The following is a 57523-nucleotide window of genomic DNA, read 5'->3' as shown; positions in this document are numbered from 1 at the left end:
CGCCGGCACCCTCAACGGCACCGGCGCCCTGCGCATCAGGGTCGAGCGGGACACCTCGGACTCGGTCATCGCCCGGATCGTAGCCATGGTTGAGGAAGCTTCCGAGACCAAAGCGCCCACCCAGTTGTTCATCGAGAAGGTGGAGCAGCGCTACAGCCTCGCCATGGTTGCCGCGACCCTGGCCGTTTTCCTGATCCCTCTGGCGCTCGGCGCGGACCTCACCGGCTCCCTGCTGCGGGCGATGACCTTCATGATCGTGGCCTCGCCGTGCGCGGTGGTCCTGGCCACGATGCCGCCGCTGCTCTCGGCCATCGCCAACGCCGGACGCCACGGCGTCCTGATTAAATCCGCTGTCGTCATGGAGCGGCTCGGACAGGTCGACGCGGTCGCCCTCGACAAGACCGGCACGCTCACCGAGGGCACCCCCCGCGTCACCGACATCCGGCCCGTGCCCGTGGAGGGACGCGGGTTGGACGAAGACGCCTTGCTGGCTACGGCCGCCGCCGCTGAGCGCCCGAGCGAACACCCTCTGGCCCGCGCCGTCGTCGATGCTGCCCGCACCCGTGGCCTGGCCGTCGCCGGCACGCGGGACTTCACTTCCACTCCCGGAGTCGGTGTCACCGCCACCGTCGACGGCCACACCGTCTCGGTCGGCGCCCCGGCCCGACTCCTCGATGGCAACGGCATCAACTCCGCCCGCGTCGCCACGGTCGCGGCCGACCTGGAGGACGGCGGCCGCACAGCCGTCGTGGTCCTGCGGGACGGCGCCCCGGTCGGCGTGCTGGGCATCGCCGACCGTCTGCGTCCCGACGCCGCCGCGACCGTCGCCGCCCTGACCCGTCAGACCGGTCGAACCCCGATGTTGGTCACCGGCGACAACCCGCGCGCGGCCGCCCGCCTGGCCGCCGAAACCGGCATCAGCGGCGACGACGTCCACGCAGGCCTCCTGCCTCACGACAAGGTGCGAGCCGTACAACGGCTGGAGACCGAAGGACGCAAGGTGCTGGTCATCGGCGACGGCGTCAACGACGCTCCCGCCCTGGCCGCCGCCCACACCGGCATCGCCATGGGCCGCGCCGGGTCCGATCTCGCCCTGGAGACCGCCGACGCCGTCATCGTCCGCGACGAACTCGCCACCATCCCCAAGGTCATCGCCCTCTCACGGACAGCCCGACGGCTAGTGGTCCAGAACCTGGTCATCGCCGCAGTCTTCATCTCAGGCCTCGTCATCTGGGACCTCGCGGGCCACCTGCCGCTGCCACTCGGCGTCCTCGGACACGAGGGATCAACCGTCATCGTCGGCCTCAACGGACTGAGCCTGCTTCGCGACGCCGCCTGGACCCGTGCCGCAAGGGATGCGCAGTGAGCCGCCGGAGTAAGAAGGCCGCCCCCGCGCCCGGGGCTGCCCGGCCCACCGTCACCGTCTGCCGCGGTTGCTGCTGCGGCACCCGGGCCAAGGTGCCGCGCCTGGACCACGAGGCACAGCTCACCGACCTGCGAACCCAGCTGGCCAGCATCGCCACGGTGCGACGTACCGACTGCCTGGATGCGTGTGAGCGGGCCAACGTTATCGTCATCCAGCCGTCCGCCGAAGGCCGTAAGGCCGGCGGACGCCCCGTGTGGCTCGGGCAGGTCAACGACCCCGACGCCGCCGCCGACATCGCCGCCTGGGTCAAGGGCGGCGGCCCCGGTCTCGCCGATGCGCCCGACGTCCTCGATCTCTACACGTTCAGCCCGTCCAGACGCGTCCGCCACGAATTCGAAGGTTGAGCACCGCAGTTCCTCCAAGCCGGTCGGCGCACTACGTGAATCCTGCTGTGCCGCGATGCAGGGCTACCGCGTCCGCTATACCCTCGCCACCAAGCTCGCGAACGAGCTGGTGGAGGCCGCCGACGAGAAGCAGTTGAACAAGACCATCGCTCGATACGGCCGCGTCGACCTGCTCTGCATCGATGAACTCGGCTACATGGAACTCGACCGCCACGGTGCCGAACTCCTCTTCCAGGTCCTGACCGAACGCGAGGAGAAGAACAGCGTCGCCATCGCCTCGAACGAGTCCTTCGGCGGCTGGACCAAGACCTTCACCGACCCCCGCCTCTGCGCGGCCATCGTCGACCGCCTCACCTTCAACGGCACCATCATCGAGACCGGCACCGACTCCTACCGCCTTGCCAGCACCCGGGTGCGGGCCGAAGCACCCGCCAAGGCCGGCTGACCGCTGCGTGCTTCAGCTTGATGGTCCTCCACTCCAAAGCGGAGGACCATCAAGCACTGTTCCGAGGATGTTCGCCGTGAGCATTTCATCGATGCAGCTGCGCAGCCCGACGCCGGTGGGGTCGACCCAGGTGAGCCATGGCACCGGCTGGAGTAGGTCGTCGTATTGACGAGTGCCGGGGTCGGTGAGGAGGGTGCGGAGCTCGTCGGGGGCGGGGTCGGTGACCAGGCACAGCCAGGCCAGGCCGGCGCCGATGCGGACCTCGGGCGGTCGCCCGGGATCCGACCAGAGGTCCCGGGCCCACCTGGGAGCGTGGTCATCCTGGTGTTCGCGGGCGAGTTGGGCGACTGCCAGGATCAGGCTCACCCGGACCACCGCATCGTCTTCCTTCGCCAGCCTGAACTGCAGAGCCGAGGAGACGTGTGAAAGCTCGCCGGTCGCCGCCGCAAGGACGTAGGCGGTCACGGAGCGGACCTCGGGGTCGGGGCCGGAGAGAAGCGGGAACAGAAGGTGCAGGTCGTCCGTGATGGCCAGACGGGCGGCCTGGATCGTCCAGTCCACTGGGCACCCCGTGCTGCCCTCGGTCATCAACGGCTCCTCGGCGACCTGGAGCATGCCTTCCCGCGATCCGTCCCCCATGTGCTGACACCGGCCGATCTCGGCGACCAGGCGAAGTGTTCGGGCACGGAGCCCGGGGTGCCCGGTCGTTGCGATCCGGAGCAGGAACGGCACCGCCAGTGCTCCCACCGCGATCGTGCCGCCTTGGTGGTGAAGATTCGTCCAGAGCTGCCGCAAGGCCCTGTCGGCGGCTTCGACGTCTCCGGAGCCGAGCGTCGTGAGGAGTCCGGGGATCTCCTCGCCCGGGCCGTAGAAGTGCGGGAACCGCTGCCAAGGGACCTCGTCGTACCTGAACCCGTCCTTGACCTCCCGCGGGATCGCGCCCACGGCCGTCCGCACGTCGCAGTCCGTGCCGACCCACCGTTCCGGCCAGCCTGCCCAACGGTCATCGTCCATGGCTTGGCCTTCCAGTCCACCGACAGCATCCGAACCCCGGGAAGTCTAATAACTGATGATCAAGAGCGTGGTCCCCTTGTGTCGTAGTCCGTTGGCACCACACGACCGTGACGTCACTTCTCGTGAGCATCCGCAGCACTCAAGATCGCCGACTGCTGTCCGAACCGCTGATCAAACGCTGCTACTTCACGGGCTCCGGTCCACTTCGTGTGGTCGCGTGACCCTCGGTTACGCCAACAGGACTCGTTTGCGCAGGAGCTCAAATCCTGCGCGGGCGAACATCTGGCGCTTGAGCATCTTGATCCGGTGGACATGACCCTCCACGACGCCGGAGTTCCAGGGCAGTGTGAGGCCCGCGGTGACGGCGTCGAGGTCGCGTTCGAGGTGTTGGGCGAAGCTCCGGGGGCTGAGCATTCGGTGGGGGAGGTAGCCGCTTCGATCCAGGTCGGCAACTGGTCGCCCTGGAGGTGAGCGACCATGTGACCGAAGGAGCGCAAGCCCGTGCCGTCCACCGCGGGGGAGCAGGCTTCGGGCGACAGCGAGCCGGTTCCGGTGCCGGGTGATGCGAACGGCAAGCCCTACCCGGGTAACACCGGCCGCTGAGCCACCGACCACGGGTGTGGCGGGGCCGGACCGGATGCCTTCGCCGCCGTCTGCCGCCGGTACGGCGAACGGCTGGACGACCTCCAGGACGCGCACGCCTATCTCCACACCGCGGTGGTCAACGCCGCCCGCTCGGTGCTGCGTCGGCGGCGCACCGCGCGCGCGTACACCCCGCCGTACCAGGGGCCGGGAGCTCCGGTCGACGAACTGCTGCTGCTCGCCGAGGAGCACCGGCAGGTCTTCGACGCGCTGGCGCAACTCACCGCGCGCCAGCGCGAGGTACTGGTCCTGCGTTACTGGTCCGACCTGAGTGAGGCGCAGATCGCCGAGACCCTCGGCGTGTCCCGTGGCACGGTCAAGTCCACCGCGAGCCGCGCGCTCGTCACACTGGAAAAGCTCTTGGAGGTGGACCGATGAGTACCCGGGCGCCGCTCGAGGAACGGCTGCGCGCTGCGCTTGAAGCACGCGGGCAGCTCATCAGCGCCCACGACCTGTCACCGGCCCGCCCGCCTGCCGGAAGGACCTGGGGGACACGCCGGATGCGGCGGGTGCTGTCCGTTGCCGTAGCCGCCACTGCGGCGGCTGCAGCCGCCGTCGTCCTCCTGCTGTCCTCCACCGCCCCGGACCGCCCCCGCCCGGCACCGCCCGCACAACATTCCAGCCCCACCGTCGCCCCTGCCTCCACCGTCCCGCACCCGGTACCCTCCGCCGTCCCGTCCGTGCCCTGATGCTGTGACCGGCAAGGTTCCGGCAGCGGCCGCGATGCGCGGGCGGCTGTGTCACCGTGGAGAAGTCGGGCCGCCGCTTTCCCCCGTAGCGGCGGGCCGGCCTGTTCCCGAACCAGAACTCCGGATGGAGGGCTGCCGCCGCACCCCGCGCGTGACACCCGTTCGGGCTATGGCGGCTGTTACGCACGTTCGCGGGCTGGACCGCCGGCTCTCGATAGCACTGCCTGGCGGGTATCCCGGCACGGGCCCAGCCGCGTCCCACGCTCGAGGGCAGCTGAATGGTGAGCTCACCGGTCCGCGCCGGGTGGGCGAGCGTGGCCCGGACGCCTGGTTCAGGGCCTGGCGCGTCTGAGCCTTGCTCACCTGCAGTGTGTCGCCCTGCTGTTCCAGGCGAACCCGTGCCGTGCCCACTCGGCGGCGGTGCGCAGCCGCGCGATCGTCAGAGCCACTCGCGCCTCACGGGCATACCGGGCCGGCACCTCACGCTCCGAGGGGCCCGGCAGCAGGTCCCCGGGCGGGTGGGCGGCTGGACACAAGCGGTGTCTTCGCAACCGCTTCACGCTCCCGGAGGGGCACCGACGACATGCGGCATTCGAAGTGACGGAATGCGAAGCGTGGGCGGGCGGGCCGTGTGGGTCGCCCGCCCAGCTGGGAACACGGGATCTTTCCAAAGGTCCCGGGCCGGGTATGCGGAGTGCGGGCACGCGCCGGCTCTCGACCCCAGCTGGCTGACGCCGCGATGGACCTGTGAATGCGGCCCCCGCCGGATCGCTCGGCGGGGGCCGCTGTTGGTGCGTCTATCGGCTGGTCACAGCACTGTCACCGGGCGGGTTTCGGGGTTGTCGCCATTGCCCTGGTAGACCGTGTCGCCGCTGTAGACGGCGGTGATGGTGTGGGAGCCTCTGGTGCGGAAGGCGGTGATCAGGCCTGCGGTCGCGCAGTGTCCGAGGGTGGGCAGCAGGCGGCGTGTGCCCAGGGTGGTGTGGGTGGTGGTGTCGGTGAACGTCACGGTGCCGGTGGGCCTGGTCGTGGAGCCGGCGCCGGGGCAGACCAGGTCGCTGAGCACGACCGGCAGGCCGATCAGAGTGCGTTGCGGGATCGCGGTCAGCAGGGTGGTGACCGGCTTGCCCGGGGTGTAGGTGATGGTCACCTGCGCCGGGCCCGACGCGGGTCCGGAGGTACCGCCCGCCGGGACGAGGTTCGACCCGCCACCGCCGCCACCGGGGCCTCTGGTGCCGTCCGTGCCGGAAAAGTTGCAGCCGCCTCCGCCGCCGCCGCCGAACCAGCCGCCTCCGCCGCCTCCGCCGCCGATGGTGCCGCCGGCCCGGCCGCCGGTACCAGCCTGGCCCGTGGCACCGGCGGTACCGGTGCTGTCGGGGCAGAGGGCTCCCCCGGCGCCGCCGGCTGTCTGGGTCCCGCCACCACCGCCCTGGCCGCCGTCCGGTCGCTCGCCGCCAGGCTGTCCGGTGTCTCCGGCGCCTCCGCCGGTGGCAGCGGCTGCGGCACCTCCTCCGCCGCCGCCCCCGCCGACGATGAGGCGGGGGTCGGTGCCGGGGACGCCGGTCAGGACACAGCCGGCGTTGGCCGAACTGCACGTGCGGATGTCACTCGAACCGCCGCCGGCACCGCCTGGAATGAACGGGATCGGACCGTTGCTGATGCCGCCGCCGGTGTCGACGTTGACGTAGAGGGTGCTGTTGGGCGTTACGTCGAGGGTGCCGCTGACGGTGGCGCCGCTTCCGCCCGTGCCGCCGTTGGTTCCGTTGTGGCCTGCGGCGCCGGTGGCCGTGACGGACAGTTGGGTGATACCGGCGGGGACGGTGAAGGGCTGGTCGGCGCCGGCGTTGAAGGTGGTGGTGACGGGCGCCGCCGCGGCGGGCGTCGCCGTGGGCAGCACCAGCGCCGCGGCCGGAAGCACGGCAGTGGCGAGCAGGACAGCGCCGCGGCGGGTCACGCGCCCCGGCCGCCCGCCGACGGTTGTGCCACCGCGCCGTCCGGACACCGCAGGCCTCGGGATCAATTTCATGAAAGGGACTCCTCGACAGGGGCGTGGCACCACAGCGCGCCACGGACTTCGGTCGATGTGCCGGCTCCGCATTCAGGAGACCGCCTGGTGATCTAGCCACATCCATTCGCTGCGGCACCCCGAACACACCGTCGTACGGCGTTGTGATCAACCGACCAGCGCACATCGCAACCCGAACCGGTGCCCGCGCCCGCTACTCCCCGCCGTCCTCCGGCCAGTTCACCCGGGAACCTGCACTTCTCAGCACGGGAAGTCCTCACGGCGCACCCTACGTTCTTGCAGGTCAACGTATTCCGTCGGTAGCCCTGAGCGGAGGGTTGCCGACCCGGCTTGACTCAGGTCGCGGACCGCCCGGTGACCGCGGCGACTGGACGAGAACGGGCGATGGTGCGGCCGCCACTGGGACACGACGGTCGGGCCCACGTGGGCTTGCGGCCGGCTCGTCGGCGCCGCCAGGATCGGCTGCATGATCAAGGGTGTGATGTTCGACTTCTCCGGGACCCTCTTCCGGATCGAATCGGCCGCGCGGTGGCTGCGCGCGGTGGCAACGAGGGCCGGTCTGGACGTGCCCGAGGGTGAACTCGACGCGTGCGTCAGCCGGCTGGAAGAGTTCGGGGCTCAGCCCGGAGGGGTTCCTCCGCGCACAGTGCCGCCCCATCTGGAGGCACTGTGGCGGGAGCGCGATCTGACCGCCGAACGACACCGGGCTGCCTTCACAGCCCTTGCCCGGGAAGCGAGGCTGCCTGCGGCCGACCTGGCCGAGGCCCTGTATGAACGTTCCCAAGTGCCCGGGGCATGGCTGCCTTATCCCGACACCGAGGAAACCCTCCGCGCCCTCCGCGCGCGAGGCATCCCGGTCGCTGTCGTCAGCAACATCGGCTGGGACATGCGGCCTGTCTTCCGCGACCACGGTGTCGACGACCTCGTGGACGCCTACTTCCTCTCCTTCGAGCGCGGGGTGAAGAAGCCCGATCCCCGGATCTTCCAGACGGCGTGCGACACGCTCGGAGTGGCACCCGGCGACGCACTCATGGTGGGAGACGAGCCCGTCGCGGACGTCGGCGCCGCCACGCTGGGGTGCCGGGTCCACCTGGTCGATCCGTTGCCCGTTGACCAGCGTCCCGGCGCGCTGGCCGAGGTGCTCCAGCTCCTCTGACGCGGCCCGACCGGGGCGACTTTCGGCGCGATGTCGAGGGCCCGGCGACCGAACGCCGTCCAGTCCTCGGGCTCGATACCGCGCAAACGTACCCGCTTACCAGTCCGGAACGAAGCCATCCCCTACCCGATCACGCCGCAAGATGCGATGCACAGGCCCTCCTGACCCGGGCCTGAACTGTCTCGCCCTACCGGCGGAGCCAGATCAACTTGGTACGTCGGTGGAGCCCCGAAACGCTGGTGCGCCGGTGCCCAAAGAAGCGCTTACAAACAGGCAGCGCTTAGCGATCGCCGGCCTGGGTTCGTCGATGAGAAGTAGCAACGCTGCGAGCGCCGATGGAAGTGCTGCGCGTGTGGATGCGTCAGCCGAGCAGCGTCAGGACAGGTCGTCCTGTTCGCGTGCTCTCCGATTCTTGGGCCGAGGGTGTAGGCGGTCGTGGAGGTTCAGGCCGGCTGTTGCTGCGGCGAGGATGAGCATGAGGACGGAGAAGATCCGCAGGGCGCCGTGACCGGTGATGGCCTGGTTGGCGAACCAGATGGCAGAGGCGCCGACAAGGATGCCGGTGAGAACCTTGCGAAGGAGATCCATGAGCAGAGTCAGCTTCCAACGTGAGCGAGGCGCTGGAGGCTGCCAGCTCGTAAGAGCTTAGGCGGGTGGCTTGGATCACCTTGGACGATGGTCCGCATCGCGGTCGGGCAGCGTAGGGAAGTGGTGGCATCGGGTGTGGCAACCGCGTCCCGCGGGGCGGCGGCTTCTTCCGAGGTTCCGGCCAGACCGAGTCCAGCGCGGCCTTGACCGGGTCAGCGATCAGGTACTTCGGGATCAGCTTGCTGCCTTTACGGAACTCTCTCCACTGATTGCGGCCGTAGGGGAACCGCTCCTGCAACCCGCGGACAGTCATGCCTTGTGTGAGCTCGCGTAGCCACTTGGCGAGCGCACCGGCTTCGGGTGTCTCCCCCTTCAGAGGCCCGGGTAGTCGACCCCCACCTCGTCCCGGCATCCAGTCCCCCTGTCCGTGGTGTCCTCGACTTTCCCGCGCTGTGACCTGCGGAAGCAACATCGGCCGCCAGACGGACAATCAGGACATCTTGCGGCCTGGCCTTCCAGCGGATCGTCACACTCGGAAGGCACCCAATATGCGTTCACACAACCGCCTCGACTCGGCGGTCTTCATTGCGATCCTTACCGTGGGAGTCGTTCTGCTTCTCCTGGGAGTGCCGACGAACTCCCTTGCCACTGTCTGCGTTGCCTTGTCGGGCCTGTACGGAGCCTGGACAGGCAACCGACCCATGTCCCGACCTCCTGACGACGTTGAGCCTCCCCCTGCACCCCCCCACGCACCACGATCTGCCCTGAGGGCCCCATGGAGTGGGTGGAAGCCCTCAAACCGCTGCGGAGTCCCGAGGGGGCTGGACGGATCTACCCGTTCCTGCCTGACAGTTCCGACCGCGGACCGGCAGGCTGACTTACTGGCTCTAACAAAAGCTGTTGATCATGTGACTATGGGGTCGAGCTCGTTGCGCGCCTGATCCGCGCCAGGCGGCTCTGGAATCGTCCGCTGGTGGCCGGCCGATGCGAAGCCGGCGGGCGCTGCAGCGACCGGGGCGGCCGAGACAGGAACACGAACGGCGGACAGGCCCAACAGGGCGGTGGCGGCGCGAAGCCACCCACGAGGAGTGATCACGCCCCCATGTATTGCGGCACCGTGCTCACGCGCTCCTGGATCTCACCAGGTCGAGGGCGTGTCACCTGCGGCGGTTGCCGTATGGATCGTCAGCGCCCTATCAGTGGATCTGCTCGCCGCAGTGCGTGCGCCCACTTAAACGCCTTCGATGATGCGGAAGTCGCGCTCGACGCCGTCGGACAGGGCGAGCAGCGCCTGCTGGTAGGCCTCACTCTCGTGAGCTGCGACGGCCTCTTCGAAGCTGTCGAACTCGATCAGGACGACGCGCTCGGCGACGCCGTCGTCGTGGGCGACGACCCGCCCGCCGCGGGCGAGCAGCCGTCCGCCTCCGGCCTCGACGGCCGGACCGGCCAGCTTGTTGTAGGCAGCCAGCTTCTCGGGGTCGGAAATGGTGCGGTAGGCGCTGACCCAGTAGCCCTTGGCCACGAGAACCTCCAGTGTTCGGAAAGTGCGCGTCCGAGAATGCACGTCGGAAAGTGCACGTCTGACGCGGGATTCACTGCTGCGAGCGAGCGTACCCGGCGGGAGATCACCGGGGTGGTTCAGGGAACGTACTGGTCAGCGACGCGCCGGAGCCTCGCCGTCGAGCAGGGGTTGCAGGAGTGGGAGGTACAGATCGGCGACTTCGTCGGGGGCCAGGCTCGTCAGCTGGTCGGCCTGGACGGTCGCGTACAGGGCCCCTAGGCCGAGCAACACGCCGATGGCCAGTTCCGCTCGCGACGTCGTTCGCGGGCGGCTGCTGCGGGGGGAGGCGGAGCTCGGGCCGGGCATCGTGTTCAGGCTCCTGGACTCGCGGGCAGCCCCTACCTTGCCCAGGCGACCACGCAGCTCCGCGACTCAGCCGTACGACACCGCCGGACCCCGCTGACCGACCCCGCCTGGCCCGAGGCACTGCCCGGCGCCGACGACCCGGAGCACGCGAAAGAGACTGAGACGGAACCCGCTGGACATCCGATGAGACAGCGACACGAATAACAAGTCACCGCGGCCCGGGATGACAATGACGGCGCGAACCTACACGTCATCTGCCCCTTCTCAAGCCATAGCGCTGCAGACTGCTGCCGCCTCGTGGGCCGGCACGCGCGCACCGAGCGCTGTGACGACGACTCCCGTGACGGGACACGCGCTGCCAGCTCAGCCTCCACCCCGCGGCACCTGTCCGCCTCCGTCAGCGTCCGGCACCGCTTCCCCCACGGCGCCACGGCGCGCTCGGCCCTACTCGGCCTGGTCGTACGACTCGGTGTCGGACTGCGCCGCCGCGGGCGGGCCGCACGCGCTCTCACGCTCACATTTGCCGGCGAACCTGCGGGGGAGAAGACCCGCCGCCTGGCCGAGCCGTCCGGACACGAGGACGACCTGCGCCGGCTCACCTACCAGCTCATGGACGCCGCAGGTCTCCAGCGCGGCCGACTGACCGGGCTCGCACTGCGCGGCGAGGGCCTGGTCGAAAGCGGTCAGGTCGCCGAGCGACTCAGCCTCGACGCCGCCCGGCAGGCGCGACTCACTGCTGAGGGAGTGGCCGACCGGATCCGGGAGAAGTTCGGGCCCGGCGTGATCGGTCCGGCCGCCACCGTCCGGCCGGCCTCCTGACCTCACGCGAACTCATCGTGGAATGGGCCCAGATGGGACACCTCGTCAGCGATATCCGCCACAGGCTGGAACGCAGCATGGCGACGCGCGCGACCCTGCGCCCGGAGCCCGGCTGACCGGTGCTCAGCCCCTCGCGCCGTCGTCACGGGCGCGCGAGCCGGGCCGCGAGATAGGGCGCGGTGGCGCTGCGGCGGGCCCTCGCGACCTTGGCCGGCGGGCCCGCCGCGACCACCCGGCCGCCCGCGTCGCCGCCGCCCGGCCCGAGGTCGATGACCCAGTCGGCGGTGGCGATGGTGTCCAGGTCGTGCTCGACGAGGACGACCGTGTTGCCGGCGTCGACGAGCCGGTGCAGCTGTCGTAGCAGCAGCGCGATGTCCGAGGGGTGCAGCCCCGCCGTCGGCTCGTCGAGCAGGTAGAGCGCGTGCCCGCGGCGGGCTCGCTGGAGTTCGGTGGCCAGTTTGATGCGTTGTGCCTCACCACCGCTGAGTTCCGTCGCGGGCTGGCCCAGCCGCAGGTACCCCAGTCCCACCTCGCGCAGCGTCTCCAGACTGCGGGAGGCGGCCGGGACGGCGGACAGGAACTCGGCGGCGGCGTCGACGGACAGCGCCAGCACTTCCGCGATGTTCTTGCCGCGGTAGGTGATTTCCAGCGTTTCGGCGTTGTACCGGGCGCCCTTGCAGGTCGGGCACGGCGCGTAGGTGCCGGGCAGGAACAGCAGTTCCACCGCGACGAATCCTTCGCCCTGGCAGGTCTCGCACCGCCCTTCGGGCACGTTGAAGGAGAACCGTCCGGCCGAGTAGCCGCGCGCCCTGGCCTCGTCCGTCGCTGCGTACAGCTTGCGCACCGCGTCGAACATACCCGTGTACGTGGCCAGGTTGGACCGGGGAGTTCGGCCGATGGGCCGTTGGTCGACCAGGACCAGCCGGTCGAACGACTCGACCCCCGACGCGTCCTGGACGTCGACCTCCAGCTGCGCCTCGTCGGGCTCCTCGGGTACGAGTCCGAGGTGGCCGCGGACGACCTCGGCGAGCACCTGCGTCACCAGCGTCGACTTTCCGGAACCGGACACGCCCGTCACCGCCGTCAGTACGCAGAGCGGTACGGCGACGGACACGTCGTGCAGATTGTGCCGGGAGACGCCGCTCAGGTGCAGCCAGCCGTGCGGTGTGCGCGGGCGGTGCTCGAGCGGCTGGGCGCGCCCGAACAGGTACTGGCTCGTGGCCGACTCCCCGACCCGCTCAAGACCGGCGACCGGGCCGCTGTACAGCACGCGTCCGCCGCCCTCACCCGCGCCGGGGCCGATGTCGACCACCCAGTCCGCCCGCCGTACGACGTCCATGTCGTGCTCCACGACGAACAGCGAGTTGCCCGCCGTCTTGAGGCGGTCCAGCACGTCCAGCAGCGGTTCCGCGTCGGCCGGGTGCAGGCCCGCGGAGGGTTCGTCGAGGACGTAGACGACGCCGAACAGCCCCGAGCGCAGCTGGGTGGCGATCCGCAGGCGCTGCGCCTCGCCGGGCGACAGGGTCGTCGAGCGGCGCCCGAGGCTGAGATATCCGAGGCCCAGGTCGAGCAGTACGTCGACCCGTGCGACCAGATCGCCGCAGATCCGGACCGCGACCTCGGTCGTCTCCCCGGACCGGGCGGTCGGCGTGGTGGCGTCGGCCTCGGACCGCCCCGCGACGGGCCGCAGCAGCGTCACGACCTCGGTGAGCGGCATCGCGTTGATCTCGGCGATGGAACGCCCGGCGAAGGTCACGGCGAGCGCCTCGGGCCGTAGCCCGCTGCCGTGGCACTCGGGGCAGGGCACACTCCTGACGAACCGGAGCGCCCGTTCGCGCATCTTCTCGCTCTTGGAGTCGGCGAGGACGTGCATGACGTGCTTGCGGGCGCTCCAGAACTTGCCCTGGTAGCCGTAGTCGACGCGGTCCTCCTCCGGCTCGATGTACACGGAGGGCTGGTCGTCCGTGTACAGCAGCCAGTCCCGGTCCTTCTTCCTGAGCCTGCGCCACGGCCGGTCGATGTCGATCCCCAGGCCGCTCACGACACTGCGCAGGTTGGCGCCCTGCCAGGCGCCCGGCCAGGCGGCGATCGCCCCCTCGCGGATGCTCAGCGAGGGGTCCGGGACGAGCAGGTCCTCGGCGACGTCGTGCACGACGCCCAGTCCGTGGCACTGCGGGCAGGCGCCGGCCGCGGTGTTGGGTGAGAACGACTCGGCATCCAGCCGTGCGGCCCGGGGCGGATAGGTGCCGGCGCGGGAGTACAGCATGCGCAGCAGATTGGACAGCGTGGTGATGGTGCCGACCGTCGAGCGCGAGCTGGGCGCCCCACGTCGCTGCTGCAGGGCCACGGCCGGTGGCAGCCCGGTGATTTCCTGCACGTGCGGTGCGCCGACCTGTTGCAACAGCCTTCGGGCGTACGGTGCTACGGACTCGAAGTAGCGCCGCTGGGCCTCCGCGTAGAGCGTGCCGAACGCGAGCGAGGACTTGCCCGAACCGGAGACGCCGGTGAAGGCGACCATCGCGTCCCGCGGAACGTCGACATCGATGTTCCGCAGGTTGTTCTCACTGGCGCCCCGGACATGCACGAAGGGATCGGTCGCATCCTTGTTCACCGTTCCTGATTACCTGATCGCGCCGGGAACCGCGCGACAGGCGCCCGTCACCGGGCCCCGCTCACACGAGCATCCGGAGAATCCCGGTATGGGCCGCTTCCAGGGAACATTCGAGGGTGCTTCACCGTTGACGCGTATGTGGGCGTGAAGGGAACTGTGTCCCCGGGCCTCACCCTTTGCCCATGAGGACGATCGTTCGGCTGAAGCCTTATGGAGCCCCCGCCGCGAGGCGACCGCCCTTCGCGCCCACTCTCGATCGGCCCCGGCTGGGGATCCCCCGAACCAGTCGGGGCCTTCGCCTGCCCGCTGCCGGCGCCCTTCGGCGAACGCGGTGGTTCGCCTCCCGGTGGCGCACTCGCCCCGGCGCTCAGCCCCAGGTCGCGAGCGTGCGCCCCATGGTGGCCGTGGCCGAGGGCTCGACCCGGTAGGAGACCCACGTGCCGCGCCGCTCGGAGGTGAGCAGTCCGGCCTCCTCGAGTTTCTTCAGACAGTGAGACGGCCGGCTGCGAGACCCCCACATCGGAGATGTCGCACACGCACGCCTCGCTGCCCTGCTGCGAGGCCACCGCCGAGGACAGGCGCAGCCGGACCGGATCGCCGAGCGCCTTGAACATCGCCGCGGTCCGCTCGGCCTCCCCGGCGGTCAGAGGGCGTTCGGTCAGGGCGGCCAGCACGGCACCACGGCACCGGAGACCTCGGGCTCCAGCAGCGGCAGCGCCTTGATGTTCGACACCTGTCTATGCGGACACATGTCGAACCAGCGCGGCCCGCCCGTGCTGGGGACCACCATTCCCGGGGGCTTCGTCGCCGGCGACGTCAGGAGCGCCCGGTCAAACGGGGGGCCTCGGCGGTCGGGGAGGGTGCCATGGCGATCCGCCTCGTGCACGAGCACCGGGAAAGCGCGGTGATCGGCATCAGGGTGAACACCGCGTCGCGGAGCGGCCCCACGTAGAGGTGACCGGCCAGGCGTCGCGGCTGACGAGGCCGAACGCCGCGGGGTCGAACACGCCGACGAGCGCTCGGAGGAGGCCCGTGGACTGCAGTCTGGGCCGGTTGACGCGGGCCATCCCGCCTAAGCTAACCACTTCGTTCCGATCATCGGATCGCTGGTCCGGGCGCGCCGTTGCCCGATGTGCCGTGGGCGCGCATCGAGCCGTTACTCCCGGGCCGGACACCGAAGCGGGGTGGCTGGTGGAGCGGCGTGCGGTGCCGACCGGGGTGGCGTGGAGCGGGTGTTCGCGGTGGCGCACACAACCGTGGCCCGGTGGTGGAGCAGGCCCTGCAGGGGGAGGACGACGAGATCTGACCGTACCGCCAGCACCTGCTGGCAGGGGCCAGCGTGTCACGCGGCGTCGGCGGTAACTCGGGGGCATCCTGTGGGCACGGGCGATCGCGGGGGCAGCCGACGAGAAGGAGTCATGCGGGTGTCGTCCCAGGACGTTACGGTCGTGGCTCTCCTGGCGGATCCCGACGCGCCCACGGAGATCGCACAGCGCATGGCCCGGATACTTCCCACTCGGCTCGCCGACAAGTCAGGCCAGGGCCGACGGTTCGACGTCGTGGTGGTCAGTGAGCCCTTCACCGCAGGGACCGAGGACCCGCCCACCCTGATGCGCCGGATCATGGACCGCGGAAGAGCGGAGAGGTGGGACATCGTCGTGGCCCTCACCGACCTTCCGCTGCACTCACACGGGCGCAAGCTCGTTGTGGATCTGAGTCACGAACACGGCTTGGCGCTGCTGTCTCTTCCTCCGCTGGGGGGCTTGCGTTTGCAGACGAGAGCCCGGCGGGCCGTGGAAGAAGCGGTGCTCAGCTTGGTGGGCCGGCGAGCCACCGGGGCTGAGGGGCCTCCGCAGAGTCAGCCGCTTCTGGGGCCCTTCGTCAGTCGTCTCGCGCCTATTCACCCGGGCCCGGTCGGTGAGGAGGAGACCGCTGATCTTCGGTACGTCGTCAGCGGGCCGCGCGGTTACCTGAGGGTGCTCGTCGGTATGGTCCGTGCCAACCGGCCGTGGCGGTTGGTGCCGGGCTTGTCGAAAGCCCTGGCGGCCGCACTCGCCACGGGAGCGGTCGCCACCGTGAACTCCACCATCTGGAACCTGGCCGAGTCCCTGAGCACGCCGCGCCTCGTGATCGCCACGGTCGGGTCCGTCGCGCTCATGATCGGCTGGCTGATCGTGGACGCGCAGCTGTGGCATCGATCAGCAGAAGTCTCGCGGGAGGCGAGGCAGAGGGCGAGGCTCTACAACGCCTCGACGGTCATGACGGTGGGTATCGGGGTGCTCGTCTGCTATGTGGGTCTGATCGTCATCAACTTGGTGTGGGCCCTGTTCATCCTCAATGGCCAAGTCTTCGCCTCCACGACACGAACCCCGCTTCACGCCGCGGAATATTGGACGTTGTCCTGGTTCGTCGCTTCAGTCGCCACGGTGGGCGGCGCGCTGGGAACGGGCTTGGAGAGCGACGAGGCGATCCGGGCAGCCGCCTACTCCAAACGGGAACAGGAACGCCGCCACATGCTCCAGGACGACGACGGCGACCAGTTGGCGACCTGAGTCGGAGATTCGTTGGTGGTTGGTGGTTGGTGGCCGTCAGCGTATGAAGATTTCGCTGATCGATCGGTGCGTGGCTGTTTCGCGTCGGGGGCCGCCGGGGACTCGGACGGCACGCCGCCGGAGCGCCGAAGCTCTGCCGGGCAGGCCCACGGCGGCGCCACCGTTCCACCTGAACCGGGTGAACGGCCCACAGAGGCGACGATCCCGCGTTCCCGCCGCTGACCTAGGGATTCACGAAACTGCGGACAGAGCCGGCAGCCAGGCCAGGCCAGGCCAGGCCAGGGCAGGCCAGGGCAGGCCAGGGCAGGCCAGGGCAGGCCAGGGCAGGCCAGGGCAGGCCAGGGGGTGCGCGTGCGCTGGGCCCGCTTCGCTAGCCTCACCGGCATGCCGAAGATACTGCGAGCCCTGGTGACGGGCTTTTGGGCACTTGATCGCTACATGGGAGGCAATTGACCGCCAACCCGTTTCCAGCGCTTTGTTGGGCGCCACCCCCTGGCCCCGGCTGTCGCAATCGGTTTGTTCTTCCTTGCACTGCTTGCTACGCCCCCTGGCACACAGACCGTGGACGTTGAGGTTGGGGTCGCTGTCGGGGTTCTCCTCGGCCTGACGTACTACTTGACGGCGATTTACGAGCGGGCTCGTCAGCGACGCCTGATTCGTCAAGGCATCTGGGAGCCCACTCCGCCGTCTGCGACCCCTCCCGAGCTGTAGCCGGACAAGCTGCCAAGGCTATGCACGTCAGTGCCTTAAACGCTCACTGGTCGTGAGGCACGTGCTGACGGCGAGTCATCCGTGTCATGTAGTTCCGTGCTGCATGCGCCGAGTCCCCCCGTCGACGGGCGCACGCTTTGAGTGTCCTTCGACACGATCACGCTTTGCGATGCGGTCGATCGTAGGCTGAAGCCTCGCATCGCCGGGATCGATGCCAGCCCCCATGCGATCACGTCGAGGCCGGCTGCTACCTGACGGGCGACCCCTGGCGTGCCCGACCACACCATGGCGACGGTTGCGGCACCCCGGCAGTGGGCGATGGCGTCGGCACTGGGGTGGCGTCGGCAGATTCGTTGGTGGCCGTGGCCGTGGCCGTTGCCGGGAGGGCGAGCTGCCTTGACGCTGGTGTCGGACGACGGTCAGGTCGCGGTCGACAGAGGCGCTCCTGGCTCCGGTTGAGTGGCGGCGGTGGGAGTCGTGCGCACCGTCAGGGTTGGGCAGCATCCGCCAGGGGGAGCCTGTGTCCTGCGGACCGCTGACTGACGCGGAACCCCTGTGGTGTAGCGGCCGTTGTTCGAGAGCCGGAGAGACTTCAGGGATGGAGTTGATGCACGGTGGAACGACGCATGCCGGTGGCGACGCACTGGGGCAGTTTCGTAGCCGTGGTCGATTCCGGTCAGCTGGTGCGCATTGAGCCCCGGGGTGATGACCCCGCGCCGTCGCCGATCGGCCCGGGCATGGTGACGGCTGCTGAGGACCGTGCGCGTGTGCTGCGTCCCGCGGTGCGCAAAGGGTGGCTCGATGGCTTGCCGCGCACCGATGAAACGGCCAGAGGCGCGGACGCCTTCGTGGAGGTCAGCTGGGACGACGCGCTTACGCTGGTGAGCGAGGAACTGCGCCGAGTGCGCGCACAGCACGGGGACAGCGCGGTGTTCGGCGGCTCGTACGGCTGGGCCAGTGCGGGCGGGTTCCACAATACGCAGGGTCAGCTCCAGCGGTTCCTGGCGTTGGGCGGGGGCTACACCGACTCGCGCAACACGTACAGCACCGCCGCTCTTGAGGTCATCCTTCCGCATGTGATCGGCGGGGCTCCGTGGAGCTACCAGTCCCGGATGCCGATGTGGGACGAGATCGCCGAGAGCTGTGAGCTCGTGGTGGCGTTCGGGGGGCTGGCTCTGAAGAACAGCCAGATCAACCCTGGCGGGCTGGCCCGGCACCAGACGCGGGACCTGCAGCGGAAGTGCCGTGAGGCCGGGGTGCGGTTCGTGAACGTCAGCCCGATCCGCAGTGACACCGCCGACTTCCTCGACGCCGAGTGGCTGCCGGTCATCCCCAACACCGACACCGCCTTGATGCTCGGCATCGCGCACACGATGCTGGTCAACGACTGGTACGACGAGGACTTCCTCACCCGCTGCTGCGAGGGGTTCGACCGCTTCGCCTCCTACCTGACCGGCGACGTGGACGGCGTCGTCAAGGACGCCGACTGGGCCGCGAGGATCACGGGCATCAGCCGCGACACGATCCCGGATCTCGCCCGCCGCCTGTTCACACAGCGTTCCCTCATCATGGTCAACTACGCCATTCAGCGGGCGGACCACGGTGAGCAGCCGATCTGGATGTCGGTCGTGCTGGCGGCCATGGCGGGTTCGCTGGGCCGGCCCGGCTGCGGCTGGGGCGCGGGCTACGCAACGATGGACGCGACCGGCGTTGCCCCGGGCCGCCCGTCCGTGGCGTCGATGCCGCGGGTGGCGAACCCTGTTGCGGACTTCATTCCGGTCGCCCGGATCGCCGACACCCTGCTGGAACCGGGCGCGACCATCGACTACGACGGTCAGCGCCTGACCCTGCCGGACCTGCGCCTGATCTACTGGTGCGGAGGAAACCCCTTCCACCACCACCAGGACCTCCACCGCCTCACCCGAGCCTGGCAGCGCCCGGACACAGTGGTGGTCCATGAGGCCTGGTGGAATACCACGGCGAAGTTCGCCGACATCGTGCTTCCCGTCGCGACCAGCCTGGAGCGTGACGACTTCGCCGCGGGGTTCTCCGACCCTCACCTCGTCGCGATGCCGAAGGTCCGCGAGCCGGCCGGCGAGGCACGCACCGACCACCAGATCTTCGCCGCCTTGGCTGCCCGGCTCGGCTATGAGCGCGAGTTCACCCAGGCGCGTTCCGAGATCGAATGGGTCCGGCACCTCTACGCCCAGACACGGGCGAACCTCGGCGACGACGCGGCCCTGCCAGACTTCGACGACTTCTGGCAACGCGCCTCCGGTGTCGAACTGCCGGCACTCAGCGGGCCGTTTCCCGGCAGCTTCGAAGCACTGCGCTCCGATCCGCAGCGCTTCCCCCTGACGACGCCGTCGGGGCGGATCGAGATCTTCTCCGAGGAGATCGACTCGTTCGGCTACGACGACTGCACCGGACATCCGACGTGGTTCGAACCCGTGGAGTGGCTTCGCGCCGACCTGGCGGACCGATTCCCGCTGCACCTGATCTCGAATCAGCCAGCCTCACGCCTGCACAGCCAGTACGACAACGGTGGCCACAGCCTCAAGTCAAAGATCCACGGCCGTGAGCCCGTAACGATCAACCCGCAAGATGCGGCATCACGCGGTATCGAGAACGGCGTGATCGTGCGCGTCTTCAACGACCGAGGCAGCTGCCTGGCGGGCGCGATCCTGTCGGACGCCGTTATGCCCGGCGTCATCCAGCTGTCCACCGGAGCGTGGTGGGACCCGGCCCAGCCGGGCCGGAGCGGAACCTTGGACCGCCACGGCAACCCGAACACCCTCACCGGGGACCGCGGGTGCTCGCGTCTGTCCCAGGGACCCAGTGCGCACAGTGCTCTCGTCGACGTCGAGATCTACGACGGGCCGGTCGAGGAGGTACTCGCCTTCACACCACCACACCTCGAACACTGAAACGAAGCCAACTCGACGACGGGCGAGTTTGCCGTGTTCACCCTCGTCGGGCGCCCGGTCGGCAGGTCCGAGCGGCGCCCTGCCTCCACTCGGACGTTTGCGTCGCCGTAACCGCGTGAATACGGTGCGCAGTCATGACTGCACTTCAAGATCTCAAGTACGGCCAGTGGTTCAGGGGCGCCGATGTCGACGGCGACGGGTTCATTACCCAGCACGACGTCCGCAAGATGAGCGAGCGCTACATCAGCGCCCGCGAGACCACCCCTGATGCCGAGACCGTCCGCCGGCTCACCGAGGGGATGGACCAGTTCTGGTCGAACGTCATCGCCCCGATGGATCAGGACGGTGACGGGAAGGTCGATGTGCGGGAGATGACCCAAGGCTTCAAGAGGGTCCTGACCGACCGCGCGCTCTACCCGCAGCAGATTGCGCCGGTCACCAACTGCTTCTTCGACCTCGTCGACCTCAACGGAGACGGCAAGATCGACCAGGCCGAGTTCCAGCAGATGTTCGACTCGGTAGCCGCCGTCCCCGGCGAGGACTGCGCCGCCGTTTTCGCCGCTCTGGACCTCGATGGTTCCGGCGGACTGGACCGTGACGAGTTCCACCAGGCACTCGAAGAGTTCTTCTACGGCAACGACCCCGACGCTCCCGCCAACCACATCTTCGGCAAGGTCACCGCCTGACAGTCCCCGGATACGCCCCCGGACCCCGCGCTTATGCCAGGGCCTGCCCCCTGGCTAGGGCCTGTCTGACGGGTCGGTGACGGACAGGGGCGAGCACTCGTTCCAGGGCATGTGGGGCGGGGCGATCTCAGTGACGCGGAGTGGGCCAGGTTGAAGCTGCACTTGCCGAGGAACGTGGGGCGGGGCGGGCGTTGGAAGTGTCACCGCAGAGTGATCAACGGGATTCTGTTCCGGCTGCGGACCGGTATCCCGTGGCGCGATCTGCCCGCCCGGTTTGGTAAGTGGCAGACGGTATACGACCGGCATCGCCGCTGGTCGGCGGATGGCACGTGGGAGAAGATCCTGCGGGCCGTCCAGGCCGATGCGGATGCGCAAGGGCGAATCGACTGGTCGATGGCGAGCGTAGATTCGACGGTCTGTCGCGCCCACCAGCACGCTGCGGGCGCCCGCCGCCGGCCCCCGAAGGTGGCGGGCAAGCGAGCCCGGCCTGCCCGCCACCGGGACGACGAGGGGCTCGGCCGTTCCCGCGGCGGACTCACCACGAAGATCCACCTGGTTGGGGAGGGGGGCCTGCGGCCCTTGGCCCTGTTGGTCACCCCAGGGCAGTGGGGCGACGCACCCCAGATGATTCCGGTCCTGGACAGCGTCCGCGTCCCCCGCCCAGGCGGCGGGCACCCGCGCACCCGCCCGGACCACCTCAGCGGTGACCGCGCCTACAGCTCTCGGGGCAATCGCCGCTACCTGCGGCGCCGTCAGATCAAGCACACCATCCCCGAGCCGAGGAACCAGCAGGCCAACCGACTGCGGCGTGGCAGCCGAGGCGGCCGGCCCACCAGCTTCGACGAGGCCCGCTATGCCCGCAGGAACGAAGTGGAACGCCTGATCGGGAAGTTGAAGATCAACCGGGCGGTTGCCACACGGTTCGACAAGCGGGCTTATGTCTTTCACGGCACCGTGACCGTTGCCGCCATTCGCGTACGGCTTCGTGCATGACCGTCAGGCAGAGGCAGTGCCCGAGAGGCCGGCGAGAGTTTGGTCGAGGAGCTTGCCGAGTTCGCTGAGTAGAGTGTCGAGGCTTGCTGAAGGGGGGCTGGGGGCGGCGGCTTGGGCTGGGGCGGCGAGGCCGAAGGTAAGCACGGCCAGCACGGCCGTGGTGGTGAGGGGACGGAGGATGCGCTTCAAGGCAGGTCCTTTCTCTCCATTCACGGCCAGCGACGGCATGCGCAGCGACCGCAAGGTCTCTTGACCAGAGGGCGCCCAGGGAGCATCTCAGGTCTGCCTGTAGGCTTTCCTGCCCACCATGCAGGTAACGCTATGTCACCCAGACGTGTCACCCGGGCACCTCCACACGCACGAGCAGAAGTGCACCGTCTTCTACTTCCCGAACCGCCTCGGCAGACCACGCCGCGGAAGACCGGTCCGCTGCCGGAAGAGGATGCAGTTGCTCACCCTGCGATGGATCTTCCAACGACCGCCTCGTCCCACGTTCTTCGGCAAGTGCTCGGCTCAAGCCGAGCCCACTCCCGAACCAACAGATCACCCCGCCCCACACCAGCCGGAACGATGCGACTGCCGACCTGGTCATACGACCCATCGGACAGTGCCTAGCGCGATGTCGACTGGCCGAGGTCGGTGGCGTTCATGAAGTCGAGCATCTTCCGGTTGGTCAGCTGCGCGTGGTCGATCTGCGGGCCGTGGCCGGTTCGGGAGATGATCTCGGCCCGTGCGCCGGGGATCAGCCGGGGTACGCGTTCGACCTGCCGGTCGGGGTGCACCAGGAGGCTGCGCCTGCCGAGCACCAGGTACAACGGCGTGCGGACGGCCCCCAGTTCGGCGTCGGTGAGGGGTTGCGGCACGGGCCGGCGGATGCGGTAGGCGCGGACGCCGGTGCGGATCATGGTGCGCAGTTCCGGGACGACGAGGACGGGTTGTTCCAGCCAGGACGCGAGCCGTGGCCGCAGCGCTTTGGGGGCGAAGGTGGCGAACAGACTGGCGAAGATCCACACGAAGAAGCGCAGGCCCACCTTCTCCAGGCCCCCGGGGTCGAGCAGCGTGACCGAGGCGAGGCGTTCCGGCGCGCGGTGCGCCTGGTTCAGGACGAGCCAGCCGCCGTACGACGAGCCGAGGAGGTGCACACGGTCGAGCCCGAGGCCGGCGAGTGTTTCGTCCAGCCACTGCACGGCGCGCTCGGGCTCGTGGATCGGCGCGTGGTGCACGCTGCGGCCCGGGTCGCCCGGGGTGTCGATGGCGTAGACGGGCCGTTCGGCGCTGAGGGCGGGAGTGTTCGGGTACCACATGGCGGAGCAGGAGCCGGCTCCGTGGACGAGGACGAGGGGGGTGCGCTCGCGGGCGGCCGGGTCCTCGGGGTCGTAGCGGTAGACGTGCGTGGTCCCGAAGGAGGTCTCCACGTCCTCCTCCCAGGACGCGGGCGCGCCCAGCGCGTAGACCGCGTCGCAGGCCGCGAAGTAGCGCGCACGCCAGGCGTCGCTGACGAAGCGGCCGACATCGGGCTGGGAACGGGCTGTTGTGGGCTCGGGCACGGCCACCTCCTGGGCAGTCGATCTTTGTGATACGAACGTACCATAAACGTGGTACGGCTGTATCATCAAAAATCGGAGACACGATCCGAGGAGCGGAGAGTCGAACCATGCCCAAGCGCGTGGATCACGCAGAGCGGCGCACCGAGATCGCGCAGGGCCTCGTCCGGGCCGCCGGACGACAAGGGCTGCACGCTGTGGGTATGCGGGACGTGGCGGCCGAAGCGGGCGTCTCACTGCGGCTGGTGCAGTACTACTTCGAGTCCAAGGAGAAGCTGCTCCTCTTCGGACTGCGGCATCTGGCCGACAGGTTCGGGGAACGGGTGACCGCCCAGGTCCACGCCGCCGGTGACAACCCCGGGCCACGGGCAGTGATCGAGGCACTGCTGGCGGCGGCCCTACCGGTCGACGAGGAGAGTCGCCTGTTCCATCACCTCTACACCTCGTACGCCGTGCTGTCGGTCACCGACGAGGCCCTCGCGGCCCAGCCCTTCATCAAGGATCCCGACACCGCCGAGATCACCCTCGCCGGGCTGCTGCAGCAGGCGGCGGACGCCGGACTGCTCCGGGCCGGCACGGACACCCGTGCCGAAGCAGTCGGCTTGCTGGCCATGTCCGCGGGGCTCGGCACCAGCGTCCTGGTGGGCCAGCGCGACGCCGAGTCCGCCACGGCCGTCCTCCACTACCACCTGGACCGGATCTTCCGGCCCTGAAGCACGGACGCCGCCGCCCCGGGCCAGGACGCCCGCGAGGATTTCTCGCCTTGCCGGCCGTGCCACCCTGAGCCTCTGCTACGCCACGAGACGTTGGCGGACGATGCCTGTGAAGTGGCCTCCGCATCATGTGAGTTGTGAGGCGTTCGGGGGGCCGTGCTTTGCAGACCGTGGTCTCACGGAAGCGCGGGCACTGCCCTTCAACTTGGCAGTCACGCGACCCGTCGGACAGGCCCTAGCGGCCGCGTGGCGGCGTGGGTCGCGTGGCACCTCAGAGCGTCGGGTGTGGTGGGGTTGGCAGCGTGCGCACTGTGGCGGCGCTGACCCCGGTTCGAGAGCGGCGTCCTGGTCGAGCGGTCCGAGGGGCCCGCGTGAAGGACATGCTTGCTGCACTCGATGCTCTGACCGACCGCGATCCGGACCGGCGGGACGTCGGCGCCGACTCGCACGGGGATCTCCTACGCGGCACCGCACTCGACGCCGATACGTCCCGCCTCGTCGTCGGGCGTCTGGTCAGTCCGACCGTCAACGAACTCGTCACCCGGGTCCGGGGGTCCGCTCTGAACGCGGTCAGTGAGGCGTTCAACCACCACCGCCGAGATCACCGCGCCAAACCCAGAAGACACCATCCACAGCTCTTGACGATCACTCGTGCCCGCGCACGCGAAACTCCACTGGCCAGACAGGCATCGCTATTCGATCGGGAAGCGGTGGACCATCGACTCCCGGGCTTGGAAGCCAAGGCGTTCATAGAGTCGGTTCGCTGCGGTGCGATCCGGTCGGGAGGTGAGATCCAGTGTCCGGGCGCCCGCCTCCCGAGCGATGCGGAAGGCTTCCCGGGTCAAGAGTGCTGCGGCTCCCTGACCTCTCGCCGCCGTGTCGACAACCACGTCTTCGACACGGCTCCTCAGCCCGGACGGCAAGGGCGACAGCACCAGAGTGAGGGTTGCGACGATTGTCTCGGACGCCCGGGCGACAAGCACAGTGTTGGCATCACACGACACCATTCGGTCGAGGGCCTCGTAGTCGATGGGCTTGGCCGTCGAAGACAGCTGCGGCAGCAGCCGGCCGAAGGCATCGACGAGTTCCTCAGTAGCTTCCCGGATGATCTCTACAAGGACGTCCAGGTCGGGAGCCTGTCCACCTGCGAGCGGGCGAACTCACGGTCTCTCGAGTGGGATTGTTCAGCGCGCCGGCGGGCAGGAGGATCACGAGCGTCGAACCTCGGGCTACGGCGACCTGCACGTGTTCACCCTCGCCACGGAGTGAGTCCGTCCGGTTCCGTCACCTCGGCACGATGCGGCGGCACCATCATCTGTGTCCGCACTCATATCGACACCGACAAGGGGGAATCGCCCGATGGCTGATGAGGCTTACCTTTTCCTGCTCCCTGACCGTCACCCGAGCCTCGGCGCCGCGATGGCGGCCGTCGCGCCGCTGGAATGCGACCAGACTCCGGCCGTGCGGGGCTGGATCTCCGCCCACGATGTGGCCGCCTCCTCCGAGCAGTTGAGGATCCTTCCCGCCGGATCGGAGATCCTTATTCCCGAGGAGGCCGAGCGGCTGCCGATCCCGCTGACCGCGGAGGAGGAGGTCCGGGTCCAGCAGGAGTGCGCACCCCAGGCGGTCACCGACATGGAGCGCGAACTGCTGGAATACCGGGACACCACCGAGGGCTGGGAGGCCCTGGTGCACCGGGCGCTGACCGCGGGCATCCCGGCCCCGCGCATCGCCCGGCTGACCGGACTCGACCCTCGGGAGATCGGCCGCATGGCCGGCGTGTGACGCCGGGCCGCCCTCAGCGGGAGACGGAGTCCGGTTCAGGGCTCGGGTCGGTGAGTTCCGGCTCCAGCCCCTCACCGACCGACGCGGGCCGGCGGCCCGCGTCGACCCGCCACGCCTCGAAGGCACGGCCGGTCAGCACGACGACAGCGAGCCCGAGCAACCATCCACCGAGCACGTCACTGAACCAGTGCACGCCGAGCGCGACCCGGGTGAAGCCGACCCCGAGCACCGACAGGACCGCCACCACCCAGCACGCGAGACGAGCCCGGCGCGGCACCACGGGCAACAGGACCAGCAAAAAGACCGCGAACGAGGTGGTGGCGGTCATCGCGTGCCCGGACGGGAACGAATACCCCGGCGCGTGCGCCACGGGATCCTCCAGCGCCGGCCGCGCCCGCTCGACCAGCGTCTTGACGCCGAGCCCGATCAGACCGCCGGCCACCGCGGTCACCGCAGCCCAGGCGGCCAGCCGCCGGGCACCGCGCCACAGCAGCCAGCCGGTCAGCAGCGCCACGCCCACGCGCAGGGTGAGGGGGTCCCAGACGTCGTCGGAAAGCACGCGCAGCGTGCGCGTCCAGGCCGGGTGGTCCAGCGCGATCCGGTGCAGACCGTTCGCCGCGTCGCGGTCGAGGTCGCGCAGCGGCCGCCACCGGCCCTCCACGAGGACCAGCACCAGGGCGAACGGCACCGCGGCGGCCGCGGCGACGGCGACCGCCGCCAGCAGCCGGACACCGAACCGACGGTCGGCGCCGCTTCGGCGGCCGGGAGAACTTGGCGTCTCGGGTTGCGCCGGCATCAGACCCCCGGGTCGGGTTGGATCGGTTCGGGCCTGCGCCCCCGCACCGCCTCCAGTTGCGCGGCGAAGGAGAGCCCGAGGAACAGGGCGATCGAGGTCAGGTAGGCCCACAGCAGCAGGGACATGAAGGCGCTGAGGGGGCCGTAGACCGTGTCGAAGGAGCCGCTCAGATCGAGGTAGAGGGTGAGCAGCCAGGTCAGGGTCATCCAGAGCACCAGGTAAAGTGCCGCGCCGAACGCCAGCCAGGTGTAGCCCGGTTGCCTGCGGCGCGGTGAGCGCCGGAAGATGGCGCTGGCGGAGATCAGGGCGAGCAGCAGCCCGAACGGCCAGCGCACCACGTTCCACGTCGTCTGCGCGGTCGAGCCGAATCCGTAGACCGAGCCGGCGGCCGCGGCCAGGTCGTCGCCGGCGACCATGATGACGAAGCCCAGGCCGAGCGGGAACCCGGCGCACAGCGCCATGACCAGCCCGCGCGCGTATTTGAGGCGGAAGGGCCGGTCGCGTTCGTTGCCGTAGATGCGGTTGGCGCCGCGCTCGATCTGGCACATCGCCGTGGTGACGTTGACGATCGAGAAGATCGCGCCGAACCAGAGGGCGAGCTGGCCGTCGTCGCCCGCCCTGCGCCTGCTGCGGTCGAGCGCGTCATCGACCACCTCCGCACTGGGCCCCTCGGCGATCCGGTGGATCGTCATCTCGGCCATCCTGCCGATGTCCTCGGTGTGCAGGCTGGTGGAGAGGCCGACGAAGGCCAATGCCAGCGGGATCACCGCCAGCACCGTCTGGAGGGCGAGCGCCCGCGAGTGGCTGAACCCGTCGGCGTAGCGGAAGCGGAGGAACGCGTCGCGCAGCAGCGGCCAGCCGCCGTAGCGGCGCAGCGTCACCCACGCCTCGTCGGCGGAGAGCTCGTCCCCGTTCATGTCCCGGGTTTCCGGGACCTTGGTGGAGCTGCCCATGTCAGCCCTCCAGGTCCGGGACCAGCACGGTCAGCGCGCCCGGAACGACCTCGACGGACAGCCGGCGGCCGGAGCCGACCGCATCCCCGTCGATCTCGCGGGGCTGCGGGGTCTCGAAGGTGAACTCGGCCCGTCGGAAGGTATGGAACTCCGGCTGCCCGCTACCCTTCCTGCCGGCGTCCTTCCGTCCGTCCCGCCTGCGGTGCGGCAGCAGCGCGCCCACGGTGCGCAGCCAGCCGCCGGGGCCGCGCGGGTCGAGCATCAGCAGGTCCAGCAACCCGTCGTCCGGGCGCGCGTCGGGTATCAGGCGCAGGCCGCCCTGGAGGGCGCCGGTGTTGCCGACGAGCACCATGCGGGCCGTGCCGCGCAGGGGCTCGGCTCCGTCCAGCCGGACGCTCAGCCGCATCCGGGGGCCGCGCATCGCCTTCGGGGCGGCCAGGACGTACGTGGGCCAGCCCAGCACGGCCTTGGCTCGTTCGTGCTCCTGCGCGTACTGCATCATCGCGGCGTCCAGACCGACGCCGGACATGACCGCGAAGTGGGTGGCGGGGATGCCGTCGCCTTCAATGCGGGCGAGGTCGATCGCGCGGGTCGTGCCGCCGAGGGCGGCGTCGAGTGCCTCGGCCGGAGCGAGCGGGAGGCCGAGGTTGCGGGCGAGGAGATTGCCGGTGCCGCACGGCACGACGGCGAGCGGGACACCATTGCCCGCCAGACGGTCGGCGGCCGCGCGCACGGTGCCGTCGCCGCCGCAGACCACGACCAGCTCCGCCCCGTCGCCGAGGGCCTGGGCGGTCTGGCCGCCGCCGGGGTCGGCGGCCGTCGTCTCCAGCAACACCGGTTCCGGGTGACCGTGCCGGGAGAGGACCTCGCGCAGCTCGTCGCGCGTGCCCTCGTCGATCGTGGTGGGGTTGACGACCACGGCGACCCGGGACGGCCGGCGTCCCGTGCGGGCGGTTCGGGCGGCGACGGGCCGGGCGACGGGCGCCGACACGCGGGCGTCGCGCAGCAGGGCCTGACCGACCACCAGCAGGGACAGCCCGCCGTTGATCAGGCCGCCCAACACGTCGGTCGGGTGGTGCATGCCCCGGTACAGGCGGGACACCCCCACCATGAGCGGCAGCAGGAGCAGCGCCGCGGCCACCACGCGCCGCCACGGCCCCCGTAGGCGGGTCAGCGCGAGGACGGCGAGACCGCCGTAGAGGGCGGTGGCCGCACCGGTGTGGCCGGAGGTGTAGCTGGAGGTCGGCAGGGAGCCGTCGAGCCGGTGCACCTCGGGTCGCTGCCGTTCCACCGCGATGGTCACGACCAGGAAGACCAGCGCCTGCAGCGCGACCGCGAGCGCCAGGAACGACGCCTGGCGCCACAGCGGGAGACGGGGTGCCAGGATCAGCGCCAGGCACGCCGCCAGCGTCACGACGATGACGGTGAGCGTGTCGCCCATCTGGGACCCGATCGAGGAGAGCGTGGTCAGAGTGGACGTACGCAGCCGCTCCAGGCCCCGGTTGACGCCGTCCTCCGCCGTGATCGGCCAGATATGCCGGGCGGGGCCGGTGATCAGCAGGCCGAGCCCGATCATCAGGGCGGCCTGGCAAGCGACCGCCGCACCGATGGACGCGGCGCCCCGCACCAATCCGCGAGGCATCCGGCGGCCCCGCCCGGTGGCGGTCGCCCCGGCGGTGGCAGGGCGGGGACTGTCCTCGGGCAGGCCCGCTGATCTCTCCGGTACGGCGGTCGGCATCGCTTCTCCCTGGGTCGGCGGTCGGCAGGTGGGGCCGCACCACACGGGTCGCCCACCGCACTGATGCCCCCGGAGGCGCGGAGCAGGCGGTACGAAAGAAGAGGCGGTCCGCGCGGGACCGCCCCTTCGCCGTTCGCGGAGGACATCAGGCCAGGAGCTCCACCTCCGCCAGGGTCGACGAACCGTCCAGCACCAGGCGGTACTTGCCGTACGTCCCGCGCTTAGAACTCCTAACGAAATGAGTCGGCGCGGATAGAAGTCGGTGGCCGGCTGAGCGGGCCGTGAGCCAAGATCGCCTCATCTTCGTAGCAGGCGACGAGGTGACAGTCGGGCGGTCGGATCTGGCCCTGTTGTGTGATCCGGCGCCTGTACGACGACCGGGGCTATGACTTCGACAAGTATCGCCGCCTGCTGTGGAAACGCGGCATCAAACCCCTGATCGCCCGATGCGGCCTCGCCCACGGCTTCAACTGGGCAAAGTACGCTAGGTGGTGGAGCGCGCCTTCGCCTGGCTGCACCAGTTCAAGCGGCTCCGCACCCGCTGCGAACGACGCGCCGATCTCCACCAGGGCCTGCTCGAACTGGCCCGCGGCCTCATATGCCTCCGCCGCCTACGAACCCATCCTGAAGCGATCAGTCGGCTACGCAGAACCACCCAGGCCGCACCTCGTTCAGAAGCGGTTCAGACGACCGCACGGCGGACTCCAGGTCCTGATCCGTGACGTCAAGAGGCTCCGGCAGGCTCAGCCCATACTCGCGCAGCCGCCAGAGGTCGAAGACTTCGCTCCCGTCGGCTGTGAAGTCCACATCGACGTTTGTGCCGTTGTCGCTCACGAAGCGGCACCCTGCCCCATGAACCTTGTAGGAGTAGGTGCCGATGTGATCACTCCGGCTGATCCGGCGTGAACGGGCCAGGCTGACGACGTCTGCCAGTCGCTCGAGCGAGGGGATCGCCACCCTCATGGCCTCATCAATCGCGTTCAGAGCGCGGACGTAGCCGAGCACGAGGTCTCGCGCAACCCCAACCTGTTCCATACGGCGTCATCCCCCTGGCTTTGTTTGTGAGTTACGAGAGCGCCTGTCGCTCAGCGTGGAGAGCGCGCTCTTTCACGGGAGAGTGATGTCGCCGAGTTTTGAGAGCGACTCGACCGGCGCGGCGCCGAACTCCTCTTCCAGGTCCTGACCGAACGCGAGGAGAAGAACAGCGTGGCTATCGCCTCCAACGAGTCCTTCTCCGACTGGACCAAGACCTTCACCGATCCCCGCCTCTGCGCGGCCATCGTCGACCGCCTCACCTTCGGCGGCAACATCATCGAGACCGGCACCGACTCCTACCGCCTCGCCGCCACCCGGGCCCAAGCGGAACGAGCAGCCGTCTGAGTGCAGTGAGCCTGCTCTACCGAACTGGCCCGCACTCATCGACGATCACGGTCGGCTCTGACAGGAAGATATCCCGGTCGACGGGGCCATAAGCGATGTTGAACGTGTCCAGCCAGTACGACCAACCGCGGATCCCCAGGGCGCTGGTGAACCGGTAGTTCAACTGCCAGCGGACCCACTGACCGGGAAGCAGTCGAACTGCCGGCGGCCTGCGCGGCCGAGGGGGCAACCCGAAGAGCGGCTCCACACGAGTGAGCACTCGGAGCCGATCACCTTCGTCCCGCAGGCTGACACCGACCTCGCGGAAGTCTTTCTGGCTCGGACGTGGCTCGAAGCCGTCACGCTCGGACATCTGGACGAAGTGGGCAAATCCGGACGACACCTGGGGCAACGAGAATCCGACCGGCGCCGCGTTTCTGCGGGCAGCGGCCTCCCCGCCCCGAGACTGCTTCGTCCAGGACGTCTTGATCCACTGCACCGTGATGTCCACCGCACCTGCCCTTCGCCGAGAGCCTACGGTCAACATCTGCTTGACGTCATCCAGGTTCCGGCGCAACTGCCTGCTGCCAGTTCTCAGCAACATTCCACAGGGGTGGAGACCCAGACCGCTCTCCGGAACCGCCTACAAGCGCTCTCCGGTCTCACCTACGCAGCCATCCCCCTGAGCCCGTAGGTGAAGGGATTCTTCCATGGGGCCGCCAGCGTCTCCGCAGGACGGCAGTGTGAAACGATCAGTCCACGGGAACGAAGCCACCGTGTACGCGCAGCGGTAGGCCAGGAATGATCAGCTTGCCTTCCACTTGGCGGAAGAGCCAGCCCGGGACACTCTCCTCCCACTCGGCCCACTGGCGGAACCAGACCCCGATGCGCCATGTGCCCGCGGCTCCAGCCACCAAAAAGCAGGCATCGCCCTCCGCCGTGCTTGCCCACTGGACCATGCCGCCGTCCTCGGGAAACACGGGACGGGGGATCGCGTCGGGGACGAGCTCTTGGTAGAGCGGAGCCATGCGTTCAATGGTCGCAAACATGTTGAGCGTGGCGGACTGCGGATGCAGCACGTCGAGGAACCCGCCGACGACGCCCGGACCGAACCCCGCCACGAACTCCTTATAGTCCATCGGCAGCGGCCCCGTTGCGGCTTCCAGCTCCTCCCAAGCATCCACCCCGGAGTAGCCGCGAGGCGCACCGAAGCAAGCCTCAAGATCACTCGTCGGCAGCATGATCAGTCCCTCTCCGCCGGCTTCTCACAAGCCGCACGCTACGGCAGCTCCTCGTGCGGGTAGCGCGCGGTGCTGAGGCTGCCTCCCAGTCACAACGGTCCCAGGAAACGGATCGGCTTCGCTCAACGACAACAGCCACCGCCCCGGCGAACCTAACGGGGTGCCCCGCGATTGAGGTCTGGGCGCGCTGTCTGGGGGTTTGGCTGGTGGGTTATTCAGCGGGCTGTCGGGCGGATGAGGTCAAGTTCGGTGCTCGGCTTGTGCTGGGTGGCGCGCCGAGCGGCCCGGTCGGAGACCAGGGCGGCGATGGCCAGGTGGGTCTCGTCGTAGGTCTCGCGGCGTCCGGTGTACCGCTGCAGTGGGTGCCACTGGCGGAGTTCGGCGTTGGCGTGCTCGACACAGATCCGACGAGAAGATTGCCGGCGTCGCAACTCGCACCATCCGTACCGTTGAGTAAGGGGCGCGTTGTCGATGTCCTTCGGCTTCCTTGGGGGGTGCGCTGACCTGGTCGGGAAACTCGTTGGCCAGACCGCGGTACCCATCGTCGACCTCGGCCTTCACCGTCGGGTGCATCCGGAACCGCTCGGCGATGCCCTCGGTGCGGACCGCCGTCTGGTCGTGCATCCGGCCGGGCCGTACGGCGCCGGACCACAGTGTGCGCCCCTGGTGGTCGCTGATCGTGGTGGTCTTGATTGTGTTCTGCTTGCGCTTGCCGGAGACGAACGCCCGCCGTCCCGGAGAGTGGGCCTTCGGGCGGCGGACCTGGGTCTCGGTCCCGTCGATGCGCAACGTGATGTTCTCGGCCGTGGCGTAGGCGAACACGTCGTCCAGCGTGCGCAGCCGGATGCCTGGCCGGTCGGGCACGGCGAACCCACGCGCCGCCAGCAGCGGACGGATCTCGCCGATCGCCCGCCCGATGGTGGAGGAGCCCACCTCGTAGATCACACCGAGCGCCTCACGAGTCAGCCCAGTCCGCAGGTGAACAAGCGTCACCAGGACTCGGTCGGTGAAGACCAGCTCGTACTTCGGCCCGGCGCCGGCCTTCCGCCTCCGGGCCCCATTCCGCCGCTGCTGCCGTCCTGACTCGCACCGTGCGTCCCAGCGCGGTGCGAGCTCAGCGATCAACTCGCCGAGATGTTGGGCCGAAAGCCCACAGAACGCACGGTGGGACATGGCGGCACGAGCCTTCCTGATCTGCACACCCCAAGAATCGACACGGGCGTCGTCAGACACGGCAGAGTCCAGTTGATCGCTCCTGTCTACCCTCACCCGTATGACGATCGACTGGATAGCGGAAACCCAACGCCTGGCCCATGGGAGACGCTTTGACGAGTTCAGCAGTCCGTCCTCGGGACAGGACTCCTCCCCGGCGCCGCTGTCCGAAGCACAGGTCTGCGAGGCGGAGGCGGAACTGGGCATTGTCTTTCCCGTCGAGTACCGGGAGTACTTGCTTCGACAGAGCGCTGGCGGCGCGATGAACCGCCTACGCCGAACCGCGGCAGGCTGGGGCTGGCAGGGGGACTCAAGCACCAACTACGACCTGCTCACCATTGCCTTCCCACATCCTGACTCCTACCGCGCTTACGAAGACGAGCTGGACGCACGCGAGCCGCTGGCAGAGAGCTTCCCGGACCACGACGCCTACGAGCAGGCATGGAGGCAGTGGGACGCGGAGTACGAGGTGTTCCAGGAGCGCAAGACGTCCGGCGCCGTGTTCATCCGGGACAACGGCTGTGGCTTCTCGACCCTGCTCGTCGTCGCTGGTCCGCACCGAGGAACGATGTGGTTCGACGGCCGCGCGACCTGTGACCAGATCCTTCCGCTCAACCTGGACGGTCGGCCCGTGTCGTTCACGGACTGGCTCGGGCGGAGTTCCATGGATCTGCTCGACTGGTGAACGCGCCGAGCCGAAACCCGGCCAGATCAGGAGCGGTCAGATCAATCGCGGGTCAGGTCGTAAGCGGTCAGGGCAATAGCGATGTCGGAAGACGCCGGCGGAACTTCTCCCGGGACAGCGCAGCATCATCGGACTCCGCGCCCGGAGCAGGGTGCGTTGCGGACGCTGCATGCTGCTGTGAGCTGCTGGACATGCCTCCATCCAGCGCCGTCGGAGAACCGCGGCGGGACACAGGCGGCGATACACGGGATACGTGATCTTCCGTTCCGCGGGCATCCGACCTCCACATCAAGGAGGTTGTCCATGACTGCCACGCCGGCCGAGACACAAGCGCCGACGCCGCACGGCGCGCAGCCCGTAAGCGAGGAAGACGCCCACGAGCGGGTCAACCGACGCTGGGCGGAGATCCTGCAGGAGACGCGCGTGGCCCAGACCGGCGTGCAGATCCTCTTCGGCTTTTTGCTCAGTGTCGCGTTCACTCCCCGCTTCGGTGATCTGGGCGCCTTCGACACGTCCGTCTACGTGCTGACGGTGATTCTCGGGGCGGCCGCGACCGGCGCTCTCATCGCACCGGTCTCCCTGCACCGGCTGCTGACCGGCGAGCGGATGAAGGACGATCTGGTGGCCGTCGCCGGGCGTCTGATGGTGACCGGGCTCGTTCTTCTCGCACTCACCATCAGCGGTACGGTGCTGCTGATCCTCCACGTTGTTCTGCCCGATCAGCTTGCCGAGGTCCTCGCCGGCGGGGTTCTCCTCTGGTTCGCCCTGTGCTGGTACGCACTGCCCCTGTGGCTCAAAAAGCGCGCCGAGCGCCGGCACGGGACGTCTGACTGACGCGTGCCGCGTTCCGTCCCAGGACCCGGCACGCGTCAGTCCGAGGATGCTCGCCGTGCGGTCGGGCATCCCCGTCCCGCCGGCCGGGATGCCTCGCGGACCACGGCGGGGAGAGCGCCCCAGCCGCCCGGTGCCACGATCTTCCCGGCCGGGTGTGTCCGCGTATGTACCTGGAGTCCCTGGGGCATGGGTGCCGACCCGACGGTTCGATCAGTGGAGCAGGTACAGGGCAACCCCGCCGAGCAGCAGTACGAGGCACACAGCCAGATTCGTACGCCAGTAGGTGACGCACAGCGCGACGAACTCGCGGATGGCCGCACTCGGCCAGAAGTAGGCGGCGGTGCGTGATCCCACGACGTTGCCCCTGACGCCCTCCCGGCGCGCGGTCACCGCGGCGCGGAAGACGTGGTAGTTGCTCGTGACGATCACACACCGGTACCCCGGGCGTGCCTCCTCCATGATCTTTCTGCTGAACCGCAGGTTCTGCTCGGTGCTCGTCGAGCGGTCCTCGCAGGTGACGGACTGGGAGGGGAAGCCACGGTCGACGAGGTAGGCGGCCATGGCATGGGACTCGGGGAGTTCCTCGTCCGCTCCCTGGCCTCCGGAGGCGAGAAGCACCGGATGACCGCCGCGCGCGGTGATTCTCTCGTGCACGGCGCGCCCCCGCTCCAGCCGGTGCGCCAGCAGCGGCGGCACCGTGGAACCGCCCGTGAGTCCTGACCCGAGTACCACCACGAAGTCCGCTTTGCGGTTGAGCGGCAGACGCCCGTAGACGAGGGCGTATCCGAGGAAGCAGAGGAACAGAAACCCGGCGTATCCGGCGACGGCGGCCGCTGCAGCGGCTGTGGATGTCAGGACAGGATCGCGCACGGCCACCGCCGCGGCCACGAGCGCGAGCAGCGCCATCAGGCCGGCACCCGAGAGCAGCGACAGCAGATTGCCCAGGCCGAAGCCCTCCCTGCGGACCATGCCGACGCCGTTGACGAGCAGGAAGCAGGCCAGGGTGACAATGCCCAGCGCCACCACGGCGGCCAGCACGACGGAGATGTTCCTGGCGAGTTCGGGTCGTCGTTCAGCGAGGACCAGCAGCGAGCCGGCCAGAGCGAACACGACGGACAGCCCGAGCAGGACGGCGTTGCCGACCTTTCGCCGCTCGCGCACCACTTTTATGCAGAACAGAAGAAACACCGCGGCTGCCGGGACGTAGATCAGCATGCGGCACATCGTATGCAGGACCCCGCACGGCAATGTTCGCGAGGCGCGGAACCGGCGACGCCCAGCGGGTCGGGGACGCCCGTCCCGGACCCGGGCGCCATCCCCGCGTCACCGCGCGGTTCACCTTCACGGTCCAGACGGCGGAAGGGCAGTCGAGGGGTGCCGCGGCGGTCGCCGCAGACGCGTCCCTCACCATGCCGGCTGACGCTGCGACGTGGCGTCGCGGCTTGCTGTGCGGTGCCGTCGCACAGGCTTCGGCCCAGGTTCGACACGACTTCGGTGCCCTTCCCGCTGGAACGGGGCCGGAGGGGTGGGTAGCGGGGACAGGATTTGACCCTGCGGCCTCTGGGGTCTGCACCAAAAGCCGTTGACCTGTGAGGAGTGATCTGTGGGATTCACCCGGGATGAATGGTCCGAGCACTATGCCGGCGGACGCGACTTCCGGCGGCTGGGGGAGGGGGAGAAGGCCTTGCTCGCCGAGCACGTGTCGGCCTCTGACAGGGGGAGGGCGTTGGAGGTCTGTTGCGGCACTGGTGAGTTGGCCGTGTATCTGGGCTCGCTCGGCTACGTCGTCGATGCCGCCGATTTCGCCGAGGGCGCGCTGGAGCGGGCCCGGCGGGAGCACGCGGAGACCAAGGGGGTGAGCTGGCTGTGTCTGGACGTCGAGCACGATGACCTGGCTGGTCTCGCCGGTGACGGATACGACCTCATCACCATCCGGCTGGCCATCGCCTTCATTCATGATCGCGCCCGCGTCCTGCGCGGCCTGGCCTCACGACTGCGCGGAAGCGGGACCCTCGTCGTCATCACCCCGACCGCCGACCACACGCCCCAGGAGCGTCGCCACATCGCCTTGGACGAGGACGAACTCGCCGCGCTCGCTGACGGATTCACCGAGGTCGAGCGATTCGACGCGGATGGCCTGGCGGTGCTGTGTCTTGGCCGTGGGGGAGGATCGTTCAGCATCGAGGAGAAGGGGCGTCCCGATCCGCAGGCCGTGTTCGGTGCCGGGGTCGTGGCCACCGACTCCTTCGGCAGAGTCCTGCTGGGTCGCTCGAGCCAGGGGATGTGGGAACTGCCCGGCGGCCGGATCGAGACCGGCGAGAGTGCACCGGCCGCCGGCGTACGGGAGCTGGCGGAGGAGACCGGGCTGACAGCACGCGCGGAAGACGCCTACGTCGTCACCATCCTCCACGACGACCGGCTCGACGTGCGCCGTATCACCGCCGTCGTCCGCATCACCGCCTGGAGCGGCGAACTCGGGCTGCCCGAGCCGCACCGCTTCGTCCGCTGGGAGTGGCATGATCTGCACGCCCTGCCCACCCTTGGGAAGTTCTTCGCGCCCTCGGCGCAGGCACTGGCGGCGGTGTGGCCGGGAGTGCTGCCCGGCCTGCCGCCTGTCCACTGCTACCCGGTCGCCGACACCGCCCGGCCCGTGTCATGAGGATCCTGGTCATCGACTTCCGGCCGCTGCGGCAGTTCACCCTCGCCAACTCGGACTGTCCCAACCTCACTGTGCAGACCCGCGCCTTGCACGCCTACCTGCGCTGGCGCAACGCCAACGCACGTCACCGCGATGTCCTGGCCACCGAACGCAAGGAACGCGCGGCACACGGAGCGAGAAAGGCATCCGCTGGGGCGGACGCCCGCTCACACCAGGAGCCTGACCTAACCCGACCGCACCGTGACGCGGCAGGCACGGCAAGCCGTCTCTCAGCCTTTCCGAAGTTCGACTGGGCCAGCTGTCCGGGCGGCTGAATCCTTGCGTGCTGAGAGCAGGAACAGGACCGCAGCGGCGGCGGCGAACCCGAAGCCGATGCTGCTGCAGACCATGACCGTCTCGAATGAGGCGTCGGCGATCCGGGGGATGCCGTTGAAGAGCATGAGGGCGTAGATGCACAGAATGCCGTAGGCGCGAAGCCGTATCCCGGCCTTTCGCTTGCGCATCCACGGCGGTGTCCACCCCGCCAGTATCGCCGCCGGCACCGGCAGCATGAGTGCCGTGGACACTGCCAGTGCTACCCAGTGGTACAGCGGATTGCCGTTCACCCCGCCCCCTTCGTAGGCGATCACCAGCCTACGGAGGGGTGGAGAGGCCCGTCCATGCACCACCCGCGCGGGCACGTTCCGCGCCGACGCCCGGATCAAGAAGCTGCCGCGGAGGGCCTGGCAGAAACTCTTGGCCGGCGCTGGAGCCAAGGGGCACCGCTTCTACGATTGGGCCCTGGTCGACCTCGCTGACGACCGGCCCGGCCACCACCAGTTGCTCGTCCGCCGCAGCCGACGCACCGGTGAACTCGCCTTCTGCCGTTGCTACTCAGCCGCCGCGGTGCTGCTGTCCACCCTGGTGCGCGTCCCCGGACGCAGATGGACCGTCGAGGAGACCTTCCAGTCCGGCAAGGGCCTGGGCGGACTGGACGAACACCAGGTCAGACGTTGGACGTCCTGGCACCGCTGGGTCACCCTCGCGATGCTCGCCCGCGCCTTCCCCACCACCGTCGTCCGCGCCGACGAACACGCCCGCCACCCGAAGCCGGACGGACTGATACCCCTCACCTGCAACGAGGTCCAGCGCCTGTTCATCGCGCTCGTCGTCCGGCCCGTCCACTGCACGGCCCACCGGCTCGACTGGTCCCACTGGCGACGCCGCCACCAGGCTCGATCCCAGGCCAGCCACTGTCAGCGACGAGCCGCCCAGACATGAAGATCGCGATCTACAGCTGGAGTACTAGGAGGGGTCTGCTGCGGGTTTGGATGACTGGTTGACCTGCTCGCAGTCGCCACGCTGATCGTGAACTGGCCGGGCAGCGGACCACTGCCCGATGCCCTCCACCAGGCCCTGGAACGAGCGCTGGCCGACGTCCGCTCCCCCTGACCGACGTACGCTCCCACCCCGCATATCCCTGGTCCGGCATTCCAAGCAGCACACAAGGGCTCCAGGACACCGGCGTGCCGGTCCGCAACTGGCCAGCCGGCCACCGGAGGGCGACGTACGCTCCGCGTGCGGAGGACGTCTGGAACGTTGTGCGCCATGGCGTCCTCCGCGCCGCTTCACCCGACTGTGGCCCGTCCCGTTCTCCTTGGGTTCTAGTGGTCGCTGCAACACCCCAGCCCATGGGACGCAGTGGACTTCAAGATCCGGGAGAACCGAGGTTTCGAGGGCCGCAGGCCCCTGCGCATCGAACATGCCAGGCGGGGAGGTGGAGGCGGCCAGTCCGCATCGTCAAGACCTGTGGATGGGGCGGGGATGCCGCCTCGCGTTGTGCCTCGCCCGCCCCGAAGCGAAGGTTCGTCACTCCGCTCACGGGACCGCTCAGGAGAAGTCCGCCGAGGTGATGCCGTCAGGGTGTCCGGGCGGCCACTCCACCAACTCGATCCGGTAGCCATCCGGGTCGGTGAGCCACGACGTCTTCGGGCCGCGAGGGCCGCCCGGGTGCTGGACAGGTCCCGGCTCCAGGCCGGCGTCGGTCAGCCGCTCCAGGGTGGCGGCCAGGGTGTCCACCTGGATCGCGAGGTGGTCGAAACCGCTGCCCACGTCTACGCGTCCGTCGATGGGACGGTGGACCAGTTCGAGCGAGGCCGCTGGTTCGCCGGGGAACTTGAGGATCGCGAGGTGACTCCCGTCGTCGCCGTCGACGCTGCCCAGCTCGATGTAGCCCAAGGCGGTGTAGAAGGCGAGCGAGCGGTCCAGGTCGGTGACGCGGTAGCCGACGAAGAGCGTCTTCATGCGGCCTCATCGGGGCGGCGTACCCGGTAGCGGAGGTGCGTGACGTCTCGGTCCTCGAGCCGCCGCACGAGGTCGAGTTCGATGTGATCACCACCGAGGTGGTCGAAGAGCCGTCGGCCGTTCCCGAGGAGGACCGGCACCAGGTGGATCTCCATCTCGTCGATGTGCCCGGCTCGGAGGAGCGCTTGGGCCGCGCACGCGCCATGGACCATGACCGGCCGGTCCCCGGCGGCCGCGCGAGCCTGACGGGCGGAGTCCTCGACGTCGGTGACGAATCGCGCGTGGCCGGGTGGCACGTCCCCGTCATCCACGTGGTGGGTGAGGACGAAGATCGGCACACCGTCGTGATGGTCGCCCTGCCAACGCCCGGCGAGTTCGAAGGTCCGACGGCCGGAGATCACCGCGCCGGTCGCCTGCGCCTCGCGATAGACCTGCCCGCTGGGACCGTCGGATTCCCGGTCGTCGAGCCAGTTGAAAAGGCGTCCACCGGCGCGTCCGAGCTCCTGGCCCGGTCGATCGTCCGGACCGGCGACATAGCCGTCGAGCGACATCGACATGTACAGGCGAATCGGATTGCTCATTCCGGCCTCCATCTCTCCTTCATGGCAGGGGGATGCTCCGCTTCCCGGTGGGAATGTCGCAGTGGAAGACTTCAGCCAGCAGGCAAACTCATCGGCCTGACGAGGCGTAATGCGAGAACGGTCGATCAGCTGAGGTGGTTCAGGCCGCGTGCGCCTCGGGGCGTTCGACGAGCCGACCGCGTTCGAAGCGGGCTCCGGCCCGCACAAGGGCGACCATGCGGGGTGCGTTCGCAGCTCGCCAGCGGCTCTGGGCGGACTCGACCAGGTTGGCGAACGTCTTGACCGCGGTGGCTGGGTGCCCCTTGTCCTCGGCGCTGTAGATGTCCTGGCTGGCCTTCTTCGCCGCAGGCTGGTCTGACTTCGGGAGACCGTCGAGGCAGTTGGCCATCTTATGAACCCAGCACCGTTGGCGGCGGGTTTCCGGGAAGACGTCGCGGTGCGTGAGGGTGTTCTTCCTCGATGACTACGAGCGTTGCGCCCGGCCGGTACCGGGCCTGCTCGCGATCCTGCTCCTCATCGTCCACTTCGCCGTCCTGGGACTGCGTCAGATACGGGCGGTTTCCTACGTCACCGGGACCCGGGGGAAAACACGCAAGCGGGCCATGTATGGCCGAGCCTCGTTTCGAACTCCTCCGGACCCGCATCCTCGAAAACGGTTCGGGATGCAGTTGCGTGAACGAGTCACATGCTCAGCCACGCCGGGGGTAGTCCGGCGGCATCTGAGCACGATGACCTCCGTGGATCAGGGACTCGCGGGGGTGTTAGACACCGTCTTGTTCGTGGTCGGTGGAGAGGGCGATGTGCCGGGAGGCGTCCATGTCCTTGCGGAAGGTATCCAGTTTGGCGTCGAAGGCCTGCAGGGTGTCGGCTCCGAGGGGGAGGCGCAGGGGCGGCTCGGGGGTGCCGGCCATCTCGACGATGGCACGGGCGGCTTTGACGGGGTCGCCGGGCTGGGCGTGGTTGAGGCTCGCGGCGGCCGTGCGCATCGCGCCGACGGTGGGCGCGTAGTCGTCGATGGCGGCGGGGCCGGTGTGCAGGCTGGCGGGGTCGAGGAAGTCGGTGCGGAAGAAGCCCGGTTCCACGAGGGTCACATGGATGCCGAGGGGGGCCAGTTCGGTGTGGAGGGTCTCGGTGAAGCCTTCGACGGCGAACTTCGTGGAGGCGTAGATGCCCCATCCCGGCGCGGTGGCGAAGCCGACGATGGAGCTGATGTTGATGACGTGGCCGGAGCGCTGACGGCGCAGGACCGGCAGTGCGGCGCGCTGTACGGCGAGCGGGCCGAACACGTTGGTCTCGTACACCGCTCGGACCGTGGCGTCGTCGGACTCTTCGACGGCGGCGAGTAGTCCGGTGCCGGCGTTGTTGACCAGGACGTCGATCCGGCCGAACCGTTCGATGGCCGCGTCGACGGCCGTCCGGATGCTCTGCGGGTCGGTCACGTCCAGCGAAACGGCAAGCAGCGCGTCGCCGGCGTCGGGGAACTGCTCGCGGACGGTGTCGGGCTTCCGCGCGGTCGCGACCACCTGATGGCCGGCCGCGAGGGCGGCACGGGTGATCTCCAGGCCGAAGCCCCGGGACGATCCAGTGACGAACCAGATGCTCATGTTGTCTTCTCCAGCGTTCAGATGGTGGTGGGCAGGTCGAAGGCCGCGCGGTTCTGCGCGATGAAGGTCTCGACGTCGAGGGGGTCGCTGCCGCCGATCGTCTTCACGAGGTCGTTGGTGCCGGCGAAGACGCCGTTGCGGTAGTCGACGGCCACGGCGAGCAGGTGCTGGATCAGGTGGTCGGGCGCGCCGCGCCCGCGCAGGATGGCGGCGAACTCGTCGAGTTCGATGGGCACGTAGGCGACCTCGCGGTCCAGCGCCCGCGACATCCTCTCGGCGATCTCGTAGTGGTTGAGCTCCTCGGCTCCGTACAGCGGGTAGATCTGGCCGGCGTGCGGGGCGGGGTCCTCCAGGATGGCCGCGATCACCTTGGCCTGGTCGCTTTCGGCGATGGGGGCGTGGCGTCCGTCGGCGAACGGCAGGCGCAGTTCGCCGGTGCCGTCGGCCCAGGTGTCGATCAGCCACTGGGCGAAGAACGTCGGGCGGATGTGGGTGACGGGCACCAGGGAGCGGTCCAGCACGCGTTCGGCGACCCAGTGCTGGCGTGCCGCGTTGCTGGCGGTGTCGCGGCGGGCGGAGATCTGCGACATGTTCACGATGGCCTGGACCCCGTTCTCCTCCGCCGCCTGGGCCACGTTCGCGGTCGCGTCCATCAGGCCGGGGCGGATCGGATAGGTGAAGTACAGGGCGTCGATGCCCTTGGTCGCCTCCGCCAGGGAGTCCAGGTCGAGGACGTCGCCTTCCACGACGTCCGCTCCGAGGGCGGCGAGCCGCTCGGCGCGCCCGTCGAGGCCGCGGACGAGTGCGCGGACGTGGTGCCCGCGCTGGAGCAGGAGTTCGGTGGTGTGGCCCCCGGTCTTGCCGGTGGCCCCGATCACGAGGAGGTTGCGTTCCATGATGATGATCTCCGTTTCTTGAGAGGGGAGCGGGCGGGAACTCCAGCGTCAGAACTTCGCGTGGGTGTCGCAGAAGATGAGTGACGTGGTGCGATGCCCGTCTTGCAGGAGGCTGTGATCGCGGGCCCGCCCGAGTGGCCGCAGCCCTGTGGTCAGGGTGTACGGCGGGGCCGGAGGGCGAGCAGCGCGGCAGCCGCGGCGAGTCCGGCGCCGGCCTGGACCCACCAGGCGTGGTCGAACCCGGCGGTCGTGGTCTGGGGGGTGAGGGCGACGAGCAGGGCGACGCCCACGGCGCTGCCGATCTGCCGGCTCATGTTGAGTACGGCGCTGCCGGTGGTGGCGCGTTCGGGTGCCAGGGTGCCGGCGGCGGCGAACAGCGGTGCCTGGGCCAGACCGCCGGCCAGGCCGACCAGGATCAGGCCCGGGAACATGCCGCCCCAGTAGTCGGGGGTGGTGTGCACGGCCGCGAGCCAGTATCCGGCGGCGAGTGCCATGGCCAGCGTGCCGGTCACGGCGGGAACGGTGCGTCCGAAACGGCGCTGGAGGGGTCCGGCGTTCATCGCGAAGGCGATCGAGGCCAGGGGCGCCGGGACGATGGAGACACCTGCGCGCAGCGGGCTGAAGTGCCAGACCTCCTGCATGAACAGGGCAGTGCTGAGCAGGACGATGGCGAAGCCGGCGGAGAACAGGAACAGGGCCACGGTGGCGGCGGTGAACGGCCGGCCGGCGAACAGCTGCCTCTCGATCACGGGCGCCTTGGCGCGCAGCGCGCGTTCGACGGTCGCGGCAGCGGCCAGGGCGGCTGCGACGAACAGGGCCAGGGTGCGGATGTCCGTCCAGCCCCACCCGGGTCCCTGGACGGTGGCGAGCACCAGCAGGCTCACGGCCAGCAGCAGTGCGAGGGCGGAGACCGGGTCCGGCAGGTCGGCACCCCTGGGCTGGCGCACCTCGGGCAGCAGCAGCGCACCGGCCACGAGGGTGGCGATGCCGACGGGAACGTTGATCAGGAAGATCCACCGCCAGTCGAGGGTGACGAGCAGACCGCCGACGGGCGGGCCCGCCGAGGCCGCGATCGCGCCCACGCCCGCCCACAGGCCGACCACCAGAGTGTGCCGGCGCCTGGGAAAGCTCGGGTAGAGCAGACCCAGCGAGGTCGGCACGATCATCGCCGCGCCGACGGCCTGGAAAGCGCGGGCGGCGACCAGCACGCCGAGACTCGGCGCGGCGGCCGCGACGGCGGAGGTGAGGGTGAACAGCGCCACTCCGGACAGCAGCATCTTCTTGCGCCCCCACTGGTCCGCGATGCGGCCCGCGGGCACGAGCACGGCGGCGAAGACGATCGCGTAGGCCGACAGCACCCACGACACGCTCGCGACGCCCGCGCCCGGGAACGACCGACCGATCCCGTCGAGGGCGACGTTGACGACGAAGAAGTCGAGCTGCGCCATGAAGGCGACGGCACCCAGCACCGCCATGATGCTCCAGCGGCGCGGGTGGCCGGCGTCGGTGGCGGCCGGAGCCGCACCGGCGGGCCTTGTCGATGCCGCGGCTGCCTGCGGTGAAGCCTGTGTGGACATGGTGTCCGCCCCTCACACGAAAATGGGCTTGCTAGCCCCTTTTTGGGCTCGACCTCATGCAACACCCAAAAAAAGAGGCTGTCAAGCCCATTTTCGTGCTAAGGTCATCCGTATGACCGCAAGCAGCGAAGTGCCGGCCCGGAAGCTGACCCCCAAGGGTCTGGCCACGCGCGAGCGCATCATCGAGGCAGCCGCGGAGCTGATCTACGAACACGGCGCCCAGAACACCAACAACGAGCAGATCCGCGAGGCAGCCGGAGTCAGCGGCTCACAGCTCACGCGCCACTTCCCCACCAAAGAGGCCCTGGTGCGTGCGGTGCTCGCCTGGCAGGCCGACGTCATCGTCGCCCGCCACCAGGCACCAGAGTTGGGCGAGCTGGACAGTTTCGCCGCCCTCCATCAGTGGGCCGACTCCTACATCGCCTCGCAGGACATGCTGCGCGGCGGATGCACGTTCGGCTCTCTGGCCGCCGAGGTCGTCAAGAACGATCCCTCCCACCGGGACGCGGTGGCCGATGGCTTCGAGCGGTGGCAGGCGCTGTTCCGACGCGGCCTGGGCAGGATGCGCGAGCGCGGCGAGCTGCGGCCGGAAGCCGACCCGGCCGCGCTCGCGCACCTGCTCGCAGCCGCATTCCAGGGCGGAGCACTCCTGGACCAGGCGGCCCAGGACAGCACCCCGTTGCGCGACGCACTGTACGGCGCCCTGGCCTACATCGAGTCCTTCGCCGTAAAGGGCTGAACGGCCCGGCACTGGCGGACACTCGGCGGCAGCCGATGGGGGAGCACGCTGCCCGGTGAGGCCGCGGACGGATCCGGACGGCACCCGCCCACAGCTCTACGAAACTCCAAGGACCACCGGCTGGGCCGTCGGGCCCCGAAGGCGAGAGCGACCGCTGCGGGGTGACGGATTTCCTGACAATCAGCGAGTGATGGCCGACGCCCCCCTGGCGGCCCAGCCGGCCCCGACGCGGGTGGCACCGGCCGCCGACGGCGACCGGAATCTGTACATTTGTAAGGGATCACGACTGTCGGTCGTGCGGTTGTAGCCCGTGCTCATGAACCTCGCAGGCGAGGCATTATGTCCGACTTGAGTGCGCCGATCGTGGCCACGTTCCTCGTGTACGTGGCCGTCATGATCGGAACTGGTGTCTGGGCCTACCGCCGTACGCACACCTTCGCCGACTTCGCCCTGGGCGGCCGCAGGCTCCCCGCGTTCGTCGCTGCCCTGTCCGCAGGGGCCAGCGACATGTCCGGCTGGCTGTTCCTGGCGTTCCCCGGCGCGGTGTATGCGGCCGGGATCGGGGCCAGCTGGATCGCGGTCGGCCTGGTGCTCGGTACGTATTTCAACTGGCTGTTCGTCGCGCCGAGGCTGCGCACCTACACGGAGCGCGCCGGGAACGCGGTAAGCCTGTCGGCCTACCTGGAGGAGCGGTTCGAGGACCGCACCCGGATGCTCCGGATGGTCTCGGCTGCGGTGACCCTTGTGTTCTTCACCGTTTACGTCGCCAGTGGGCTGGTAGCCGGCGGGCTGCTGTTCGGGCACATCTTCGGTGCCGGGTTCGGGCTCGGGGTGGCCCTGACCGCCCTGGTGATCGTCGTCTACTCCTGCCTGGGCGGCTTCCTGGCCGTGAGCCTGACGCACGTCATGCAGGCCACGCTGATGTTCCTCGCCCTGCTCGTGCTCCCCGTCGTCGGTATCGCGACGCTGGGCGGCTTCGGTGCGCTTCGTGACGCCCTCGACAGCAGGACGCCCAGCCTGTTGGACATGGGTGCCACGGTCGACTTCGTGAACGGGCGGTGGTCGGGAGGCGGCGGGTCGCTCGGCGCCGTCTCGATCATCTCGTTGCTCTCGTGGGGCCTCGGCTATTTCGGGCAGCCGCACATCCTGGCCCGGTTCATGGGCATCCGCAGTACCAGTGCCGTACCCGCGGCCCGTCGGATCGAGACCGGCTGGGTGGTCGTGGTGCTGGCCGGTGCCACAGTGGTCGGCCTGCTGGGCATCGCGCAGTTCGGCACGCCGCTCCATGACCCGCAGACGGTGTACATCGCTCTGAGCCGGACCCTGTTCAGTCCGTGGGGCGCCGGTGTGCTGCTGATCGCGGTGCTCGCCGCGATCATCTCGACCGCGGACAGTCAGCTTCTCGTGTCGTCCGTCGCCCTCACGGAGGACTTCTACCACGCGTTCCTCAAGCGGCGCGCCTCGGACGAGGCACTGGTGTGGGTGGGTCGCGCCGCCGTCGTCCTCGTGACCCTCGTGGCCTCCGTGATCGCGCTCAGGGGCGGCGGGCTGCTGGGGATCGTGGGGTACGCCTGGGCGGGCTTCGGGGCCGCATTCGGCCCGGTGGTCCTGCTCTCGCTGTACTGGCCGCGCATGACCTGGGCAGGGGCCATGGCCGGGATCGTGTCCGGCGCAGTCACGGTGCTCCTGTGGCGTGTGGTCAAGCCGCTGCACGGCCCCTTCTGGTCGGGCGTCTACGAGATGATTCCGGGCGTCCTGGTCGCCACGGTCGCGGCACTGATCTTCGGCAGATTCGTTGGCCGGCCCCCGAAACGGGCCTTCTGGCGGATGCCTGGCGGCGGGGTGAGCCAGCTGATGCTCACACCCTTCCTCAGCCACGCACCGGTCGGTATCGCCGTCCTCGACACGGATCTGCGGTACGTCTGGGTGAACGAGCCACTGGCCCGCCAGATCCCCCTCGAACGGCGGCTGGGACGGCGGATGGCGGAGGTCCTGCCGCAAGCCGAGGCCGATGCCTTCGAGGAGCAGATGCGCGAGGTTCTTCGCACCGGTGCTCCGGTGATGGACTACGAGTACCGAGGTGCCGACTACGCGGTGCACGATCGGAGTCGCGCGATCTCCGCCTCCTTCTTCGCGATGAAGGACCGCCACGACCGGACCGTCGGCATCTGGTACATGATCATCGACGTCACCGAGCGATGGCGGGCCCAGGAACGCCTGGCCCTGCTCAACGACGCCGCCGCCCGTATCGGAAGCACCCTGGACGTGACGCGGACCGCGCAGGAACTGACCGACGACGCTGTGCCGGCCGTCGCCGACTTCGTCGCCGTCGATCTGCTGGACTCGGTCATGAGGGGTGAGGAGCCGGCACCCGGGCCGATCGGCATGGCGCCCGTCATCCGACGCGCGGCGCAGCAGTCGGTACGCGAGGGCTGTCCCGAGGCATCCCTGTCCGTGGGGGAGACGGTCCGGCGAGCCCCGTCGTCGCCCGTGACCCGCTGCCTGATGGAGAGCAGGACCCTGGTCGAACGGGTCTTGGACCGCACCAACAGTCCGTGGGTGACCGTGGACGAGACGCTGGGCGCCTCGTTCCTGGACTACGACTTCCGCTCGGCGATGGTGGTCCCCGTGCGGGCACGCGGCGTCACCCTGGGCGTGGCGACCTTCGCACGATCACGGAGGCTGGGGCCCTTCGAGGATGACGACGTACGTCTGGCCGAGGAACTCGTCTCCCGTGCGGCGGTGTGCATCGACAACGCACGCCGTTTCACCCGCGAACGCACCGCAGCCCGCTCCATGCAGCGCTACCTGCTTCCGCAAGACCTGACGGGAGGGTCCGCTCTCGCGGTGGCGTCGTGGTACCTCCCGGCCGATGCCCCCAGCGGTGTGGGCGGCGACTGGTTCGACGTGATCCCGCTCTCCGGGGCAAGGGTCGCGCTGGTCGTCGGGGACGTGGCCGGGCACGGCATCAACGCGGCGGCGACGATGGGGCGCCTGCGCGTTGCGGTACGCACGCTCGCCAACCTCGACCTCTCTCCGGACGAACTGCTGGCCCACCTGGACGATCTGGTCATCGGCCTCATGGGAGCGCACGACATCGATGCGCCGTTGGCGGCCGAGGGTGAGGCGACGGGCACCGCGTTCCTCGGCGCCACCTGCCTGTACGCCGTCTACGACCCGGTCAGCAGGCGGTGCACCATGGCCCGGGCCGGTCACCTCCCCCCGATGATCGTCGCTCCCGACGGCGCCGCCGACATTCTGGACCTGCCCGCCGGACCACCGCTCGGCCTCGGCTACCTCCCCTTCGAGTCCATCGAGACCGAGCTGGAAGACGGCAGCCTCATCGCCCTCTACACCGACGGCCTCATCGAGTCCGTCGACCGGGACATCGACGTCGGGCTCTCCCGGCTGGGCGATGCCCTCACGGCGCCCCCGGCGACCCTGACGGGGACCGGCGAACGAGTGATCGACAGCCTGCTGACGGGTCCGCCTGCCGACGACGCGGCCCTGCTTCTCGCCCGGACCCGGGTCCTGGCCCCGGACCGCGTCGCTTCCTGGGACCTGCCCAGCGATCCGGCCACCGTCGCGCACGCCCGCGACCTCGCGGCTCAGAAGCTGACGGAGTGGGGCATCCCCGATCTGACGTTCACCACGGAACTCATCGTCAGCGAACTGGTGACCAACGCCATCCGCCACGCGACCGGACCGGTCTGCCTGCGCCTTATCCGGGACCGCGGCCTGATCTGCGAAGTCTCCGACGCCAGCAGCACCTCGCCCCGCCTGCGCCACGCACGTACCACCGACGAGGGGGGACGAGGCCTGCTGATCGTTGCCCAGGTGGCCCGCCGGTGGGGCACTCGTTACACGAAGACCGGCAAGATCATCTGGACGGAGCAGGTCATTGCGGCCGACGCGATCGACTAGATGATCAATTCCAAGGGATGCCTGCGGAGGGTGTGGGGCGGGCGGCGGCCGAAGCCACCGCGGGACGGTCAGGCGGCGGGCTGCCGGCTCTGTTTGTCGAGGTGGCAGCGGGCGGTCAGGCGTCAGGGTCGACTTCGGGGTGCGTGAACCGCACGGGCTTACCCAGCGACCGGGCGTAGGCGATTTCGGCTCGGGTGCTGTCTCCGATGTAGTCGCCGACTACGAGCACCTCATCAGCGAGCCGGATCTTCGCCCGGTGTAGATCGTCGAGTCGAACCTTCAGCGCCTCGGCCTCGACAGGATCGGACCAAAGTTCGTGCGGCGACTTCATGTCACAGCCCGGTTTGACGACAATCTTTCCGGCTTTGGTCTCCCGCAGATCGGCCTCGTTCATCTCGGTCATGAAGCGGGTGGAGCCGCAGATCACGACGATACGCGGGAGGCTCAACAGCTTCTTCGCGTCGGCGAGCTTCTCCTCGGGGGTGAGCAGTTGCGGGTATGACACTGGTTCCTCCTGGTGGTGTGGTCCAAGGGGTGCCTGCGGAGACGAGAACGAGGGTGTCCAAGATCGTTTTGTGACGAACGACGTGGACACCCTCGCGACAGCACTCTAATGGGCGCCAGTGGCGTGCCCTTCTTCGTGCTGAACTGGCGTTACGGGATGAGTGGCGTCCAGTCGGTTGAGACATTCACCCGCGCGCTGGACCAGGCCTGGGCGGATCAAGCCGCCGCGTGAGGTCGCGGTCTTCCGGGGGCGACGGATGGTGCGCTGGGCCGGGCCGGCGGACTGGCATGCCGGGACGGCCTGCGGGAGATCGGGGCCGTCCTGGCTGGTCGTCAACGCATGGTTGCACGGCAGCACCGAGGGCCGCAGGGCGCGTAGGCTCGCTTGCCCAGTCACTTGCGCCGGACGCCGATCTGCCGGCCCCGGCCGGCGAAGCTCGGCCGGGTGTGCGACTACACCATCCCCGGCGGCCTCGACCGATCGGCGCCGCCATGCCAGTGGCTGAGGTGTACACCTCGGTCGGCCTGGTCGTGGGGCATACGCTCGCTCTGGGAGGGTGACGAAACGGGGTAGTGACTGAGCGGCTGGTGGCGTGAAGGTGATTGGTTGCCGTACTCTCATACCGGAACTGGTTCCGTTTGTGAGTCGCGGCATGAAGGGGGTCGGCGTTGACCGGCGACGAGGGGGACACGGCGCGGGCCCGCCGACCGCTGCGGTCCGACGCGCAACGCAATGAGGACCGGGTGCTGGCCGCGGCAGCAGCCGCCTTCGCACGCGAGGGTGTGGCCGCCTCGGTCAAGGACATCGCCCAGGCGGCCGGCGTGGGCGTCGGTACGCTCTACCGCCGCTTCCCGTCCAAGGAACTGCTGATCGCGGCTATCTACCGACTCGAGGTGCAGCGCCTGTGCGAGGCGGCGCCGGACCTGGCGGCCACGGAACCACCCGTGGACGCGCTGCGGACGTGGATGGAGCGTTTCATCGACTTCATGGCCACCAAGCAGGGGATGGCCGAGGCGCTGCGCGTGGTGCTGACCGACGACAGCGAAAAGCTGCAGACCCGGGCCATGCTCGCCGGCGCCATCGACCACCTGCTCACACCGGCGGGGGGCCCGTCGGCGGCGCGGCCGGGAATCGAGGCCCAGGACATACTGATGGCTCTCGGCGGGATCAGCCTCATGGCCGGCAACGAGGACCAGCGTGAACTGGCCACCCGGCTCATCGATATGCTCCTGCACGGCATCGTGGCATGAGGTAGTCCTCAGGCCCTGCCGGGCTGGATTCCGCAAGCGGGCCGGGCGGCGCGGAGACGATCACGGAAACGTGGCGCAGCGGCCCGTCTGACACCGGTGTCCTCAAGCCGCCGGACAACCTGGCGCGATGACGCTGTGAGCCGCACCCGCCGAAGGGACCGACGGCCCCATGCCTGGGGCACCCCGGGACAGCAGCACCCCACGGCACACCGTCGACCGCGTGGGCGATCGGACACGTGATGGCGACGGCGACCGTGGGCTGCGGTGGTGCGCGCGGATACGGCACCGGACGTCGCCGGCCGCCGACACCTTGGGCCATGACTGCATGCTCTGCGCCCACCTGGGCTCCGGCGGGAGGGGTGGGCACCACGACCACGGTCCCCGGGAACGGTGCTCCCGCGCGCGCCGTGCGTGAGTCCTCCGCCGGCCCATTGAGCACGCGGGAGCGTTCGCGCCGGGTCGGTGCCGGTGGCCGCCGTGCCATGCGCGGTGCCGAGTTGTGCCGGTCAGGAGATCCCCACGACGGGGTGCGGAACACAGGGTGCCTCGAGTTCGGCCACCTCTTCGTGGGTCAGGCTGACGTCCAGCGAAGCGATTGCGTCCTCGAGGTGGCCGGGCTTGCCGGCACCCGCGACCGGGGCGGAGACCACCGGGTTGCGCAGCAGCCACGCGAGCGCGACCTGGGCCCGGGAGATGTCCCTGGCGGCCGCGAACTTGGCGACCTTCTCCACTACGGCCTTGTCGGCAGCCTCGGTGGCGCCGTACAGGCTGCTGCCGATGGGGTCGGCCGAGGAGCGGTCGGTCACTGTGTCCCAGTCCCGGGTGAGGCGCCCGCGGGCCAGCGGGCTCCACGGGATGACACCGATTCCCTGGTCGGCGCCCAGGGGCAGCATTTCGCGTTCTTCTTCACGGTTGAGCAGGTTGTAGTGGCCCTGCATGGAAACGAAGCGTGCCCACCCGTTCACCTTCTGCAGGTGGAGGGCCTTGCTGAACTGCCAGGCGTACATGGAGGAGGCGCCGATGTCCTCGGGCATGCTCCTCGACGGATGGCCCCGTTCCGGCTCGCCGACGGTCATGCAGCCCAGGCAGATGGGGGAAACGTCGAGGCCGGTTCGCCCGAGCTTCACATATTCCATGATGAGTCACTCTCCGCATATCACCGGCGAGGGAATAGCGGCGGTTTTCACTGTTCTGATGTTGCGTCGGCTGTGCGGCCGCAGGACGGCCTGCGTGACGCGGGTCCCCCGGCCCGGCGACGGACAGGGGGACCCGCGGCACGGCGTCGCCGGGAAGGCGGTCTCCCCAGGGTTTGTCCGTGGGGTGTTACCAGGTCTGCTCGCTGGCGCGCACGAGGATCTCGTTGACGGCGACACGGCGGTTTCGGGTGACGATGTAGGAGACCGCGTCGGCGATGTCCTCGGGACGCAGCAGTTCCATGCCCTCGATCTGACGCTCGATCGCCTGGCGCACACCGTCACGCAGGTGCGAGCTGAGCTCGGTGTCCACGGTGCCGGGCTCGACCACGCTCACCCGCACCCGCTTCTGCATGACCTCCTGCCGCAGCGCCTCGGTGAAGCCGTTGACTCCGAACTTCGTCAGGTTGTAGACAGCCGTCCCGGGCCGGGCCAGTCGGCCCGCGGTCGAGCTGATGTTGACCAGGTCCGCCACCTTCCGCGGCGAGTCCTCCGCGGCGCGCAGCAGGTGCGGCAGCGCGGCATGGGTGACATACAGCAGGCCCTGGACGTTGATCTCGATCATCCGCTCCCACTCCTCGAGAGGAGAGTCCACAGCCTGGCCGACGCCCATGGTGCCGGCATTGTTGACGACCGTGTCCAGGCGGCCCAGCTCGGACACCACGCGCTGCACGGCGGCCGTGGCCTGCTGCTGGTCGGTGATGTCTGCCTCGACCACGAAGGCGGTCCCGCCCTCGGCCTGGATCTTGCCCGCAACCTCCTCCAGCCGCTCGCGCCGCCGCCCGAGAACGGCGACCGCCGCACCCTCCGTGGCAAGGGCGCGTGCGGTCGCCTCGCCGATACCGCTGCTCGCGCCGGTCACCAGCGCCACCGTGTCCTGCAGTTGTCCAGCCATGTGTCATTCCTCCATGTGTTCTGCCCGCAGCCTCGGCAGACGGCGGGTCGTAGCGGTTTTGCGGCCGACGGGCCCGGGGACGGGGTTCCGCCGCGGGTGGGGGCCTTCATGTGCGGCCGGCCCATGTGCGGCGGGACATGCTTTCCATCCGGTCCGGTCGGAACTCGACCCGTGCCGGGCGGCCTGGGCCCGGGATCGTCCCGGGTCTTGGTGCCGCCGATGTGCGGGCGAGCGCTTGAGGGGGTGCTGCCGGTTCAGCGGGTGTGCTGCAGCAGTTCGACGAGGTTGCCCTCGGGGTCGGCGACATAGGCGAAACGGATCCCGGGCCGACGGGCCGGCGCCGGTTGCGAGATGACGCGACCACCGTGGGAGACCGCGGAAGTGATGGCCGTGTGCAGATCGTCCACCGTCAGGGCCCAGTGGAAGTAACCCTGGACACCCGCCCTCTCGAGGGGGTCTGCGAAGTGCTGCGGCGCCGAGCCGGCGCGCTCGGTGAATTCGACCGCGCCGCCGCCGGGGCCGCTGAGCAGAGCCATCCGGACACCGGCGTCGGGAATCTCGGTCCGGAATGTCTCACGGAATCCGAATGCCTCGGCGTAGAAGTGGCTTTGCCGATCCAGGTCGGCGACCGAGAGCCCGATGTGATCGAAGGAGATTGTGGACATCACCTGGTGTTCCCTTCTCGGGTCAGCGGGCCGTGTAGCCGCCGTCGACCGGGAGGGCCGCGCCGGTGACGAAGCTGGACTTGTCGGAGCACAGCCACAGGACGGCGTCGGCGATCTCCTCGGGTTCGGCGATCCGGCCGATCGGATGCGCGGCCACCCGGGCCTCCATCACTTCCGGCGAGCGCCCTTCGGCGATCAGCGGAGTGTTGACCAAGCCGACGACCAGAGCGTTGACCCGGATACCGTCCGGTCCGTAATCCAGGGCGCCCGTCCGAGTCAGTCCGATGACACCGTGCTTGGCCGCGGTGTACCCGGCGAAACCCGGCACTCCGACGACGCTCGCCCCGGATCCGACGTTGACGATGGAACCGAAGCCCTGGGTCTGCATCTGGCGCAGCTGGTATTTCATCGACAGGAACGTTCCCCGCAGGTCGGTGGCGATCATGCGGTCGAAGGTCTCCACGGGGTAGTCCGCCAACTTGCGAAGATCGTCGCCGCCGCTGATCCCGGCACTGTTGACACCGAAATCCAGCTTCTCGGAGTCACCGACCGCCACTTGGACCGCGTGCGCAATGGACTGCTCGTCGCCGACATCGCACTTCACCAGGCGGGCGGTGCCACCGGCGTCGGTGATCGTGCGCACGGTCTCTTCCAGGGTGGACACCGTGCGCCCGGCGACTGTCACGGTGCAGCCGGCCGCTGCAAGGGCGAGCGCCGCGGCCCGGCCGATACCGGTTCCACCGCCGGTGACCAGCGCCGTGGTGCCCTCGAGAAACTGATCCATGGTCTTTCGCCTGTCTTCTCTGCTAGTCCTGTCCGAGCGGCGTAGCTCTGCTCGGGCCTGGTAGGAGGGCGGTACCGGGGCGGTCGTGTCAGCGACGACGGGCACGCCACCGGAGACCCGCCTGCAGCCTTCTCAGGGGCCTGCGAGTGTGTCTTCCTTGGTCGGCTTCGGAGCCGAAACAGGAGTTGGAGTCAGTCCTGCCTGGCATTCGCCGACGAACGGCCCGGGTACGGGCCGACCACCAAGAAGCCCGGTGCGCGGTAGTCTCGTATCCGGAATCGGTTCCGATTAGACGATAAGCGGAACTGGTTCCGGTTGCAAGTGTGAGGTACGGGCAGCGTTCGACCGGCAGTGGCAAGGGCATTGCCACGCGGATGGGCAGCTGCTCCTGCGACGGTGAAGGACCGTCGCACAACGCACTGGGGATCGGCTGTTTACCGGCGCACCTGCACGGCCTCGATTCCCCGGGGCCCGAGGGCCAGGCGCCCCGTTTCGGGGCCGCGAGAAAGGTAGCGGTGCCGGGGATTCCGCACCTTCTACGCACGCGTCCCTGAAGCAGCCGTCGCGGGATCAGCTCAGGCGTGACGGAGGACAGAGAGGCCCCCGCTCCCTTCACGGACAGGTCAGGCAGCGCCGTGGTGGTCGGTCACGATCGCTGGGGTCTGCTCCGGGAGCACCTGCTCCGTCGATACGGTCTTGCCGCCGGTGTCGGAGGTGTAACGGACACCCCAATCCTCGCTGAGTTGCCCGGAGATGAATGGGCCACGGCCACCCTCGTCCGCCGTGCGGGCGTGGCGCAGGTGCGGTGAGGAGGCGCTGTTGTCGTGGACCTCGCAGGTCAGCCTGCCGTCTTTGATCAGGCGCAGTTGCACGGGCGGGGCACCGTAACGGATCGCGTTGGTCACCAACTCGCTGACGATCAACTCGGTTGTGTACGTGGTCTCGTCGTGGACTCCCCAGGTTCCGAGCTGGCGTCGCGCGCCCGCCCGAGCCTGACCCACGGCTTCCGGCCGGCTCTCCAGGTCCCAGGTGGCGACCTGGTCGGAAGGGAAGCCGCCGACGCGGGCAAGGAGGAGGACTGCATCGCCAGTGGGGGCATCGTCGGGGTGGGTTTGACCAGGCTTGTCGCGGGCCGTCCCACGACCTCGCCCGCGGTGTGCCCCAGTAGTTCCTCCGCGTGGCGGCTCCACTCCGCCACGACTCCCGCGCCGTCGATGACCATCAGCGGAGCATCGCTTGCCACGGCGACCACCACCGCCACCAGTCTGTCCAAGGACGTGGGTTTTGGCAGTTCTCGTCGGTGCAGGTCGCGGAAGTACATCTCGTCAGGCCCTCGGCCAGGATCGATCGGAGCTGGGCTTCGGCGGCGCCGGCTTCCTGGGCGGCGAAGAGCCGGGCGGCGCAAGTAGCTCGGGGAGTGAACGGCGTGCGGCTCGAAGAACCCAGTCGGTCACCTGCCGGTGATCACGCCACCTACTTCGCCCGGACAGGTCCTGGCCAGACCTCTCGCGAGTGTGCACGGGCGGTGACGCGGGGTATGGCAGCAGGTTGCCCTGCGGCATGACGTAGGTCACAGCGGCAGGTTTTGGCGCTCTCACGTGTAAGAAACGGGTCGCTGCACGCATTGCTTGGTGAGAGAGCCGAGATGAAGGGAGGGCGTGTGACACCTGTCGAGCGCTTTCGGGGTGTCTACGAGGAGTGCTACCCGCGCGTCCTTGCCTATGCCACGAGCCTGGTCGGACGTGAGGTGGGAGAGGACATCACCAGCGAGACGTTCACGGTCGCCTGGCGGCGGATGCGCGACCTTCCTCACCCGGCACTGCCGTGGCTTCTCGGCGTGGCCCGCAACCTGGTGCGCGAACTGCGCCGCCGGGACGCGCACCAATACCTCCTCGCCACCGAGGAAGCACAGCGCATCACCAGTGGGGCCGAGACCCACGTCCGTGACATCGCTGCAGTGGTCACCGACCGGCACATCGCGCTGCAGGCCCTCGCGAGCCTGCCGGAGGCCGACCGGGAACTGCTGACTCTGCTCGCTTGGCACGGTTTGAGCGCCAAGGAGGCCGCCCGGGTTCTGGGCTGCACCACCGCGACGCTGACCGTCCGCCTGTACCGAGCCCGCCGCCGTCTGGAGAAGGCCCTGGAGACGGCGCAGGCCTCAGAGGCGATGTCGGCCGCTTCCTCGGAGACCGCACTTCCCACCACCCACCAAGGAGCCCCTGCGTGAAGAACAGCGCCAAGCGGTCCCAGCGGCCCGACGTCATGAAGGTGCTCGCGGACGCACGGCCCGACGGACTGAATCCGTCCCTGCCGGCAGATCCGGCACGGCAACAGCAGGACTTCGCTCGCATCGTCACCGAGGCGGCGGACGTCTGCGCGGCGAACCTCGCCGCACCGCGCCGCAGAAGCGGCTTCCGCCCCCTGGGAGCAGTGGCCCTCACCGCTGTGGCGGCGTCCGTGGTGGTGGCCGTGGGCACGATCGACTGGCAGGGGTCGGCCGACCGGCCGACCGCACAGGCGCGATCGTCCGCCCTGTCGCAGGCGCCCAGCTCCGGGGCGGACATCCGCGTCGACGGCCACATCGAACTGCTCAGTGCGGCCACGCACGCGGAATCGTTGCCCGCCGAGGGAACGTACTGGCAGACCACCACGCAATCGCGGCACGTGGACGTCGCCGAGGCGAACGGGCAGCTCATGGCCGTGAGCAGCACAGGAACCGACCAGTGGTCGGTGGGAGTACGGCCCGGAACGAAGAGCCGGATGGTCTCTGGAGAGAACTCCGTGACCGAGCCCATGACGGCGGCGGACAGGGAACGCTGGAAGGCCGCCGGCGCGCCCCACACGGTCGTGGCCGAGATCATGAACGCGTCCGGAAACGCCAAGATCGCCTACACCATCGGAGCCGGCCGCCCGATGGTCATGCGGACGAGCCTCGACGACAAGATCTACGCCGTCGGCCCGAACAACGTCTCCTACAAGGACCTGCGCGCACTGCCCTCCACGACCGCCGGACTGCGCCGCTACCTGGAAGCGCTGTACGCGCAGGACAACGGGGCCGACGGCGGCACGTCCGGCCGCAGCGCCTGGATGCTGCGCCAGGCGGGCAACCTCATCACGATGCCCGTGAAGCCCGGCGTCCGGGCGGCGGCCTACCGTGTGATGGCCGACCTGCCCGGGGTCCGGGTGATCGGGCATGTCACCGACCCGCTGGGCCGGGAGGGTGTCGGAGTCGAGTTCCCCAAGGCCTATCCGACGCCGTTGGGGACCACCAGGGAGCGGCTGGTCGTCGACCCGTCCACCGGCGCGATGCTCAGCGACCAGACGCTGCTGCTCGAACCCTCCGCCAGGGCCAAGAAGGCAGGTCTCAAGGCCGGTACGACGGTCAGCAACGACGCGACGACCCGTATGGGCTGGGGCGAGCAGCAGATCGCCGTGCCGAAGAACGCCCGCAGCTGAGCCGGAACCGGACCGAACAGCCCTACCAGCAGCACGCCGTGGGGCGGCCGGCCGGCCCCCCGCGAACCCCCCCCCCCCGCCGCGCAGACCCGCCGCGGGTACGACGCGACCGATCTCCGGGGGCGCAGGGATGGCCCCGCCGGGCGGGAGAGCGCA

Annotated in this window: 48 protein-coding genes and 9 pseudogenes (1 of these 57 cut by a window edge); 24 read left to right on the top strand and 33 right to left on the bottom strand. The window is 69.3% G+C overall.

Translation table 11 applies throughout. From position 1 onward, the window contains the following. From ABZ642_RS33745 to ABZ642_RS33735, 3 genes and pseudogenes are all read left to right on the top strand, one after another. Positions 1–1366, top strand: partial view of a heavy metal translocating P-type ATPase gene (locus ABZ642_RS33745; RefSeq protein WP_360490978.1) — the 3' portion only. Its footprint begins 629 nt before the window's first position; the window shows 1366 of its 1995 coding nt (coding positions 630–1995); its start codon lies beyond the left edge, outside the window; the stop codon is at positions 1364–1366. Beyond that, a complete protein-coding gene (locus ABZ642_RS33740) occupies positions 1363–1770 on the top strand; it encodes a (2Fe-2S) ferredoxin domain-containing protein (RefSeq protein WP_360490975.1) in 408 nt (135 codons plus the stop codon). The genes ABZ642_RS33745 and ABZ642_RS33740 overlap by 4 nt, the downstream gene beginning before the upstream one ends. A gap of 49 nt (positions 1771–1819) precedes the next feature. Further along, positions 1820–2215: pseudogene (locus tag ABZ642_RS33735) on the top strand (ATP-binding protein); the annotation flags it as partial. A gap of 12 nt (positions 2216–2227) precedes the next feature. Here the strand turns inward: ABZ642_RS33735 and ABZ642_RS33730 are convergent. After that, positions 2228–3229, bottom strand: coding sequence for a hypothetical protein (locus ABZ642_RS33730; protein ID WP_360490972.1), 1002 nt, complete (start codon positions 3227–3229; stop codon positions 2228–2230). 228 nt (positions 3230–3457) lie between these two features. Beyond that, positions 3458–3643: a hypothetical protein gene (locus tag ABZ642_RS33725; protein ID WP_360491242.1), complete on the bottom strand. Its 186-nt coding sequence runs from the start codon at positions 3641–3643 to the stop codon at positions 3458–3460. 222 nt (positions 3644–3865) lie between these two features. On the opposite strand from ABZ642_RS33725, the pseudogene ABZ642_RS33720 reads away from it, so the two are divergent. Beyond that, positions 3866–4249 (top strand): annotated as a pseudogene (locus tag ABZ642_RS33720) (sigma-70 family RNA polymerase sigma factor); the annotation flags it as partial. 1119 nt (positions 4250–5368) lie between these two features. On the opposite strand, the gene ABZ642_RS33715 reads toward ABZ642_RS33720, so the two are convergent. Beyond that, on the bottom strand, positions 5369–6586 hold the full coding sequence (locus ABZ642_RS33715) for an Ig-like domain repeat protein (protein ID WP_360490969.1): 1218 nt from the start codon (positions 6584–6586) through the stop codon (positions 5369–5371). Positions 6587–7052: 466 nt separating this feature from the next. Here ABZ642_RS33715 and ABZ642_RS33710 point away from each other — a divergent pair, with 466 nt between their 5' ends. After that, the gene (locus tag ABZ642_RS33710; RefSeq protein WP_360490966.1) at positions 7053–7742 is read left to right on the top strand and encodes an HAD-IA family hydrolase; all 690 of its coding nucleotides are present in this window, start codon (positions 7053–7055) and stop codon (positions 7740–7742) included. A gap of 375 nt (positions 7743–8117) precedes the next feature. Here ABZ642_RS33710 and ABZ642_RS33705 read toward each other — a convergent pair whose 3' ends face one another. The 3 genes from ABZ642_RS33705 to ABZ642_RS33695 form a co-directional block, all read right to left on the bottom strand. After that, entirely contained in the window at positions 8118–8330 is a 213-nt protein-coding gene (locus ABZ642_RS33705; RefSeq protein WP_360490963.1) for a hypothetical protein, read from the bottom strand. Between the two features lie 1231 nt (positions 8331–9561). Continuing rightward, positions 9562–9852: a DUF1330 domain-containing protein gene (locus tag ABZ642_RS33700; RefSeq protein WP_360490960.1), complete on the bottom strand. Its 291-nt coding sequence runs from the start codon at positions 9850–9852 to the stop codon at positions 9562–9564. Positions 9853–9984: 132 nt separating this feature from the next. Next, complete coding sequence (locus ABZ642_RS33695) at positions 9985–10197, bottom strand: hypothetical protein (RefSeq protein ID WP_360490957.1); 213 nt, start codon at positions 10195–10197, stop codon at positions 9985–9987. Positions 10198–10494: 297 nt separating this feature from the next. Between ABZ642_RS33695 and ABZ642_RS33690 the strand changes: the two genes are divergently transcribed. After that, positions 10495–11016: a hypothetical protein gene (locus tag ABZ642_RS33690; protein ID WP_360490954.1), complete on the top strand. Its 522-nt coding sequence runs from the start codon at positions 10495–10497 to the stop codon at positions 11014–11016. A gap of 142 nt (positions 11017–11158) precedes the next feature. On the opposite strand, the gene uvrA is transcribed toward ABZ642_RS33690, so the two are convergent. Together uvrA and ABZ642_RS33680 are read right to left on the bottom strand one after the other, a co-directional pair. After that, positions 11159–13627: an excinuclease ABC subunit UvrA gene (gene uvrA / locus ABZ642_RS33685; RefSeq protein ID WP_360490951.1), complete on the bottom strand. Its 2469-nt coding sequence runs from the start codon at positions 13625–13627 to the stop codon at positions 11159–11161. A gap of 367 nt (positions 13628–13994) precedes the next feature. Next, positions 13995–14360 (bottom strand): annotated as a pseudogene (locus ABZ642_RS33680) (metalloregulator ArsR/SmtB family transcription factor). 685 nt (positions 14361–15045) lie between these two features. On the opposite strand from ABZ642_RS33680, the gene ABZ642_RS33675 reads away from it, so the two are divergent. The 4 genes from ABZ642_RS33675 (at position 15046) to ABZ642_RS33660 (ending at position 21496) form a co-directional block, all read left to right on the top strand. Then, on the top strand, positions 15046–16179 hold the full coding sequence (locus ABZ642_RS33675; RefSeq protein WP_360490948.1) for a hypothetical protein: 1134 nt from the start codon (positions 15046–15048) through the stop codon (positions 16177–16179). Positions 16180–17516: 1337 nt separating this feature from the next. Then, positions 17517–19817: a molybdopterin-dependent oxidoreductase gene (locus ABZ642_RS33670; RefSeq protein WP_360491233.1), complete on the top strand. Its 2301-nt coding sequence runs from the start codon at positions 17517–17519 to the stop codon at positions 19815–19817. A gap of 134 nt (positions 19818–19951) precedes the next feature. Then, positions 19952–20503: an EF-hand domain-containing protein gene (locus tag ABZ642_RS33665; protein WP_360490945.1), complete on the top strand. Its 552-nt coding sequence runs from the start codon at positions 19952–19954 to the stop codon at positions 20501–20503. A 111-nt stretch (positions 20504–20614) separates the two neighbouring features. Further along, a complete protein-coding gene (locus tag ABZ642_RS33660) occupies positions 20615–21496 on the top strand; it encodes an IS5 family transposase (protein WP_360490942.1) in 882 nt (293 codons plus the stop codon). 384 nt (positions 21497–21880) lie between these two features. Here the strand turns inward: ABZ642_RS33660 and ABZ642_RS33655 are convergent. Next, a pseudogene (locus ABZ642_RS33655) lies at positions 21881–22053 on the bottom strand (transposase); the annotation flags it as partial. A gap of 54 nt (positions 22054–22107) precedes the next feature. Next, positions 22108–23043, bottom strand: a complete 936-nt coding sequence (locus ABZ642_RS33650; protein ID WP_360490939.1) for an alpha/beta fold hydrolase — start codon at positions 23041–23043, stop codon at positions 22108–22110. A gap of 107 nt (positions 23044–23150) precedes the next feature. Here ABZ642_RS33650 and ABZ642_RS33645 point away from each other — a divergent pair, with 107 nt between their 5' ends. Continuing rightward, complete coding sequence (locus ABZ642_RS33645) at positions 23151–23753, top strand: TetR/AcrR family transcriptional regulator (RefSeq protein ID WP_360490936.1); 603 nt, start codon at positions 23151–23153, stop codon at positions 23751–23753. 692 nt (positions 23754–24445) lie between these two features. Here the strand turns inward: ABZ642_RS33645 and ABZ642_RS33640 are convergent. Further along, positions 24446–24784: a GNAT family N-acetyltransferase gene (locus tag ABZ642_RS33640; protein WP_360491230.1), complete on the bottom strand. Its 339-nt coding sequence runs from the start codon at positions 24782–24784 to the stop codon at positions 24446–24448. Between the two features lie 328 nt (positions 24785–25112). On the opposite strand from ABZ642_RS33640, the gene ABZ642_RS33635 reads away from it, so the two are divergent. After that, on the top strand, positions 25113–25538 hold the full coding sequence (locus tag ABZ642_RS33635) for a DUF6003 family protein (protein ID WP_360490933.1): 426 nt from the start codon (positions 25113–25115) through the stop codon (positions 25536–25538). Positions 25539–25551: 13 nt separating this feature from the next. Here the strand turns inward: ABZ642_RS33635 and ABZ642_RS33630 are convergent, their stop codons facing one another. Genes ABZ642_RS33630 through ABZ642_RS33620 form a run of 3 tightly spaced genes read right to left on the bottom strand, consistent with a single transcriptional unit; the run spans position 25552 to position 29025 of the window. After that, positions 25552–26334, bottom strand: coding sequence for a phosphatase PAP2 family protein (locus tag ABZ642_RS33630; RefSeq protein WP_360490930.1), 783 nt, complete (start codon positions 26332–26334; stop codon positions 25552–25554). Next, entirely contained in the window at positions 26334–27287 is a 954-nt protein-coding gene (locus ABZ642_RS33625; RefSeq protein WP_360490927.1) for a YihY/virulence factor BrkB family protein, read from the bottom strand. Before ABZ642_RS33625 ends, ABZ642_RS33630 begins: the two co-directional genes overlap by 1 nt. 1 nt (position 27288) lies before the next feature. Then, complete coding sequence (locus ABZ642_RS33620) at positions 27289–29025, bottom strand: diacylglycerol kinase family protein (protein ID WP_360490924.1); 1737 nt, start codon at positions 29023–29025, stop codon at positions 27289–27291. A gap of 360 nt (positions 29026–29385) precedes the next feature. Here ABZ642_RS33620 and ABZ642_RS33615 point away from each other — a divergent pair. After that, positions 29386–29645: pseudogene (locus ABZ642_RS33615) on the top strand (transposase); the annotation flags it as partial. Between the two features lie 13 nt (positions 29646–29658). On the opposite strand, the gene ABZ642_RS33610 reads toward ABZ642_RS33615, so the two are convergent. Further along, positions 29659–30060 carry a hypothetical protein gene (locus ABZ642_RS33610; RefSeq protein WP_360490921.1) on the bottom strand — a complete coding sequence of 134 codons (402 nt, stop codon included), beginning with the start codon at positions 30058–30060 and terminating at the stop codon, positions 29659–29661. A gap of 108 nt (positions 30061–30168) precedes the next feature. Between ABZ642_RS33610 and ABZ642_RS33605 the strand changes: the two are divergent. Further along, a pseudogene (locus ABZ642_RS33605) lies at positions 30169–30405 on the top strand (ATP-binding protein); the annotation flags it as partial. 16 nt (positions 30406–30421) lie between these two features. On the opposite strand, the gene ABZ642_RS33600 reads toward ABZ642_RS33605, so the two are convergent. From ABZ642_RS33600 to ABZ642_RS33590, 3 genes are all read right to left on the bottom strand, one after another. Then, positions 30422–30895 carry a hypothetical protein gene (locus ABZ642_RS33600; protein WP_360490918.1) on the bottom strand — a complete coding sequence of 158 codons (474 nt, stop codon included), beginning with the start codon at positions 30893–30895 and terminating at the stop codon, positions 30422–30424. A gap of 241 nt (positions 30896–31136) precedes the next feature. After that, positions 31137–31625 (bottom strand): hypothetical protein, encoded by a 489-nt coding sequence (locus ABZ642_RS33595; RefSeq protein ID WP_360490915.1) that lies wholly within the window; start codon positions 31623–31625, stop codon positions 31137–31139. 240 nt (positions 31626–31865) lie between these two features. Continuing rightward, entirely contained in the window at positions 31866–32798 is a 933-nt protein-coding gene (locus ABZ642_RS33590; protein ID WP_360491227.1) for a transposase family protein, read from the bottom strand. 100 nt (positions 32799–32898) lie between these two features. Between ABZ642_RS33590 and ABZ642_RS33585 the strand changes: the two genes are divergently transcribed. After that, the gene (locus tag ABZ642_RS33585; RefSeq protein ID WP_360490912.1) at positions 32899–33522 is read left to right on the top strand and encodes an SMI1/KNR4 family protein; all 624 of its coding nucleotides are present in this window, start codon (positions 32899–32901) and stop codon (positions 33520–33522) included. A gap of 303 nt (positions 33523–33825) precedes the next feature. Continuing rightward, entirely contained in the window at positions 33826–34356 is a 531-nt protein-coding gene (locus ABZ642_RS33580) for a DUF6328 family protein (protein WP_360490909.1), read from the top strand. A gap of 210 nt (positions 34357–34566) precedes the next feature. Here the strand turns inward: ABZ642_RS33580 and ABZ642_RS33575 are convergent, their stop codons facing one another. Continuing rightward, positions 34567–35571: a YdcF family protein gene (locus ABZ642_RS33575; protein ID WP_360490906.1), complete on the bottom strand. Its 1005-nt coding sequence runs from the start codon at positions 35569–35571 to the stop codon at positions 34567–34569. 388 nt (positions 35572–35959) lie between these two features. Here ABZ642_RS33575 and ABZ642_RS33570 point away from each other — a divergent pair, with 388 nt between their 5' ends. Beyond that, positions 35960–37015 (top strand): NUDIX domain-containing protein, encoded by a 1056-nt coding sequence (locus ABZ642_RS33570; RefSeq protein ID WP_360490903.1) that lies wholly within the window; start codon positions 35960–35962, stop codon positions 37013–37015. A 17-nt stretch (positions 37016–37032) separates the two neighbouring features. Then, positions 37033–37238 (top strand): annotated as a pseudogene (locus ABZ642_RS33565) (IS630 family transposase); the annotation flags it as partial. A 46-nt stretch (positions 37239–37284) separates the two neighbouring features. On the opposite strand, the gene ABZ642_RS33560 reads toward ABZ642_RS33565, so the two are convergent. Beyond that, on the bottom strand, positions 37285–37644 hold the full coding sequence (locus ABZ642_RS33560) for a hypothetical protein (protein ID WP_360490900.1): 360 nt from the start codon (positions 37642–37644) through the stop codon (positions 37285–37287). Positions 37645–37678: 34 nt separating this feature from the next. Here ABZ642_RS33560 and ABZ642_RS33555 point away from each other — a divergent pair. Continuing rightward, a pseudogene (locus ABZ642_RS33555) lies at positions 37679–38275 on the top strand (IS701 family transposase); the annotation flags it as partial. Between the two features lie 609 nt (positions 38276–38884). On the opposite strand, the gene ABZ642_RS33550 reads toward ABZ642_RS33555, so the two are convergent. The 6 genes and pseudogenes from ABZ642_RS33550 to ABZ642_RS33525 all read right to left on the bottom strand — a co-directional run bounded on the left by ABZ642_RS33550 (position 38885) and on the right by ABZ642_RS33525 (position 43956). Then, positions 38885–39298 (bottom strand): VOC family protein, encoded by a 414-nt coding sequence (locus tag ABZ642_RS33550; RefSeq protein WP_360490897.1) that lies wholly within the window; start codon positions 39296–39298, stop codon positions 38885–38887. Further along, a complete protein-coding gene (locus ABZ642_RS33545; RefSeq protein ID WP_360490894.1) occupies positions 39295–39879 on the bottom strand; it encodes a dihydrofolate reductase family protein in 585 nt (194 codons plus the stop codon). The genes ABZ642_RS33550 and ABZ642_RS33545 overlap by 4 nt, the downstream gene beginning before the upstream one ends. Before the next feature lie 139 nt (positions 39880–40018). Next, positions 40019–40312 (bottom strand): annotated as a pseudogene (locus tag ABZ642_RS33540) (transposase); the annotation flags it as partial. A 328-nt stretch (positions 40313–40640) separates the two neighbouring features. After that, on the bottom strand, positions 40641–41483 hold the full coding sequence (locus ABZ642_RS33535; protein ID WP_360490891.1) for an oxidoreductase: 843 nt from the start codon (positions 41481–41483) through the stop codon (positions 40641–40643). Between the two features lie 17 nt (positions 41484–41500). Then, the gene (locus ABZ642_RS33530) at positions 41501–42379 is read right to left on the bottom strand and encodes an NAD(P)H-binding protein (protein ID WP_360490888.1); all 879 of its coding nucleotides are present in this window, start codon (positions 42377–42379) and stop codon (positions 41501–41503) included. Between the two features lie 152 nt (positions 42380–42531). Next, positions 42532–43956 carry an MFS transporter gene (locus ABZ642_RS33525; RefSeq protein ID WP_360490885.1) on the bottom strand — a complete coding sequence of 475 codons (1425 nt, stop codon included), beginning with the start codon at positions 43954–43956 and terminating at the stop codon, positions 42532–42534. A 112-nt stretch (positions 43957–44068) separates the two neighbouring features. Between ABZ642_RS33525 and ABZ642_RS33520 the strand changes: the two genes are divergently transcribed. Together ABZ642_RS33520 and putP are read left to right on the top strand one after the other, a co-directional pair. After that, entirely contained in the window at positions 44069–44695 is a 627-nt protein-coding gene (locus ABZ642_RS33520; RefSeq protein WP_360490882.1) for a TetR/AcrR family transcriptional regulator, read from the top strand. A gap of 339 nt (positions 44696–45034) precedes the next feature. Continuing rightward, positions 45035–48619 (top strand): sodium/proline symporter PutP, encoded by a 3585-nt coding sequence (gene putP / locus ABZ642_RS33515; RefSeq protein WP_360490879.1) that lies wholly within the window; start codon positions 45035–45037, stop codon positions 48617–48619. A 115-nt stretch (positions 48620–48734) separates the two neighbouring features. Here the strand turns inward: putP and ABZ642_RS33510 are convergent, their stop codons facing one another. Continuing rightward, positions 48735–49124: a hypothetical protein gene (locus ABZ642_RS33510; protein WP_037743720.1), complete on the bottom strand. Its 390-nt coding sequence runs from the start codon at positions 49122–49124 to the stop codon at positions 48735–48737. A 668-nt stretch (positions 49125–49792) separates the two neighbouring features. On the opposite strand from ABZ642_RS33510, the gene ABZ642_RS33505 reads away from it, so the two are divergent. Further along, positions 49793–50374: a helix-turn-helix domain-containing protein gene (locus ABZ642_RS33505; protein WP_360490875.1), complete on the top strand. Its 582-nt coding sequence runs from the start codon at positions 49793–49795 to the stop codon at positions 50372–50374. Positions 50375–50880: 506 nt separating this feature from the next. Here ABZ642_RS33505 and ABZ642_RS33500 read toward each other — a convergent pair. The 6 genes from ABZ642_RS33500 to ABZ642_RS33475 all read right to left on the bottom strand — a co-directional run bounded on the left by ABZ642_RS33500 (position 50881) and on the right by ABZ642_RS33475 (position 55232). Beyond that, positions 50881–51510, bottom strand: coding sequence for an aldo/keto reductase (locus ABZ642_RS33500; RefSeq protein WP_360490872.1), 630 nt, complete (start codon positions 51508–51510; stop codon positions 50881–50883). Between the two features lie 187 nt (positions 51511–51697). Beyond that, entirely contained in the window at positions 51698–52462 is a 765-nt protein-coding gene (locus ABZ642_RS33495) for an SDR family NAD(P)-dependent oxidoreductase (RefSeq protein WP_360490869.1), read from the bottom strand. 254 nt (positions 52463–52716) lie between these two features. After that, positions 52717–53127: a VOC family protein gene (locus ABZ642_RS33490; RefSeq protein WP_360490866.1), complete on the bottom strand. Its 411-nt coding sequence runs from the start codon at positions 53125–53127 to the stop codon at positions 52717–52719. A gap of 22 nt (positions 53128–53149) precedes the next feature. Further along, on the bottom strand, positions 53150–54016 hold the full coding sequence (locus tag ABZ642_RS33485; protein WP_360490863.1) for an SDR family oxidoreductase: 867 nt from the start codon (positions 54014–54016) through the stop codon (positions 53150–53152). A gap of 518 nt (positions 54017–54534) precedes the next feature. Continuing rightward, positions 54535–54933: an ATP-binding protein gene (locus ABZ642_RS33480; RefSeq protein WP_360491224.1), complete on the bottom strand. Its 399-nt coding sequence runs from the start codon at positions 54931–54933 to the stop codon at positions 54535–54537. Then, complete coding sequence (locus ABZ642_RS33475; RefSeq protein ID WP_360490860.1) at positions 54831–55232, bottom strand: PAS domain S-box protein; 402 nt, start codon at positions 55230–55232, stop codon at positions 54831–54833. The genes ABZ642_RS33480 and ABZ642_RS33475 overlap by 103 nt, the downstream gene beginning before the upstream one ends. Before the next feature lie 339 nt (positions 55233–55571). Here ABZ642_RS33475 and ABZ642_RS33470 point away from each other — a divergent pair, with 339 nt between their 5' ends. Then, entirely contained in the window at positions 55572–56138 is a 567-nt protein-coding gene (locus ABZ642_RS33470; protein WP_360490857.1) for a sigma-70 family RNA polymerase sigma factor, read from the top strand. Next, complete coding sequence (locus ABZ642_RS33465; RefSeq protein WP_360490854.1) at positions 56135–57367, top strand: CU044_5270 family protein; 1233 nt, start codon at positions 56135–56137, stop codon at positions 57365–57367. Before ABZ642_RS33470 ends, ABZ642_RS33465 begins: the two co-directional genes overlap by 4 nt. Positions 57368–57523 lie beyond the last annotated feature (156 nt).

This window comes from Streptomyces sp. NPDC007157 (assembly GCF_040634235.1).
Taxonomy (GTDB): Bacteria; Actinomycetota; Actinomycetes; order Streptomycetales; family Streptomycetaceae; genus Streptomyces.
The sequence above is the reverse complement of the archived record's forward strand: the minus strand, read 5'-3'. Positions and strand labels throughout refer to the sequence as shown.

Coding starts and splice junctions, on each gene's coding strand:
- ABZ642_RS33730 (WP_360490972.1), bottom strand. CDS start 3,229: ATGGACGATGACCGTTGGGCAGGCTGGCCGGAACGGTGGGTCGGCACG.
- ABZ642_RS33725 (WP_360491242.1), bottom strand. CDS start 3,643: ATGCTCAGCCCCCGGAGCTTCGCCCAACACCTCGAACGCGACCTCGAC.
- ABZ642_RS33715 (WP_360490969.1), bottom strand. CDS start 6,586: ATGAAATTGATCCCGAGGCCTGCGGTGTCCGGACGGCGCGGTGGCACA.
- ABZ642_RS33710 (WP_360490966.1), top strand. CDS start 7,053: ATGATCAAGGGTGTGATGTTCGACTTCTCCGGGACCCTCTTCCGGATC.
- ABZ642_RS33705 (WP_360490963.1), bottom strand. CDS start 8,330: ATGGATCTCCTTCGCAAGGTTCTCACCGGCATCCTTGTCGGCGCCTCT.
- ABZ642_RS33695 (WP_360490957.1), bottom strand. CDS start 10,197: ATGCCCGGCCCGAGCTCCGCCTCCCCCCGCAGCAGCCGCCCGCGAACG.
- ABZ642_RS33675 (WP_360490948.1), top strand. CDS start 15,046: ATGCGGGTGTCGTCCCAGGACGTTACGGTCGTGGCTCTCCTGGCGGAT.
- ABZ642_RS33670 (WP_360491233.1), top strand. CDS start 17,517: ATGCCGGTGGCGACGCACTGGGGCAGTTTCGTAGCCGTGGTCGATTCC.
- ABZ642_RS33665 (WP_360490945.1), top strand. CDS start 19,952: ATGACTGCACTTCAAGATCTCAAGTACGGCCAGTGGTTCAGGGGCGCC.
- ABZ642_RS33645 (WP_360490936.1), top strand. CDS start 23,151: ATGCCCAAGCGCGTGGATCACGCAGAGCGGCGCACCGAGATCGCGCAG.
- ABZ642_RS33635 (WP_360490933.1), top strand. CDS start 25,113: ATGGCTGATGAGGCTTACCTTTTCCTGCTCCCTGACCGTCACCCGAGC.
- ABZ642_RS33630 (WP_360490930.1), bottom strand. CDS start 26,334: ATGCCGGCGCAACCCGAGACGCCAAGTTCTCCCGGCCGCCGAAGCGGC.
- ABZ642_RS33625 (WP_360490927.1), bottom strand. CDS start 27,287: ATGGGCAGCTCCACCAAGGTCCCGGAAACCCGGGACATGAACGGGGAC.
- ABZ642_RS33620 (WP_360490924.1), bottom strand. CDS start 29,025: ATGCCGACCGCCGTACCGGAGAGATCAGCGGGCCTGCCCGAGGACAGT.
- ABZ642_RS33610 (WP_360490921.1), bottom strand. CDS start 30,060: ATGGAACAGGTTGGGGTTGCGCGAGACCTCGTGCTCGGCTACGTCCGC.
- ABZ642_RS33595 (WP_360490915.1), bottom strand. CDS start 31,625: ATGCTGCCGACGAGTGATCTTGAGGCTTGCTTCGGTGCGCCTCGCGGC.
- ABZ642_RS33590 (WP_360491227.1), bottom strand. CDS start 32,798: ATGTCCCACCGTGCGTTCTGTGGGCTTTCGGCCCAACATCTCGGCGAG.
- ABZ642_RS33585 (WP_360490912.1), top strand. CDS start 32,899: ATGACGATCGACTGGATAGCGGAAACCCAACGCCTGGCCCATGGGAGA.
- ABZ642_RS33580 (WP_360490909.1), top strand. CDS start 33,826: ATGACTGCCACGCCGGCCGAGACACAAGCGCCGACGCCGCACGGCGCG.
- ABZ642_RS33575 (WP_360490906.1), bottom strand. CDS start 35,571: ATGCTGATCTACGTCCCGGCAGCCGCGGTGTTTCTTCTGTTCTGCATA.
- ABZ642_RS33550 (WP_360490897.1), bottom strand. CDS start 39,298: ATGAAGACGCTCTTCGTCGGCTACCGCGTCACCGACCTGGACCGCTCG.
- ABZ642_RS33545 (WP_360490894.1), bottom strand. CDS start 39,879: ATGAGCAATCCGATTCGCCTGTACATGTCGATGTCGCTCGACGGCTAT.
- ABZ642_RS33535 (WP_360490891.1), bottom strand. CDS start 41,483: ATGAGCATCTGGTTCGTCACTGGATCGTCCCGGGGCTTCGGCCTGGAG.
- ABZ642_RS33530 (WP_360490888.1), bottom strand. CDS start 42,379: ATGGAACGCAACCTCCTCGTGATCGGGGCCACCGGCAAGACCGGGGGC.
- ABZ642_RS33525 (WP_360490885.1), bottom strand. CDS start 43,956: ATGTCCACACAGGCTTCACCGCAGGCAGCCGCGGCATCGACAAGGCCC.
- ABZ642_RS33520 (WP_360490882.1), top strand. CDS start 44,069: ATGACCGCAAGCAGCGAAGTGCCGGCCCGGAAGCTGACCCCCAAGGGT.
- putP (WP_360490879.1), top strand. CDS start 45,035: ATGTCCGACTTGAGTGCGCCGATCGTGGCCACGTTCCTCGTGTACGTG.
- ABZ642_RS33500 (WP_360490872.1), bottom strand. CDS start 51,510: ATGGAATATGTGAAGCTCGGGCGAACCGGCCTCGACGTTTCCCCCATC.
- ABZ642_RS33495 (WP_360490869.1), bottom strand. CDS start 52,462: ATGGCTGGACAACTGCAGGACACGGTGGCGCTGGTGACCGGCGCGAGC.
- ABZ642_RS33490 (WP_360490866.1), bottom strand. CDS start 53,127: ATGTCCACAATCTCCTTCGATCACATCGGGCTCTCGGTCGCCGACCTG.
- ABZ642_RS33475 (WP_360490860.1), bottom strand. CDS start 55,232: ATGTACTTCCGCGACCTGCACCGACGAGAACTGCCAAAACCCACGTCC.